Origin of the sequence: Streptomyces hilarionis (genome assembly GCF_024539675.1) — a bacterium.
GTDB classification, from domain to species: domain Bacteria; phylum Actinomycetota; class Actinomycetes; order Streptomycetales; family Streptomycetaceae; genus Streptomyces; species Streptomyces hilarionis.
On sequence record NZ_JAHHIT010000061.1, the window covers coordinates 1 to 55,756 of the forward strand.

The following is a 55,756-nucleotide window of genomic DNA, read 5'->3' on the forward strand; positions in this document are numbered from 1 at the left end:
TCCCTGACCCCGACCACGAACCACGCTCCCGCCCCGGCTCCCCGGCGACGCTCCCCGCCCCGGACCGCCGACGGCACGCACCGGACCTCGTTCCCGCACGGACCGCCCACCACCGCTGCTCGGCATGCCCGCACGCCTCCGGGACCCTGCCCACGCTTTCCCGGACACCCACGCGTCCCGCGCACCGCATGCACACCCGCCCCGACACCGCACGCACACAAGAACTGAGGAAACCGCCATGGACAGATCCTCCCGGCGCCGTCTCGTCGCGGCGATGGCCCTGTCGACCGTCACCGCGGTCGTCGGCGCCGCCTGCTCCTCCGGTTCGGGCGCCACCGACACCAAGGGCGCCGGCAACGGCAGCTACACCGTCTGGGACCCGTACCCCCAGTTCGACAAGGCCTCGGCCTGGGCGAAGCTGCTCGACGACTGCGGCACGAAGGCCGGGGTCGGGATCAAGCGGACCGCGTTCGACACCGGCGACCTGACGAACAAGACGCTGCTGGCGGCGCAGCAGGACAACGCGCCGGACGTGCTCATCGTCGACAACCCCGTGGTGTCCACCCTCGCCGAGGCGGGCGTCCTCACCACGACCGACGACAACAAACTCGACACCTCGAAGGTGGATCCGAACCTCCTCGCGGCCGGACAGTCGGGCGGGAAGACGTACGGCACCCCGATCGGCGCCAACACCCTCGCCCTCTACTACAACAAGTCCGTGCTGAAGGCAGCAGGCGTCGACGTCGCCTCGGTCAAGGACTGGACGTCGCTGACGGCGGCGCTGGCCAAGGTCAAGAGCGCCGGAAAGAAGGGCATCACCTTCTCCGCGATCGGCACCGAGGAGGGCAGCTTCCAGTTCCTGCCCTGGTTCTGGGGATCGGGCGCGAAGCTCACCGAACTCGACTCCGCCCAGGGCGAGTCGGCGCTCGCCCTGTGGACGGGCTGGTTGAAGAAGGGGTACGCGCCGAACTCGGTCATCAACAACACCCAGACCACCAGCTGGCAGGAGTTCGCGACCGGCGACTACGCCTTCGCCGAGAACGGCACCTGGCAGCTCGCCAACGCCGACAAGGCCGGCTTCGACTACGGCGTCCTGCCCGTGCCCGCCTCCTCCGGGGGCAACGCCCCGGCCCCGACCGGCGGCGAGTTCGTCACCCTTCCCGTCCAGGGCGACACCGCCCGCTACGCCACCGCGCAGAAGCTGGTGAGCTGCCTGACCAGCACCGGCAACCTCGACGCCACCGACACCGCCCTGTCCTACGTGGCTCCCACCGCCGAGGTGCAGAACAGGCAGGTCGCGGCGAAGGCCGGACTCAAGCCCTGGGTCGACGCGGTCAGGGCCGCGAAGGGCCGCACCAGCGACGACCTCGGCACCGAGTACCCGAAGATCTCCCAGCAGTTGTGGAAGGCCGTCCAGTCCGCGCTGAGCGGCGCCGAGTCACCCGAGGACGCGCTGTCCAGGGCCCAGTCCGCGGTCAAGTAGCGAGAGACTCACGGGTCCGCAGATGAACCACACGAAGCAGCTGCCTGACCGCCGGTCCGCGCCCGCCCGGAACGGGGCGCTCGCCACCGCCCCGTCCCCGGCCTCCGCGCGAGCACGGCGCCGCCCGGCCTCCCCGCAGTGGGCCGCCTGGGCGTTCCTCGCCCCGGTCACCCTCTACCTCGTCGTCCTCTACGCCTATCCCCTCTACCGCAACGTCGATCTGAGCCTGCGCCACTACACCGTCCGCTCCTTCGTCGAGGGCAACGCGCCCTTCACGGGCCTGAAGAACTACGAAACCGTCGTCGCCGACCCCACGTTCGCGCCGGCCCTGGCGCACACCGTGGTGTTCACCGCCGTGTGCCTCTTCTTCCAGTACGCCCTCGGCCTGGCGCTGGCGGTCTTCTTCCACCAGAACTTCCGCCTCTCCGCCACCCTGCGCGCCCTGTTCCTGGTGCCGTGGCTGCTGCCGCTCATCGTGTCGGCCTCGACGTGGTCGTGGATGCTCAACAGCGACTCCGGCATCGTCAACTCCTTCCTGCACGCGGTGGGCGTCGGTCCGGTCAACTGGCTCACCTCACCGGAGTGGTCGCTGACCTCGGTGATCGTCGCCAACATCTGGATCGGCGTCCCGTTCAACCTGGTCGTCCTCCACAGCGGCCTCCAGTCCATCCCGGGCAGCCTGTACGAGGCCGCCGCCCTCGACGGCGCGGGCGCCTGGCGGCGCTTCTGGAGCATCACCTTCCCGCTCCTGCGCCCGGTCTCGGCGATCACCCTGCTCCTGGGCCTGGTCTACACCCTGAAGGTCTTCGACATCATCTGGATCATGACCAAGGGCGGCCCTGCGGGCTCCTCCACCACCTTCGCCACCTGGTCCTACGAACTCGGCTTCGGCAACCTGCTGCCGGCCTTCGGCCCCGGCGCGGCCGTGGGCAACCTGCTCGTCGTCGCCGCACTGGTCTTCGGCCTGGTGTACCTGAGGGCCCAGCGAAAGCAGGCACGGTCATGACCGCTCCGGCCCTGATCCCGAACCGCCGTCGGGGCACGTGGGGGAAGACGACCGCGGGCGTCGCGCTGACGGCGGTCATGCTCTTCCCCGTCTACTGGATGATCAACGTGTCGTTCACCCGCGACCAGGACATGCGCAAGAGCCCGCCCCGCCTGTTCCCCCTGCACGGCACGCTGACCGGCTACCGCACCGTCCTGAACGAGCAGTTGCCCTACCTCGGCACCAGCCTCGTCGTCGCCCTGGGCACCGTCGTGCTGACCGTCGCCCTGGCCGCACCCGCCGGATACGCCCTGGCCCAGTTGCGTCCGCGCGGCGGCGGCGTCCTCGGATTCGTCCTGCTGGCCGCGCAGATGATCCCCGGCATCATCATGGCGATGGGCTTCTACGCCGTGTACCTCGGCCTGGGCCTGCTCCAGTCCGTCCCCGGCCTCGTCGTCGCCGACTCCACCCTCGCCGTCCCCTTCGCCGTGCTGATCTTCACCGCGTTCATGTCCGGCATCCCCGGCGAACTGCTCCAGGCCGCGACGGTGGACGGCGCGGGAACCTGGCGGACCTTCCGTTCGATCGTGCTGCCGATGAGCCGCAACGCCGTCGTCACCGTGTCCCTGTTCGCGTTCCTGTGGTCGTGGTCCGACTTCGTCTTCGCCGGGACGCTGGTCAACGGCGGGGCGCACGAGCCGATCACCCTCGGCATCTACCACTACATCGGCAACAACAACCAGGAGTGGAACGCCATCATGGCCACCGCCGTCGTGGCGTCGCTGCCCGCCGCGGTGATCCTCGTCCTCGCCCAGCGTCACATCGCCGCCGGCGTGTCCGCCGGAGCCGTCAAGGACTGACCCGGAGACGCCCAGCACGGACGCCGACCCGTCATGGACCGGCAACCACCCGTCAAGGACCGGCGGCGCGCAGGCGCACGCCCGCGGCGCGGCCGTCCGGCCGCCGTGCGAGCACCCGCGCGCCGACCGGCGGACCCCCGACCGTCCCGCCCGAGAAATGAGTACCGCCTCCATGAGCGCCGACCCGCCCGACACGGCCTTCAGCGTCCACGACATCCCCTTCAGCGCCTACGGATCCTGGTTCGGCATCTCTTTCGTGCTCGCGGAGAACACGCGCTCGGAGGACCTGCACCTCGTCTCGCACCAGAACGGCATGCACGCCGTCCTGCGCCTCGTCCCCCTCGACACGGCGACGGGGGAGCGCGCGGAGACCTCTGTCCGGGCGACGCCCGCCCTGCTCGGCTGGACCGCCGCGGAAGGCCGCGCCCACCTCGCCTACGAGTCGCCGGACACCGTGCGCGTGCGCGGCACGGGGCTGAGCCTGCGCATCACCGCGGCGGCGCAGGCCCTGACACCCTTCAGCGGCGCCTACTTCTACCGGGATCCGGTGGACGGCGCCCACACGTTCAGCTCCTACGAGACCGGCCGCCGCTACCGGATCACCGTGCTGTCCGGCGCCGTCGCCGAGGCGTTTGGCTCCGAGGCCCTCGGCTCGGCCGACCGCGGCCTCACGGTCACCGCCGAAGCGGGCGGCTCGTGGGAGGTCGCCGTCGAGGAACTCGACAGCGCCCGCCCGCCCTACCGCCCGTCGGCCGCGTTCGGCCAGGTGGAGGAGGCCGCGCGGCGCGCGTTCGCCGCGTTCGCCGCCGCGGTCGCCCCGTGGCGCTCGGCCGACACCCCGGCAGCCGAACTCGCCGCCTACGTGGTGTGGTCCGCCACCGTGCGCCCGGCGGGCCTGGTCACCCGGCCGGCGGTGCTGATGTCGAAACACTGGATGGACAAGGTCTGGAGCTGGGACCACTGCTTCAACGCCCTCGCCCTGGCCCCCGGATCGCCCGGCCTGGCCTGGGACCAGTTCTCCCTGCCCTTCGACCACCAGGACGAGACCGGAGCGCTGCCCGATTCCGTCACCCACTCCGAGGTCCTGTACAACTTCGTCAAGCCGCCCATCCACGGCTGGGCCCTGCGCCGTCTGCGCGACCGGCTCCCCGAACCGCTCGGACCTGCCGAACTCGCCCAGATCTACGGCCGGTTGACGCGCTGGACCGACTTCTGGCTCACCGCCCGCCGCGCCCCCGCCTCCGCACTGCCCCACTACCAGCACGGCAACGACAGCGGCTGGGACAACGCCACCACCTTCGACCCGGCACGCGTGGCCGTGACCGCCGACCTCACCGCCGTGTTGATCCTCCAGCTCGACGAACTGGCCCGCCTGGCGGCCGAACTGGGCTTCCCCGACGAAGCCCGCCGCCGCACCGAGGCGGCCGACGCCCTCCAGCGCGCCCTGCTGGACGAACTGTGGGACGGCGAACGGTTCCTGAGCCGCCCGGCCCTCGGCGGGAGCCCCACCCCGAGCGCGAGCCTGCTCGACCTCATGCCGATCGTGCTCGGCGACCGCCTGCCCCCCGAGGTCCGCGACCGGCTGGCCGACCGGATCGCCACCCACCTCACCGCGTTCGGCCTGGCGACCGAACACCCCGGCTCCCCGCACTACGAGCCCGACGGCTACTGGCGCGGCCCGGTCTGGGCCCCCGCCACCGTCCTCATCGAGGACGGCCTGCGCCGCGCCGGCCACGAACGCCTCGCCGACGAGATCAGCGCCCGCTTCCGCACCCTGTGCGAGACCTCCGGATTCGCCGAGAACTTCGACGCGTTGACCGGCCGCGGACTGCGCGACCGCGCCTACACCTGGACCGCCAGCAGCTACCTGCTGCTGGCCCGCGACCACCTGCACCGCCGCGCGGCCGCCGCGTCCGGCACGGCGGCCACCGCCTGAACCGCGCGCGGCATTCCTTCCCCACGTCCGCCCCGCGGAACCGTCGACTAGGGTGGCGCGGTGACTGATGAGCAGGAGCGGGTGCGGCCGTCGGGAGTGTGGGCCACGGCGGTGGGGGTGGCCAGGGTGCGGGCGCTCGAGACCGAGCGGGAGAACGCGCTCTTCCGCGATCCGCTGGCACAGGCCTTCGCCGCCGCCGGCGGCCTGTGGCCCTCTCCGCCGCCGCTGCCCGATCCCGACGACGAGGCCGCACGACGCCGCCGGAAGGCCGTCTCGTTCTCCATCGTCATCAGGACGAAGTTCCTCGACGACCTGGTCCGGCAAGCCGCCGCGTCCGGAATCCGCCAGGTCGTGCTGCTCGGCGCCGGCATGGACAGCCGCGCCTTCCGGATGGACTGGCCCGAGGGCACCCGGCTGTTCGAGGTCGACACCGCCGCCCCCCTGGACTTCAAGGCCACCGTGCTGCGCCGGGAGCGGGCCGTCGCGCGGTGCGAGCGGATCGCCGTCGCGGTGGATCTGCGGGAGGACTGGCCCGGCGCGCTGACCGACGCGGGGCACGACCCGGCGGCGCCCACCGTGTGGATCGCCGAAGGACTGCTGATCTATCTGCCCCAGGACGCGGTGGAACTGCTGCTGGCCCGGATCAGCGCGCAGTCGGCGCCGGGCAGCCGGATGGGGCTGACGCTGGGCTCGCCCGGCGTGATCGAGCGTTTCGGCGCGGACGCCGCCGCCCCGGGGTCGGCGGCGTCCCTGTGGGTCTCGGAGATGCCCGACGACCCGGGGGCCTGGCTGGCCGGCCACGGCTGGGACGCCGAGTGCCACACCCTGCGCGAACGCGCCGCCGCCTACGGCCGTCCGGTCGGCACCCCGCCGCAACGCGAGGAGCGGCCCGGCGGACTGGTCTCGGCGGTCCGCCGGTGAACCGTGCCGCTGACTGCTGACTGCTGACTGCTGACTGCTGACTGCTGGCCGGTCGTCGGTGGTCGGTGCCGCCGCGGCCGGCGGCCGGCCGGTTCACAGGCGATCGTCGACGCCCTCACCGGCCGGCCTTCAGCGGCTCATCCCTTCCGGCGACGGCAGGCCAGCCACACCGCGGCGGCGACGGCGGCCGATGCCAGCAGCAGCTTGCGGTTGTCCTGTGCCAGTCGGGCGCCCCGGGCCGTCTTCTGCCGCACCGGCTCGGGGGCCGTCTCCTGCCACATCCGTCCGGCCTGTGCCGCCTTCGCCCGGGCCTGCTCGGCGGCCTGGGCGGCCTTGTCCTTCACCGGGTCGGGCAGCTTGTCGTGCGCCTGGTGGGCCAGTTCGGCGGCCTTCTCCTTCAGCTCCCCGGCCTTGGCCGCGGCCTGGTCCTTGACCTCGGCGGCCTTCTCCTGGGCGCGTGCCTTGACGTCGGTCTTGGCAGCGAGCGCCTCGACCGTCTGCCCGAGTTCTTCCCGGGTCTGTTCGACCTGCTCGCGCAGCTCGTCGGGGCTGGATGCGGTGGGCTCGTCGTGAGGCGGCTGGGTCATCGCTGGGCACTCTCCTTGATCTCGGCCACGTCGGCCTTCACGTTCTCGATCGTCTGCTCTGGCGCGGGCGGCGCGGCCTGTTCCACCTGCTTCTTCCCCCTCATGGCCAGGACCGCGGCGATCACACCCAGGACCGCCGTGACGATCAGGGCCGCCGCCCACACCGGCAGCGGCACCGCCAGCGCCGCGATCGCCGTGACGACGAGCGCCTCCAGCGTCAGGAAGCCGACGACGCCGGCACCGCCGAAGAGGCCGCCGCCCTTGCCGTAGCGCTTGCCCTTCTCCTTCATCTCCGCCTGGGCCAGCCTCAGTTCGCCGCGCACCAGCTCGGTCAGCTGTTGCGAGGCCCGTTGCACCAGCTCGCCCACCGGCTCCTGGTGCGACTGCGTGCTCGACAATGCCGTCTCCTCCCGTCTTCGCGCGCTCTCGTGTCCTCGTGCGGTCACGGCGGGGCGCGCTCGGTGCGTACCCGACCGTCCGATGGCCGACGAGTACCCCGGACAGGAGAGTTAGGCAGGGGCCGGTCGCAAGGAAGGGCCGGCGTTCTTCGCTCGCGGGACGCATGAGTCGCGCCGCTGGAAGCGTGCGACAGGGCATGGAGTGCGTGATCTCCGGATCGACATCCTGCGCGCGGAGCCGGCGCGACGTTCCCCGACGGGCGCGGCGTCCGTGGTCGAGCGGTGGGCACCTGGCGGAACGACGAGACGCGGCGCATCAACGCGTGGGCGGCCATCCTCGCCGTGACGGTCCTCGGCGCCGGACTCCTGCACCGGGCCTTCCGACGCAACGGCTGGCTGTGACGCGAGGGGCTGGCCGGCGTCCGGGTGCGGGCGAGGGCGGCCGAGGGAACCTCCCCGGCCGCCCTCGCCCTTCCGGTCAGCACCGTCAGCCGGTGGGCATCAGCACGCTGTCGATGATGTAGACGTTGGCGTTCGCGGTCTTGACGTTCCCGCAGACCACCTTGGCGGAGTCGTCGACCGTGTAGGACTCGCCGGAGCCCGAGGTGGTCACCTTGGCCTTGGCGAGCGTGTCGAACGAGCCGTTCTCCAGGTCCTTCGGGGCCAGCTTCTGTCCGACCACGTGGTACGTGAGGATCTTCGTCAGCTGTGCCTTGTCGTTGAGGACCTTGTCGAGGGTCGCCTTGGGGATCTTGGCGAAGGCGTCGTTGGTCGGGGCGAAGACGGTGATGTTCTGGGCGTTGTTGAGGGTGTCGACGAGACCGGCCTTCTTCACGGCGCTCACGAGTGTGGACAGGGCGGGGTTGTTGGAGGCGGCGGTGGCCACCGGGTCCTGGGCCATCCCGTCGAAGGAGCCGGCGCCGTCGGCGGGCACGGCGGAGCAGGCCGGGCCGAACGGCTTGTCCGCCGCGGCGGCCTCGGTGGTGCCGCCCATGTCGTCGGAGGCGGTCGCGGGGGCCGACGCCTTGGACGCGGTGTCCGACCCGGCGGAGTCGCTGCCGTTGTCGGAGCAGGCGCTCAGGGCCAGCGGCAGAACGGCGGCCGCGGCCACGGTCACGGCGATACGACGGATACGGGTGTTCATGGTTCTCTCCTGTGGGTCATCGCAGCGCAGGCTGCTCTTCGGGTGGGTCAGGGGTGGTCAGGGAGGGGTGGTCTCGCGGTGGCGGGTCAGTCGACGGTGACGACGACGGAGTGCCGGCCGTCGGCGCCGTCGGGCAGGGTCCGGGTCCGTTTCTCGGTCTGCACCGCGCCGGCGCCGTCGGTGGCGCGCACGGTGAGGGTGTGTCCGCCCCTGGTGGCCTGCCAGGGGAGGGACCACTGGCGCCAGGTGTCGCGGGAGTCCTCCGCGGCGAGCCGGGCCTCCCGCCAGGGACCGTCGTCGACGCGGACTTCGACCTTGTCGATGCCCCGGTGCTGGGCCCAGGCGACCCCGGCGACCATCACCGTGCCCGACGCGGGGCGGGCGAACGGCCGGGGGGTGTCGATGCGGGCCTGGGTCTTGACCGGCGCCCGGCGGGACCAGCCGCGTGCGACCCAGTACGGGTCGTAGGCGTCGAAGGTGGTGAGCTCGATGTCCTCGATCCACTTGCACGCGGAGACGTAGCCGTACAGGCCGGGCACCACCATGCGGACCGGGAAACCGTGGGCGAAGGGAAGCGGTTCGCCGTTCATCCCGACGGCGAGCAGCGCGTCCCGGCCGTCCATGACGTCCTCGACCGGGCTGCCGATGGTCATGCCGTCCACCGACCGGGCCACCAGCTGATCGGCGGGGCCTCCCCGGGCGGGGGGCTCGACCCCGCAGTCGGCCAGCAGGTCGGCCAGGCGCACGCCGATCCAGCGGGCGTTGCCCACGTAGGGGCCGCCGACCTCGTTGGACACGCAGGTCAGGGTGATGTCGCGCTCCACCAGCTCGCGTCGCAGCAGCTCGTCGAAGGACAACGTCACCGGGCGGGCGACTCCCAGCCCGTGGACGCGCAGCCGCCAGGTGCGCGCGTCGACCTTCGGCACGACCAGGGCGGTGTCCACCCGGTAGAAGTCCTTGGCGGGCGTCAGGAAGGAACTCGCCCCCGGGATCCGCAGCTGCGCCCCTGCCGGTACCGGGGGAGCGGGGGAGCCGGGCGCGGGCAGGACGAGGCCGTCACGGGAGGCGACCGCGTCGTGCCCGCTCGCCCCGTTCAGGGTGCGGCCGAGCACCGCCGCTCCCGCGGACGCGGCGGCGGCAGCGCTCGTGGCGAGCAGGAACCCCCGCCGGTCCCACTCCGGCCGCCGGGGCAGCCCCTGTCCCGCCGCGTCGGGGTCGGCCGCCGTCCCTCCGCGCGCGTCGAGACGGCCGGCGAGAAGGAACAGCACACCGGCTCCCGCGAGCGCCCCCGCGGCGGAGGGGAGCGCGTCGCGCAGCCCGGTGGAGTCCGGGCGGCCGAGAGCCGCCGTCGCGCCCACGAGACCGAACAGGAGCAGGCCGACGACCGCGCTCCACCGGTGGCGCAGGGAAAGGACGCCCAGGGAGACGGCGAGCACCGCCAGTACGGAAAGGATGCCGAATTCCAGGACGAGCTTGTCGTCGGTTCCGAAATTGCGGACCGCCCAGTCCTTGACCATCGCGGGAGTGCGGTCGATCGCCGCGCCACCGACGGCGACGACCGGTCCGGCCTCGGGACGCACCCACACCGACACGAGTTCGGCGACCGCGAGCGCCGCGGAACCTGCCAGCACGCCGCTGAGCGCGCCGAGCACCGACCGCGTCCAACTGCGCGGGATCCGCCGCTTCTTCTCGAGGTTCGTCACGTGGGGAATCCGGTCCTGAACGCGGCGCGGATTGGTCGGTCACCGGATCGGATGAATATTTCTTCCCGGCCAATCCGCGGCCCTTCGCGCTACGGATTACGTGTATTGGCCGCGTGCGTGTGCTCCGCGCCCGCGCCCTGAAATCAATGACGCAGGAAGACGAAAAAAGGGGGGGCTCGGCCGTCCGGCCGGGCCCCCCCTTTTTTTCTCTCAGGCGGGAAACTTCCACAGAGCGATCGGTGGCGAGGTGGGCCGTGGCGAGCCGCCCGCGGGCTCGACGGTGATGCCCATGCCGGAGGCGGCGTCGACGGCCCCTCGCAGCAGCACGGTCTGGTCGCTGCGGCCGGGGTCCATCAGCCCCGCGGACCGCATGGCTCCGGCGTCGTCGAACCAGAGCTGGTACACCTTGCCGCGGGGCGGCGGCGCCATGGCGGAGGCGACGAAGACGGCCCGGTCCTGGCTCGCGGAGACGACGACGGCTCCCGTGGCGCCGTCCGACAGTTTCGCCGTCTGCGTTCGGGCGTCCGGGGCGGCGAGCACGGCGGCGATCCGGTCCACGGTCTGCTCCGCCTGCCGTGCCTGCTCAGTGGCGTCCTCGGCACGCTGGTGCTGCCACACGGCGGTTCCCCCGAGCGCGGCGGCCGCGGCGAGGCAGGCGGCCAGCGCCCAGCGTGACAGCAGCCGTGTCCCGGCTCGAGCACGGCCCGGGCCGGGCCGCGGGACACCAGTCGGCGCCTCCTGCCGGACCGTGGTGATGCGTCGCAGCACCTGTTCACGCATCGCGGGGCGCGCCGGCGTCCAGGCGGCCAGCCCCAGGCGGGCCGCGGTCGCCGAGAGCTCGGCCGCCTCCTGCGCGCAAGCCTCGCAGCCGGCGCAGTGGTGTTCGAACGCCTCGCGTTCCTCGTCGGACACGGCGTGCAGGGCGTAGGCGCCCGTGAGCCGGTGCAGGTCGGCGGCGGTCACGCGGTCACCCCCAGGCAGTCGCGCAGTCGGATGAGTCCGTCGCGCAGACGGGTCTTCACGGTGCCCAGCGGAAGCTTCAGCGCGTCCGCCACCTGCGGGTAGGTCAGCCCGCGGTAGTAGGCGAGAGTGACGGCCTGGCGCTGGATCTCGGTCAGGGTGCGCAGACAGCGCCGCACCTGCTCCCGCTCCAGCCGCGCCTCGACCTGCTCGGTCACATGATCGTATTCGGGTGTGTGGTCCAACAGAGCCGCCTTGTGGTCCCGGGCCGCCGCCGCCTCCGCCGAGCGCACGCGGTCGACGGCGCGGCGGTGCGCGAGCGTGAGGATCCAGTTGATCGCCGACCCGCGGTCGGACCGGTACCTGGGCGCGGTGCGCCACACCTCCACAAGTACCTCCTGGGCCACCTCCTCCGACTGCGCCTCGTCGCGCAGGACGGCACGGACCACGCCCAGAACCGAGTTCACCACGGTGTCGTACACCGAGGCGAAGGCCTTCTCGTCCCCCAGGGCGACCCGGGCCATCAGCTCCTCCAGGTCCGGTTCCGCCGAGGGGTTTCTGCCGATGTACACGGCCTCTTTCACGGGGTCCTCCGTGGTCGGGACATCTCCGGACGTAATCCGATCCTGCACCGCCCGCGGATTGGTCGCGGCGCCGAAAAAGAAGAAACGGCCCCGGCCCCCCCGGGTGCGGCCCCCGCGCAGCCGGGCCGAGACCGGCCCCGGACGCCGTGCCGAGCCGCCTGCTCACCCCCATGGCCCACGTGCCCGCGCCGCCTCTCCGCCCGCCTTCTAGCGTCGGAGGCAACGGATTCCAGATCCCCAGGAACCGGGAGGAGACGTCCATGTCGCTCCGTGCTCCCCTCGCGGGCATAGCCGCCGCGATCGTCTGCATCACCCCGCTGGCCGGAACAGCGCACGCCCAGGACCTCGATTGCCGCGACTTCGCGTTCCAGGAAGACGCCCAGGCGGTGTTCGACCAGGATCCGTCCGACCCCAACCGGCTCGACGAGGACCAAGGGCCGGACGACGGGATCGCCTGCGAGGTGTTGCCGCACCGCAGTGCCGCCGTCGTTCCGACAGCCCTGCCCCGGCCGGTCGTCACGCCGACCCGCGGCGTTCAGGGCGGCCTCGGCGGGGCGACCGGCGCGGGGGTCTCCGGGCGGGACGTCGGTCTCGGCCTGGGCCTCACCGCCGGGGCGCTGACGGCCGCCGGATGCATGATGGTCCGCCGTCGGCGGAGCTGAACCGGCGACCGGGGAACGCCGTTGCGGGCCGTCAGGAGCCGGGCGGCGGGGGGTGGTCCGCCGGTCGGTCGGGGGCGAGGCGGTAAGGGGCGAACGCCTCGTCGGCGGCCGGGGCGTAAGGGCGTTTGGACATGCGGGTGACCAGGTGCCACATGCGGCGTTCGTCCTCCAGGCGCTTGGGGAGGGCGAGTCCGAGTCCTTCGGCGAGGGGCCTGCGTCCCAGGTTGACCAGAGCGCGCACGGCCGCGGCCCATTCGTCGGTGGCGGCCACCGCCGCGTGGTACCAGACCGGCGTGAGGGCGAGCAGACAGGCGCCGGTGAGAACGAGCACCGGACGATCGGCCCGGGCGGCGCCCAAGGACACGAGGGCGGCGAGTGCCACCGCCGTGTGTCCGTAGAGCAGGGCCACGAAGAAGTCGACGTTCGTGCGGGCCGCCACGACCTGTTTGCCGGCCGGTTCGGGCACGACGCTCGTCAGCTCGTTCCACAACACCTGGGTGTCGAGCCGGTACCGGTCGTATCCGTACTCCTCGAACCTGCGGATGGCGTTCCCCAGCCGGGTCGGCGCGATCTGCCCGTCGCTCACCGGGTAGCGGTCGAGGCGCTCCCTGTGCAGCGCCCGCCTGATGGGCGAGGCGAACGAGGGATCGGCGAGCCGGTCGGCCGCCTTCCGACGCCGGGCGCGCTGCCGGCGGCACCCTCGTTCGTAGGCGGGCGCCGGCCACAGCGCGTACCCCTCCAGGAAGCGGTAGAGAGGAGTCTGCAAGGCGTTCAGGACGAGTCCCAGCAGGACGGCCGTCACCAGCAGCCCGACCGCGGTGTGGCCGCCGGACGAGGGCCACGCCCGCCCGAGGACCGCGGGCCGGTGCAGGCTCGGGGCGACGGCGAACGCGAACACGGCGAGGTTCAGGGCGGTGGGCAGGATCCATCCGACGAGCACCGCCCAGCCGCCCGCGAGCACCCCTTTGGCGATGTCTCCCACGGGCTACGGCTCCGGCGTCTGTCGTGGCCAGTCGTCGTCCGGGTCGTGTTCCGGCCCGGGCGGGGTGTGGTGCGTGGGGGCGTGGACCGCGTCCGGCGGCCCGCCCACGACACCCGGCCCGTGGTGGTCGAGCACGCCGATCGAGCCGGTGGCCCGACGCTCGTCCGTGCCTTGCGCGTCCGCGCCCTGCTCCGTCTCCTCCACGGCGGCTTCCGGCGGCCGGGGGTATCCGGGCACGGTGACCCAACCACGCAGCGTCCGGCCTCGCTTGGTGACGACGTCCCTGGGACCGTAGGCCGCCGGGTCGGTGTGACGTGAGCCGTGCCCGGCCACCACCGAGCGGAAGAAGGCGTCGGGGACCACCAGGACCAACGGGGACCGGCTCGCCCGGGCGAGCACCTGCCGGACGGGCCCGGCGTCGAGCAGCTCGGCCAGGTCGTCGACGTCCCCGCCCGCCAGGTGCGGGCCGTCGAGGACCACGGGCCCGTGGCTCATCCCGACCCGCAGTCTCATGCGCAGAGCGGCGTTGTGCTCCTGCTGATGCGTTCGCAGGTCGATGTCGAGGCTCGAAAGGAACGCCCGCAGCAGGCGATCCGCGGGGACCGAGCCGGGGACCAGGATCAGCAGGCCGTCCCCGCGCTCCTCCGTCCGGCACCGACCGGGGTCGAGCCCGGCGTGTGCGAGGGCGGACTCGGCCATGCGGTACAGCGCTTCCCGCAGTGCCGCGCGGACGGCGTCGGGCCGCGAGCCGAAGTCCTCGATCTCGAGCAGCACGATCCCCCGGTGGAGCGCCTCGCCCGTCATGCGCCTCCTCCGGCGACGAAATCGACCGTGTCGACCGAGCCGTCCGCACCCGAGGGGCGATGGGCGACGCCGCTTTGCCGACCTTCCTCACCGTAGCCACCCGCGCGCGAATCAACCACCCGCCCCCTGAGGCCATTTGACGCCCCCGGGCCACAGGCCGCCGTCTGCACGGCGTAGTGTTCCGTCCCGTGCGGGGCCATGGGGGAGGAATCCGGCGGGGGAGCCGGGTGTGTCGGGGACGGGAGAGGCCATGTCGTTCGGTGCGCTGACGCTCCTCGTGCTGGGCGTGATCGTCGTCGTCGCTGTGAGCGTGGGCTCGTTGGGTGTCCATGCCTTCACGCACCACCACGTCCCGGGCCGACCGCTGCGACGCATCGTGCGCAACCCCCGCCTCTGGGGGCTGGGCCTGCTGCTCCAGGTCGCGAGCCTGCTCACCTACTCTTGGACCCTGCTCGTGCTGGGCCTGGTCCTCACCGTCTGCGGCCACGTCCTCAGGCCGACCGGCTGAGACCACCGCTCCGCACCGGGGCGGTGTCCCTGCGCGGCCGTGCTGCCGCCGGAGCGGACGTCCCGCGGGCGCCCGGAGTCTCACTCACCCGGCAGCGCCTGCTCGGCCCAGATCACCTTGCCCTGGGGCGTGTAACGGGTGCCCCAGCGCTCGGTCAGCTGCGCCACCAGGAACAGACCCCGGCCGCCCTCGTCGGTGGTGGCGGCGTACCGCAGGTGGGGCGAGGTGCTGCTGCCGTCGGTCACCTCGCAGATCAGCGTGCGGTCGTGGATCATCCGCAGGTGTATCGGCCCGCAGCCGTAGCGGACGGCGTTGGTGACCAGCTCGCTCAGCACCAGTTCCGTGCTGAAGGCCAGCTCGGACAGGCCCCACTCCTCGAGCTTGCCGGTCGCGTCGGCGCGCGCCGCGGCGACGGCGGCCGGGTCCGCCGGCACGTCCCACTCGGCGATCCGGTCCGGCGGCAGCGCGTGGGTACGGGCGATGAGCAGCGCCACGTCGTCGGTGGGGTTGGCGGGGAGCAGTGAGCCCAGTACGGCCCGGCAGCTGTCCTCCGGGGCCCGCTCGGGGTGACCCGCCAGGGCCTCGCGCAGCAGTTCCATCCCTTCGTCGAGGTCGCGGGTGCGGTCCTCCACCAGGCCGTCGGTGTACAGGGCGAGCTGGGAGCCCTCGGCGATGTCCAGCTCGGCGGTCTGGAAGGGCATGCCGCCGAGCCCCAGGGGCGGGCCGGGGGGCAGGTCGGGGAAGGTGACGTCGCCGTGCGGATCGACGACCGCCGGAGCCAGGTGTCCCGCCCGGGCCATGGTGCAGCGCAGCGTCGTCGGGTCGTAGATCGCGTAGAGGCAGGTGGCGCCCACGACGGCGGCGGGGTCGTCGGTGCAGGCCTCGTCCTGGTCGATGCGTCCGACCAGGTCGTCCAGATGGCTGAGCAGTTCGTCGGGCGGCAGATCGAGCGTGGAGAAGTTGTGCACCGCGGTCCGCAGCCGGCCCATGGTCGCGGCGGCGTGCAGACCGTGGCCGACCACGTCGCCGACCACCAGAGCGACGCGGCTGCCCGGCAGGGGGATCACGTCGAACCAGTCCCCGCTGACCCCCGACTGCGCGGGAAGGTACCGGTAGCCGACGTCGAGGGCGCTCTGCTCGGGCAGACCCTGCGGGAGCAGACTGCGCTGGAGGGTGACCGCCAGGGCGTGCTCGCGCGTGTACCGGCGGGCGTTGTCGATGCTGACCGCGGCACGCGCGACGAGTTCCTCCGCCAGCGAGAGCTCCTCCTGGTCGAAGGGCTTGTGCTCGTCGGAGCGCCAGAAGTTGACCATGCCGAGCACGACGCCGCGCGCCTTGATCGGAGCCGCTATGAGCGAGTGGATGCCGTAGTCCACGATGCGTTCCGTGCGCTCCGGGTCCTGCTGGTGCCAGCCCGTGGCGGTGGACAGGTCGGCCACCAGTTCCGAGCGGCCGGTGCCGTAGCCGCGCGCCTGGGGCGTGGAGGGGAGGAAGTCGATCAGCCGGTCCTTCTCGTAGAGCGGCTGGTCGTCGCGGATGCCGCACACGGCGACGCGTCGCATGCCCCTGGCCGTGGTGGCCGGCTCCTCGCCGTGCAGCACCGCGTCGGCGAGGTCCACGGTGACGAAGTCGGCGAAGCGGGGGACGGCGATCCGGGCGAGTTCGTCGGCCGTCTGCACGACGTCGAGGGTGGTGCCGATGCCCAGTCCGGCGTCGTAGAGCAGCTTCAGCCGTTCGCCGGTGATCTCGGCCCTGCCGGACACGGCCTGCAACTCCGTGGAGTCGCGCAGCGTGACCACGGTGCCCTTGGGGCCCGAGCCGTGCCCCGTGGAGCGCTGGTTGACCACCAGCAGCCGGGCCCCGGCCAGATGCACCTCGTCGTTGGCCTCGCGGCCGGAGACGAGCAGCGCCATGATCTCCGGTTCCAGGTGCGACATGCGGGACACGAGCTGTCCCTCGGCCTCCGCGGTCAGCTCCAGGAGCCGCTTGGCCTCGTCGTTGGCCAGGAGCAGCCGTCCCTCGTCGTTGACGATGAGGACCCCTTCGCGCACGGAGTGCAGCACCGCGTCGTGGTGCTCGTACATCCGGGTCATCTCGTTCGGGCCGAGGCTGTGGGTCTGCCGTCGCAGCCGTCGGCTCACGAGCACCGTGGCGGCGGTGGCCGCTCCGAGGGCGCAGGCCCCGGCGGTCAGGATGATCGGTATCTGCCGCTCCACCAGGCCGGTCACGTTCTTGACCTTCAGTCCGGCGGAGACGAGGGCCACCACCCGGCCCCGGGCGTCGCGGAGGGGAACGGTGGCCTGCACCTCGTGGCCCAGGGGACCGTGCACGCTTTCGGTGTAGACCCTTCCGTGCAGCGCGGGCTGGATCTCTCCCACGAAGCGTTTTCCGATCCGGTCCGGCAGGGGATGGGTGTAGCGGATCCCCTTCGTGTCCATGACGACGATGAAGTCGACGCCGGCCGACTTGCGCCCGGCCTCGGTCTGCGGCTGGAGGATCTTCGAGGGGTCGGGCGTGCGCAGCGCGGACAGCACGCCGGGGGAGTGCGCGAAGGTCTGGGCGACGGCTATGGACCTCCGTTTGGCCTCGGCGCTGGTGTGCCGTTCCGACTGGAGGACCAGGGCGAAGACCGCGAACGCCACGAGCAGCACCACCAGTGTCACCTGCATCAGGAACATCTGGCCCGCGACGGTCCGCGTGCTCTTCCGAGCCAGCGACCTTATCCGCGGTTTACGCTTAACTCGGGCAAAACGGTCTCCCATCCGGCCTTTCTAGCACCCCGGGCCCCGCTTCGTCACGGGTCTGTCCACGGACCGGCGGTCCCGGAGTCCGAACGATCACCGCTGCGACCGTGAGCGGCGCACGCTGTGCGGCGCATCCGCGGCGCATCCGCGGCGCCACCAACCGCACCGTCTCCGTGCCACGGGCCTCACCGTCCCCGTGCCACGAACCTCACCGCTCCCGCGACGCGAACCGCCTCCCGGTCCGCCGGCGTCGCCGTCTCCCGGCCCCTCCCGCATGATCACCATGGTCATTCCGAGTCCGCGTCGAGGCTCGTCAGCCCCTCCTCCCAGCGTCGGCGCCGCTCGGCGTCGGTCTGCTCCCACCAGGCGGCGCCGCGTTCGCCCAGCGCGACCTTCGCCCGCTGCACGCGGGCGCGCGCCTCCCGCTCGGCCCGCTCGTCCCCTCGCGTCATCGCCGAGCGGACCGCGCGGCGGGCCGACATGAGGTGACGGCGAAGACGAGCGGCGCTCTCCTCGGGGACGGAGGGATCCGTCGCGCGCCATTTCCGCCCCCGGATGACGACGAAGTGCCCGTCGGCCGTCGTCTCCGGTGACCCTTCTTCCGCTTCCACGCGCAGCATTCTGCCCACGCGGGGCGGTCGGCGCGCGCCGGCTCGTCCGACGAGGCGTGGCCCGCCGCTCACGTGCGCCACGGCCCCGAGGCCGCCTCAGGGGCGGGGCGCGAGCATCTCCAGGGCGCCGGTCTCGGTGTCGTAACTGCGCACAGCGGTGAGCCGGACCGACAACGGCGGCGCGGGCAGCAGTCCGGGGATCCGCCGGTCGGAGAAGGCCCCGGCGCGCCGGGTGCGGCCGAGGGTGACGTGCGGGCTCCAGCGTCCGGGCTCGTGGAAGGGGTTGAGGAGCTCGGGCGGGGTGTCCGACGCGACCGCCTCCCACACCCGGCGGTGCAGGGCCGCCAGAGCGGTGTCCAGGTCGAGTGCCCAGGCCAGCACCGAGGTGGGCCGCTCGAACCTGACCGCGCCCGTGAACCGCACCGGCAACGGCAGCAAGGCGGCCACCTCGGCGAGTTCCCAGCGGATCGGCGCGGTCAGCTCCGCGCAGGAGGCCAGGGTGAGGTGGGGACTGTTGGTGGGCGAGCGGTGGCGCGCCTGACTGGGCAGCCCCGCTTCCGCGAGCCGCCGCCAGGCGTCCCGGACGGCCGCGTCCGCCGCCTCGTCCAGCAGAACCTCGACCGTGCGCACGAGCGCAGCCTACCGAGGTCGGGCCCGGCGCCGACGCCGCGCGCCGCCTCGTCGTGGTGGACGGCCGCCGGAACCGCGACGGCCTCGGTGCCGGGCGCGGCGAGATCGCGCCGCCCGCGGCGCCGAGGCGGAGCGGCTTCCCGGGTGGCGGGCGCGTCCCGGCGAGGACACCATCGCGGAGACCGCCGAGAGCTCCTCGCCCACGGCCCCGCCCGGCCGGCGTCGTGCGGGGACGCCCCACGCTCCCCTGGACCTGCCCCCGATGAGTTCTCGGCGCTCGTGTCGTCTACCCGTCGACGAAAGGAGCGCACCATGCGCAAGATCATCGTTTGCACGTTCCTCACCCTGGACGGCGTCATGCAGGCGCCCGGCGGTCCGGACGAGGACACCGAGAGCGGCTTCGAGCACGGCGGCTGGCAGAAGCCGGTGAGCGACGACGAGGTCGGCGCCGCCATCGCCGGTTGGTACGAGCAGTCCGACGCGATGCTCCTCGGCCGCAAGACGTACGACATCTTCGCGTCCTACTGGCCGAACGCCGATCCCGGCAACCCGTTCACCGAGCGGATGAACACCATGCACAAGTACGTGGCGTCCCGGACCCTGACGTCCGTCGACTGGCAGAACTCCACGCTCCTGGAGGGCGACGTCGCCGACGCGGTGCGCGAGCTGAAGGCGTCCGACGGGGGGAACATCAACGTCGTCGGCAGCGGAGACCTGGCCCAGACCCTCATGCGGCACGGCCTGGTCGACGAGTTCCGGCTCACCGTCCATCCGGTGATCATCGGCACCGGCAAGCGGCTGTTCGCCGGCGGGGCGATCCCCACCGCGCTGGAGCCGGTGAGCGTCTCGACGACCAAGGGCGGCACCGTCGTCGGCGTGTACCGGACGAACGGCGAGCCCACCTACGACAGCTACTAGGCGACGGCCGCGACGGCTCCTGGGCGAGGCGGACGCCGCCCGAGGCCGCCCCCCGGTCGGCTCACAGCCGCCTCGCAAGATTTTCACAAGGTTCGTGGCGCACCGTTCGGTGGGCAACGCGACAGCCGCTGAGCCGGACCGGGACGACGACGCCCTCCAGGCGTCGGGATCGCGGTCCGTCCGGCACGGCGTTGACTCCCCACCTGTACATGCCACCGAAAAGGAACCCCTGTGAAGAAGCCCCGTATGGGTCGCGTGATCGCGGCCTCGGCCGTGCTGATCAGCAGCGGCGCCGTCGTCTTCGTCCCCGCGTCGGCGGCCTCGGCCACCGAGGACGACTGCGACGGCATCGGCGTCATCGGCCGCTTCAGGGCCGTCGAGTCCGGAGCGTCGTTCGACTTCCACGGCCGCCGCGTCGAGTTGCAGAACGAGTCGGCGCTCGACCGCTACAGCCGCGCGGAGATCAAGTCCGGCCGCCAGTCCGGCGACCGGCTGTGGGTCGACCGCAGCTTCCACTCGTTCCCCGACTTCAAGGGCATCGTCAGCGACCAGCAGGCGAAGAGCGAGGGCTGGAAGATGTGCGGCCCCTACACCGGCAGCCGCACGCAGTCCGTCTTCAACTCGAACTTCGCCGCCCGCGCGTGCGCCGAGATCGACGGCGTCACCAAGTGCGGCAAGTGGTACGTGGACTGACCGGACCGACCTGGACGGACATGTCCGGTCCCGGTGGCGGGGCGCCGACGGCGCCCCGCCGTGTCACGGCATCCTGCCGCGACCTGCACGACGACGACCTACGCCCCGCGCCGGGTGCTCTCGCGGCCCGTCACGCCATCTCGAAGTCCTCGTAGTCGAAGCCCGGGGCGACGACGCAGGACACCAGCACCGGCTGATCACCGGCCGGCCGCGCGGTCTGCCAGACGCCGGCCGGCACGAGGAGTTGCGGCTGCTGCCCGTGCGCGACGTCCGGTCCGAGGGAAGCGACGGTCTCCTCCTGCGGCGCGGCTCCGTTCCCGCCGAGCCGCAGCGTCAGCGCGCCGCCCCGGTGCCACAGCCACAGCTCGTCCGAACGCACCCGATGCCAACGGGACTCCTCGCCCGGGTGCAGGAGGAAGTAGATGCCGGTCGCGAAGGGGCGCGGCCCCGGGTACCCGTCCGGAACCGCCGTCGGCCCGGTTCGCCACGTCTGCCGGAACCACCCGCCCTCGACGTGCGGCTCCAGCCCCAGAAGACCCACCAGTTCGGAAATCTCACCCATGGGCAGTCATGGTGCCCCACGGTCCGCCCGGCCGCGTCCCTTGCGGAGCGTCTACGACCGCGGCCGGGCGCCGGGTCCCAGCCGGGCGGTGACCTGCCCGGGCGCGAGGGCGGAATGCTCCTGCGAGCAGGCGACGACGACGCGGACAGGAGCGTCGCAGCCGGTGTGCCGCACGTCCAGCACGGGGCCCTCGGCGCCGACGGCGTACGCCTCGCCCCACTGGCCGAGCGCCATCAGGACCGGCCACAGGTCCCAGCCCTTGCGGGTCAGGCGGTATTCGTTGCGCGAGCGGCTGCCCGGCTCCCGGTACGGCACGGTCCTGAGGATCTCCGCCGCGACCAGCTTGCGCAGACGGTCGCTGAGCACGGCCTCGGACAGGCCGATGTGGCGGTGGAAGTCGTCGAAGCGGCGGACGCCGTTGACCGCGTCGCGCAGGATCAGCAACGTCCACTTCTCTCCCACCACGTCGAGCGTGCGCTGGATGGGGCAGTTCTCCGTGCTCGCCTCAAGCCACTCCATACCGCCATCGTAGAGCCAGGCTTCGTCATTGACAGCCAGATGTTCCCGGGCTAGCTTCGCTGGAAGAAGCCAGATGGGAGGGCGCTCGGCCGTGGGGCGATCACGTACGTACCAATGGGAAGATCCCGCGCTGCTCGCGGAAGCCGCCGGACGCATGTCCGGCATCGACTTCCTGCGGGCGTTGCAGTCGGGGCGGCTGCCGGGGCCGCCCATCAACCACACCGTCGACTTCGCGCTGGACGAGGTGGAGCCCGGCAGGGCCGTCTTCTCCCTGACGCCCGGCGAGGAGCACTACAACCCGATCGGCAGCGTGCACGGCGGCATCTTCGCCACCCTGCTCGACTCGGCGGCGGGATGCGCCGTGCAGACGACCCTCCCGCCCGGCATGGCGTACACCTCGCTCGATCTGACGGTGAAGTTCCTGCGGCGCATCACCGTGGAGACGGGCAGGGTGCGCGCCGTCGGCACGGTGGTCCACGAGGGGCGTCGAACCGCCCTCGCGCAGGCGCAGTTGGTCGACGACCGGGACCGCCTGCTCGCCCACGCCACCAGCAGCTGCCTCCTCTTCCCGGTCCCGCCCGCCCAGGCGTGAGCCTGCGCGGCGGGTGCCCGGAGCGGCTCAGACCGCCTTGCTCGTGACGAGCTGGGCGAAGGAGTCCATGCACGGAGGACAGTGCCGTGCCTGCTCATCCTGCGTGATGTCCGCTCGCTCGCTGAGCTGTTGCCCGCACAGGGCGAAGGCCGCCTGCTTCGCGGTGACGTGCCAGACGACGGCGCTGCCGTGCTGGTTGGGTCCAGGACGCATCTCGTACATGATTGGCCTCCTTGACGGGATGCCTTTCTCCTCCCAGGAGACCCCGTCCGAGGCACTTACGCCGCACGGGCGGGGGCCGATCGGGTGACGCTCACGAAAGCCCGGGGACCAACGGCCCCGGCCGTCGTGCTCAGGGCCGGCCGCGCTCGGGAAGGGATTGAGCGCACCAGATGGTCTTGCCCTCGGGCGTCTGCCGGGTGCCCCATCCCTGGGTGAGCTGAGCGACGAGCAGCAGGCCCCGGCCGCCCTCGTCGAAGGCGCGGGCCCGGCGCAGGTGCGGAGCGGTGCTGCTGGCGTCGGAGACCTCGCAGATCAGCGAAGTGTCGCGGATCAGCCGCAGTCTGATCGGCGGCCGGCCGTAGCGGATGGCGTTGGTGACCAGCTCGCTCACGACCAGTTCGGTGACGAACGCCGCCTCCTCCAGCCCCCAGGCGTCCACCTGGTCGACGGCGAACTTCCTGGCGCGGGGCACCTGTTCGGGGTCGGGTTCCACGTCCCAGTCGGCGACGTGGTGGCGTGCCAGGGCGTGGGTGCGGGCGAGCAGCAGGGCCGCGTCGTCGGTGCGGCGATCGGGCAGCATGGCGTCGATCACCGCGTCGCACAGGGCGTCGAGCGAGGTGGCCGCGTGGTTCAGCGCGTGCCGCAGTTCGGCGGTGCGCCGGTCGACGTCGCGCTCGCGGCTTTCCAGCAGCCCGTCGGTGTAGAGGGCGAGCAGGCTGCCCTCCGGGACTTCGAGCTCGGTGGCCTCGAACGGCAGCCCGCCGATGCCGAGCGGCGGCCCGGGATGGGCCGGCACCGGGATCCCGGTGCCGTCCGGGGCGACGACCAGCGGGAGCGGATGCCCGGCGCTCGCCACGGTGAGGCGGCGGGAGACGGGATCGTAGACGGCGTACAGGCAGGTGGCGCCGGTCTCGCCGGTCGGCTGGAAGTGACGGTCGGCTCGGAGGTCGGCGGCGAGGTGCAGGACCAGGTCGTCCAGATGCGTCAGCAGCTCGTCGGGGGGCAGGTCGACGTCGGCGAGCGTGCGCACCGCCGTGCGCAGTCGGCCCATGCTGGCCGAGGCGTGCAGGCCGTGGCCGACGACGTCGCCGACGACCAGGGCGACCCGGGCGCCGGACAGCGGAATGACGTCGAACCAGTCGCCGCCCACCTCCGTGCCGGTCCCGCCCGGCAGGTAGCGGGACGCCACCTCGACGGCCTCCTGGTTCGGCAGTCCCTGCGGCAGAAGGCTGCGTTGCAGGGTCAGCGCGGTGGTCCGCTCGCGCGAGTAGCGCCGCGCGTTGTCGATGGCCACGGCCGCCTTGGCGGCGAGCTCCTCGGCGAGGATCAGATCGTCGGCGGTGAACGCCTCGGGCCGTGCGCTGCGGGAGAACGTGACGACGCCGAGCAGCGCGCCGCCCCGCAGCGGCACGGTGATCCGGCCGGTCAGCCCTTGTGCGGCGAGGGACGCGTCGATCACCGGGTTGCCCGCCGGCCAGTGGGCCGGGTCGGCGGCGAGCCCGGGCCCGAAGGCCCACTCGCCGCCCTCGCCGGGCTCGGCGGCGAGCTCGACCGTCGACCTGCCGGTGACCATGCACCGGGCGGCGACGGAAGCGGGCGGGTGGGCGACCCGTGCCGGGGGGCCGGAACCCGGGCCGGCGGCGCCCTCGCCCTCGTCCGCGCCGTGTCGGGCGGCACGGCTGAGCTCGATCGTCTCCGCGGACGCGAACGCCGCCACGGAGGGCGGTTCCTCGCCGCGCAGCACCTCGTCGAAGAGGTCCACGCACACGAGGTCGACGAATCCCGGTACGGGGGTGTCGGCCAGCTCCCGGGCGGTGCCGACGACGTCGAGGGTCCGGCCGATGCCGCTGCCGGCCCGGTTGAGGAGGAGCAGGCGTTGCCGGGCCCAGTACTCGGCGCTCATGTCGAAGCCCCAGTTGGCGACGGCACGGACCTGGCCGTCGGCATCCCGGACGGGCCAGATGCTGGTGGCCCAGGCGTTGGCGTAGTCGCTGCCGCGGGGGTGGAACACGGTGATCAGGCGCGCGGGACGGCCCGTCCGCGCCACTTCGGAGAGCTTGTCGGTGTAGGGCTTGTCGTCCCTCTCGGGAAACAGCGAGCGGTCGAACTCGGGAAGCACCTCGCGGTACTTCTTGCCGAGCACCTGTTCCTCGGAGTGCGCGATCACCCGGCCCGAGGACGCGTTGATCCACAGGAACCGCAGCTCAGGATCGTAGACGCCCAGGGCGAACGGACACTGCTCGAAGGCCAGGTCGGCGATCACCGGGCGGCGGCCCCACCGCTGGAACGTCACCACGTGGCCGAACGCCCCCTCGGGGCCGGTCAGCGGGTGAGCCGTCACCACGGCGTCCACCGTGGAACCGTCCCGGTGGCGCAGGGGCACGAACCCCGTCGTGTCGGGGTCGGAGCCGTAGCCCTCGGGAAAGCCGGGCGGCGGGGGATCGACCAGCAGGTCGGCGACGGGGCGGCCGACGGTGTCCCGAGCCGTCCAGCCGAGCAGCTGCCGGCCTTCCTCGCTCCAGCAGCTCACCACGCCGTCCGGGTCCACCACGACCACGGCGGTGGGCATGTCCTGCGTTCCTGCCATCTCCACGCACCACGCCTCCGTCCGGACAGCCACGCCCGCCAAGGCTGGTTCCCAGCACTGTTCCCAGCCTAGAGCGGCCCCTGTCCCGCGGCGCTCCGGCGGACGCGTTCGAGTACCGGGCGTCCGGCGGGCCGTGCGCTCAGTACCGCACGGCGAGTCCGGGGCAATGGGTCCGCATCGCGTCGAGGACCGCCTCGGGCGGCACGGGCAACGTGTTCACAGCCATGCCGGCCGGTCCGAAGCCGAGTCGTGCGTTCATGGACGCGGTGTTGCGGACAAGCCGGGGCGCCCGCGCGAGATAGGCGTCCGGATCGTGCAGCACCAGCTCGATGAACGTCTGCGAGGCGTTGCGCACCCGCTGCTCGCGTATCCGCACGAGGGCTATCTCCTCCCAGCGGAACCGTCCCAGGCTGACGTGCTCCACTCCCGCGTCGTCCAGCACCAGCTCCGGGCGGTCGCGGATCAGCCGCAGGGCGATGAGCACCGCGCAGGCCCCGAAGAAGGGCACGGCCAGCGCCCCCGCCACCGTCATCTTCACGGTCGAGTGGACGACCAGGAAGCCCGTGCCCAGGGCGACGAAGACGAGCGCGCCGGCCAGCAGCGCCCACACGCGGCCCTTGGCGAGCGGGTAGACCGTCGGGGGCAGCGGAACACCGTTTTTGATCACGGGCTCAGACGATAGGGCCTCGCCGGGCGCCCCGGCCGGAATCGCGTGCTCAGTTCTTGCTCAAATGCTTTCCCGGACGGCGGGTCGCCCGGTGATGATCATAAGCAGGCCGGGCAGGAGCGACGGAGTGCTGAGGGCCCAGCCACCGTGTTGGGCGGGACAAAGGGGATGGATGTCATGGCCAAAGCGGTGCGGGCCTCGTTGGGCGAGCTGTGGATCACGTGTCAGGTCTGCGAGAGCGACCGTTTCCGGGAACGGGGCGTGAAGCTCAACAGCACCGGCGGGGAGATGTTCAATCTGGCCTGGGCCGACGAGACCGCCACCGGGCTCATCTGCATGCGGTGCGGTTTCGTGCACCTCTTCGTCAACCGGGAGATACGACTGCACCGCGTCAAGGACTGATGCCGCCGCCGCGTCGCGCGTCGGCCGGCCCGTCGACGGCCGACGCGCGCAGCGGGACGGCGGGCGGACCGCCGGCGGCCGGCCGTGGGGCCGGCGCCGGAGGTCCGCTGCCGTCGTCCGCCGCCCGTGGTCAGAACCAGTCGGTGCAGACGACCGTGTCGCTGTCCCCGGGGCTGCCGCAGGCCCGCATCACCACGTTGTGGTCGTTCCACTCGGTGGTGAACACGTCCGAGCCGCTGGTGATCCTGGTGAAGCCGAGCTGGTCCCAGGACTGGCCCCCGGTGAGGCTGCGGTCGACCCAGACCTCGTCGCCGGACGCTCCGCCGGTGATCCGTCCCCAGGCGCACTCGGTGGTGTCGCTGTAGCGCAGTTCGATGAGCCGGCCCGCGACGGACACCGAGCGCGGCGAGCGGGCGCCCGTGCCGTCGGGGGCTCCGCCGTCGGTGCAGCCCGCCACGGCGGGGCCCCCGCCGAGCGCGCCGCCGGCGCAGTCGGGAACCCCGGGCAGCACGGCCGGGCCCTTGAGGTAGATGTTGGTGATCCAGCCGCCGTAGTCGGGCAGGTACGACCAGACCGTGTTGACCAGGCCCTCCGCGTTGACGACGTCACCGTGCTGCTGGCAGGAGACGCGCACCGACGTCTCGCCGCCGATGGTCTGCCGCACGGCGGCGCCGAGCGTGGGCCGGGAGCGCACGTTCACCCCGTCGCCCCAGGTGGTGAACCGTCCGTCGCCGCCGCTTCCGGCGACCGGGCCTCCGCTCAGGCAGTCGGGGACGCCCGGCAGCGCGGCGGGGCCTCGCACGTAGATGTTGGTGATCCAGGCGTCGTACCCGGGCAGGTACGACCACAGGTCGTTGGTGATCCCCTCGGCCGTGATCGACTCGCCGTGCGTCTGGCAGGAGATCTTCACCTGGGTGGGACCCGGGAAGGTGTGCTGCACCGTCGATCCGCGGCGCGGTTCGTTCCCCGCGCGGACCCACTCGCCCCACGTGCTGAAGAGCTGGCCGGGGAGGCCGGAGTTGTCGGGCGAGGCGGAGTCGGAGCCCTCGCCCGGCCTGATCGCCCCCACGTAGATGCTGCTGCTGTGCGAGCTGAAGTCGGCGACCTGGAGGGGGTGCTGGGACTCCGCCGCCTCCACGATCTTGCCGTCGCCGAGGTAGATCGCGGTGTGCGTGGTGCTCATCCACACCAGGAACCGGCTGGCCTTCCAGAACAGCACGTCGCCCGGCTTGAGATGGGTTGTGCCGTCGCTGCCCGAGAAGCGGACCGGCCAGTAACGGTCGAAGACGTCCGACGTCGTTCCGGGCCCCAGGATGTCGCGGCCGGTGGCCACCGACCATGCCCAGCGCGTCAGCCCCGAGCAGTCGAAGCCGACGACGTTGCCGTCGTTCCACGCCTCGTCGCCGCCGCCGTCCGGAGTCCCGTGCGTCTTGCCGGGCACGGGGCCGTGGCCGCCTCCCCACGAGTACATGGTGCCGGCCGCGACCTCGTCGCAGGCCGCCTTCACGGCGAGCGCTCCCTGGACGCTGGTCTCCCCGTAGGCCCGGCAGTCGCCCGTGGCGTGCGCGGGCGCGGCCGGCAGGACCACGAGGCCGAGGGCCAGCAGCGCGCAAGCCACCAGGGCGCGCAGCAGCCCCGGCCACATCGGCCCCGCGCGCAGATGTCCGTTCATGAATTTCCCCCTCCGGCGGGACACCCGCCGTTGTCCGTGCGGAGCGGATTCCGCGCCGGCGAGGTCGAGGCTAACCGATGGCCGGGACATGCCAACTCGATGCCGCGGGACGTCCCTCGACTCGCAGCGCCGGAACGCGCGCTCCGCGGCACCTCTCCGCACTTCTCCGTGCCTCGCCGTCCGTTGTCCCCCGGTCGACCGCCGTCGCCCGCACGTCGTCACCGGGCCCCCCGCCCGCCGTCCGCGGATGCGGGAAGGGCGCCACGGCGCGACGGTGGGAACCAGGACGAGGCCGGACGGGCCGGGCGGCCGCTCCGCGGTCCTTGTGCCCCCATCGCGCCCGGCCCGTCGCCATCCGTCGCGAGAGGACCGCCATGCCCGAGAAGGACGACCTGAGCAAGGGCGACGAGGTGACGTGGAAGAGCCACGGCCAGGACGTCCCCGGAAAGGTCAAGAAGAAGATCACCGGGCGCACCGAGGCCGCCGGCCGCACCGTCGACGCCTCGCCCGAGGAGCCGCAGTACGAGGTCGAGAGCGACAAGTCCGGACGCTCGGCCGTGCACAAGCCCGATGCGCTGCGCAAGAAGGGCCGCCGTTCCTGATGGCGGACGACGGGCACCGGGGCGATCGTGACGAGACGGCCCGCCAGTTCCACGAGGCCGTCCACGTGACCGCGGGAGGGCTGGAGAAGTGGCCGGCCACCGAGGAGTCGGCGGGCGTCGGGCAGAGCGACGGCGGCGAAAGCGCCGGACGCTCCTCGGGCCGGCGCATCGTCCGGCGGCCGGCGCGGGCGCGGGCCCGGCGGTTCACCGGGCCGTGCGCCCCTCGGCGGACCCGGAGGAGGGCAGGGCCGTCGGGGCCGCGGGGCCGACGCCGCCGGCAGCCGTTCGGGTCGGCTCGTCGGGTCCGACGGGTCCGACGAGGCGTCGGCGGGCCTGGGACCGCCGCTCCTCCTCAGCCGCGTGGCGGCGTCGCCAGTAGGGGTTGTCGTGCGGAAGCCCGCCGGAGACCCGCCCGTACATGCCGAACGTCAGGACGATCAGTCCCATGACGAAGCTGAACATCACGTTGGCCATGCCGAAGTCCAGGATGTTGGCCGACCGGTCCAGCACCGCGAGATGGACGAAGCCGCTCAGCAGGAACAGCGTGCCGACGACCATGTTGAGCGTCGAGGCGGCGTTGCCCCCGACGAAGGCCCCCGCGATCAGGGCGAGGCCGAAGACGACGGAGACGAGGCTGAGAAGGCCGTTGGTCGACATGCCGGCGAGGTGCCGGCCGTCCGTGTCGAAGGGGCTCAGCCGGTCGGCGAAGCCCAGGGTGCCGAACACCAGCAGGATGAGGCCGCACAGCGCGGCGCCGTAGCGGTAGACCGTGGCCAGCTTGTGATCGACGGGAAGTTCGTCGCTCAGCTTCATGGAAGTTCCTCTCGAAGTGGGGTCCCCCTCGCAGCCGCGCCGTTCACCGCGGCTCCCGTCTCCGTCTTCGCCTCGTACGCGGCGCATGGTTGCACGGCAGACGGGTGAATCGGTGCGCCCCGGAGCGCGGCGCCCGCGACGGCTCACGGCGGGCCGTCCCCGCGTCGCCTCTCCTGGTCGAGCAGGTCGTCGAGATCCTTCAGCCGGTCCAGTCCGCGCACCGCCTGTGACATGCGCGGATTGCGCTCGAGCCGGGCACGGTGGCGATGCAGGAAGGCCCAGTACCCGGCGGTGAACGGACAGGCGCCGGCGCCGGCTCGCACGCTCGGGCGGTAGGCGCACGGACCGCAGAAGTCGCTCATGCGGTTCACGTACGCGCCGCCCGAGGTGTACGGCTTGGTCGTCATCCGTCCGCCGTCCGCGTACTGGGACATGCCGACGACGTTCGGCAGCATCACCCAGTCGTAGCCGTCGACGAAGCAGCGGTGGAACCAGTCGGTCACCGCCGCCGGGTCCCAGCCGCGCTGGAGCGCGTGACTGCCGAGCAGCATCAGGCGGGGGATGTGGTGGGTCCAGCCCGTGTCGCGCACCTGCGCGAGGACGGTGGACAGACAGCGCGCGGTGACGGCGTCGGCGTCCAGGTCGAGGAACCAGTCGGGCAGCGGCGCGTGGTGCCCCAGGGCGTTGCCCCGCCGGTAGTCCTCGCCGAAGTACCAGTACAGCTGCCACACGTACTCGCGCCACCCGGCGATCTGCCGCACGAACCCCTCGACGCTGTTGACCGGCGCGTCGCCGCGGCGCCAGGCCTCCTCCGCGAGGCCGACGCACTCCGCGGGGTCGAGGAGCCCGAGGTTCAGCGACGAGGACAGCAGGCTGTGACTGAGCACCGGGTCACCGGCGAGCATGGCGTCCTCGTGCGGGCCGAAGCCGGCGAGCCGGTGGGCGACGAAGCGGCGCAGGGCGCTGCGGGCCTCACGCCGTGAGGCGGGGAACAGCCGCGGTCCGTCACGGCCCACGAACGACACCTCTCCCGAGCGTTCCCACCGGTCCAGGTCGTGTCGCACCTCGTCGTCCACGCCGTCCTCGTGGGGACGGTAGGGGGCCGGCGCCCCCAGCGTGCGCGCCCCGCCGGGAGGGGCCTCCCGGTTGGCGTGATCGTGGTTCCAGCGCCCGCCCGCCGGCTCCTCGCCGTTCATCAGCAGGTCGTGGCCGCGGCGCACCCAGCGGTAGAAGTCCTCCTGCCGCAGGCGTTCGCCGCCGTGGCCGTCGGCCCAGGCCCGGAAGTCGTCGTGCGGGACGAGGAAGCCTCGCGCGGGAAGCACCCGCACGCCGTCCATGGCCCGTACGAGTCCGAGGGCCGCCCGGGAGGTCGGGTGGTGCACGGTCAGCGGAGCGGAGCCGACCGCTTCGCGCACCCCCGCGCGGTACGTGTCCGCCTTGACGTAGCGCACGCGGTCGCCGAGTTCGGCCGCCCGGTGGCGCATGGCGGACAGCAGGAGGTGGGCCTTGGCGCGGTGGAAGCGGCGACGGCGGAAGACCGACCGCGCCTCGATCATCACGACGGGCGCGTCGCGGTCCGGGCCGTCCTGGCCGGGAGTCAGGAAGTGCGGTCCGAGCTGGTCCCCGAAGAGCCAGTGCGCGGTGGTCACGGGCGGGGGCCGGGCGTGACCGGCGGGGGTGCGGTGATCATTGCGTGGCTCCATGGGGTGTCGAAGGCGTCCACAGGGAGGTTGCACCGGCGAGGCGTCCGCGGATGCACGGCGAACGGGTGATGTGCCCGTGCCCGTCTCCTCGCGCGGGCGGGCGCGGGCGGGGAACGTGCGCCGCGTCCGGGCCGAGGGGCGGGATCAGGCCAGTCGTGGACTCGGCCCACCGGGGGTCCACAGGAGCGTTAGCGTGTCATGCCTATGACATTGAAGGGACAACGGTGCACATGAACGGATCCACCTCACGCACGCCGACCCGTGTGGGCCTCGCCCTCGGCGCGGCGCTGGTGTCGTCGCTGCTCTGCACGCCGGCGACCGCGGCAGCGCCCGAGGACGCCGGCCGGGGCCCGGCCGCCGCCCCGCGTGCGCACGGCGAACGGGCCTGTCCCGTCGTCTACTTCGACCTGGGGGAGACCCTGGTCCACACCGCCGAGGACGGCAGCACCGCCTACCTGCCCGGGGCCGCCTCCTACCTGCGGACCCTGCGCCGACACCACGTCAGGGTCGGCCTGATCACCAACGTCCCGCCCTCCTGGGGCGCGACCGACGCCGCGCGCGCCGCCCGGCTCCGGGCGGAGGTCGACGCGACGTGGCGGGGTCCGGTGGCCTTCGCCTGGGCGGACTTCGGCGACCGGATCCGCACGCCGCGCACCGAGGCCGAACGCAAGCCCGCCCCGGCCCTGTGGGAGCGCGCCAGGGAGGAATCGGCCGGCTGTAGGGTCGTCTACCAGGCGGAGACGGCCCAGGAGGTGTCCGTGGCCTCCTCGCTGGGCTTCGTCTCGTACCAGGTCGGCCTGCCGCACCGGCCCGCGTTCCTCCCGGCGGGAGTGGTCGAACGGCTCGGCCGCTGCCCCGCATGACGCAGAAGCAGCAGCCGAAGTCCCGGAGCGGTAGCGGTAGCGGTAGCGGGTGCCGGAGTCGCACCCGCACCCGCCCATGCGCATGCAGGAGGGGCCGCCTGGCGTCGCGGGCCCGTGATCGGACCTGATCCGCCCTTGATCCAGGGCGCATCCGGGGCGCACGGCGACGGGCGTCAGCTCCTCCGTGGTCCGTGCGGGCCCCGGTCCGGTGCGTGGGCCTCCCCACGGCCGCCGGCCTTCGCTTCCCGCGTGTCCGCCGGGCCGGTCGGCGCGCCGCCGTCCGCCGCCGTCGACACGGTGGCGTCGGCTCCCGGGCGGTCACCCGTCCGCGGCGGCGCCGCCCGATCCCCGTCCCGGCCCCCGCGGGCGACCACCCCGCCGCGCAGCAGCAGTTGGAAGACGCCGAGCAGCACGGCCGTGGCCAGCGCGCTGTGCCACAGCAGGTCGTCCAGACGTCCGGCCGACAGGTACGCGCCCGCGGCGATCGCGGCCAGGGCGCACACCGCTCGGTCCACGATGCTCTCCACCGACAGCAGGGTGGCCCGCGGGGCGTGCGCGGGGATCGCGTCGTTGACGAGCTTGCGCTGGACCGGGAACGCGAACCCGGTGGCGGCCGCGAACAGACAGAGCAGCACGACGACGACCCACGGCCCGCCGAAGGTCATCGCCGCCAGGGCGCCCGCCAGCGCGAGACTGAGGACGGACACCCAGGCGACCGGCGGCAGCCTGCGGCTGAGCCACTGGGGCCGGGCGGAGGTCACCGCCTCCGCCACGGTCATCGCGGCCAGCACCCCGCCGTGCGAGGCCTCGCCGATCCCGTGGTCCAGCAGGATCGGCTGGAAGAGGTTCACCTGGCAGATGCGCGACAGCGTGAAGACCGCCACCCCCTGCACCATCACCAGGGCCAGCCAGGGCGAGGAGGCGACGCAGCGCAGCGCGGTCCCCGCGTCCCGCAGGAAGGCGCCGCCCCGGCGCCCGCCGTCGGTCCGGCCCGCGGCCGCTCCCGCTTTCGCTCCGGCTCCGGCTCCGGCTCCGGTTCCGGCGAGGCGGGGCAGGAGCACGGCGCAGACGAGGGAGCCCGCCGCGCTCGCGGCGCTGAGCACATAGGGAGCCGGGTGCGCGAGGGCCATCAGCGGCCCGACCAGCGGCCAGCACACCACCTTCGCGGCCAGCCCCAGGGCTCGAGCGGTGCCCTCGGCCCGCAGGTAGTGCTCGTCGCACCGCTCCGCCCGCAGCCCGTCGTACAGATAGGCGCTCGCCGCGCCCGAGGTGAGCGACCGGCCGGCGGCGATGGCCAGGAAGTGGAGGAGGAACCCCGTGTAGGAGGCGCTGAACACCGGGGCCAGGTTCGCGGCCGTCATCACCACCGCGCCGGCCCGCAGGCAGTTGCGGGTGCCGATCCGGTCGGCGATCAGCCCGGTCGGGATCTCCAGCAGGCAGAAGGCGACGTAGTAGATGCTCTGGATGCCGAAGATCTGCCCGTCCGAGAGGCCGGCCTCCTTCTGGTAGGCGTAGAACACCGGCATCCACCACAGCAGGTTGAACAGCAGCTGGAAGCCGTAGTTCAGCCGGATGATCCGGCGCGCGGTGCCGGTCGGGGCGGTGGCCGCTCCGGTGCGGGAGCGCGGCCCGCCCAGACGCGCCCTCACAGCGCGTAGGGGCGGATCTGGACCAGCCGGAAATCGCCCTGCTCGGTCATCAGCCACTCGATGTCGAGGGGCCGGTCCACGTCGGTTCCGCTGAAGTGGGACTGAAGGAGCCGCCCGGTCAGGGACAGGTCGGCGAGCCGGGCGCGGACGTCGGCGGACAGCCCCTGGCCCCATGATCCCAGGGCGACGGTGCGGCCGCCGCCCTCCACCGTGTTGTACAGGTACTGCTGCGGCAGCACCGTCCCGTCGACCACCTGCTCGGGCGAGCCGGGGGAGCAGTTGAGATAGACGTTGCGGAAGTCCTCCCGCCGGGTCGGGTTGCAGGTCACGAGGACACCGCCCAGGGAGGCGGGCACGTACTCCTGGATGATCACACCCATGTAGGTGTCGTCGAGGGAGATGCCGACCTGGTGGCGCAGCCGCACGCTGCGGGGCGAGACGAGGGAGGCCCACACCTGGCGTACGGCGTCGAGGAGTTCGCCCGTGCCGTGGACGGTGGTGACGGAGTCGTACACGCCCGCCGCGGAGAACCCGGGGAGGTCCTCGGCGTTGGAGGAGGAGCGCACCACCAACCGCCCGCGCGAGGCCGCCGCGGCGGGGAAGGCCTGGTCGATCTGCCGGGTGACCGACTCGGGGACGGGGGTCTGCCGGATCAGGTGCTGCACGTGCAGGCACAACGAGTCCAGGACCTCGGTGGCGTCGAGTTCGAGCGCCATCTTCAGCTTGCCGATGCCCTGCTGGAGGGCGGGGGAGGAGGCGAGGAACCGCTGCTGGAGCGCGAAGGGGAGGGCGACGCCCTCCGGGGCGCCGACGGCCTCGGCCACGAACTCGGCTGCCCTGAAACGCAGTTGCTCGGCGGTGAAGGCCTTGTCGAGACCGAGGCGGGCGGCGAGGTGGCCGTAGAGGTCCTCGCGCGGCGGGCGGGGCCGGCCGTAGTAGGAGGTCAGGTCCACCGTGCGGCTGTCCAGGACGTGGTGCAGCTCGCCGAGGTTGGCCGCCTTGGTTCCGTAGCGGTCGCGGTCGGCGCTGCGCAACCGGTGCAGCGAGAGCACGGGGGCGTCCTCGAGCAGCGGCGGTTCGAGGCGTATGCGCTGCTGGTGCCAGGCCGGCGCGCGCAGGTCGGGTTCGTGGTCGAGGCGTTCAAGGGCGATGTCGTCCTCGTCGACCCGGTAGCGCACCCACGCGTCGTCGAGGCCGTCCTCGTCGACCAGTCGCTCCAGGTCGCGGACGATCGCGTTGGGGATGCCCCAGCCGGAGGCGAGGACGTTGGTGTGCGAAAGCGGCGTGATCGGCGCGGTGTTGATGAATCCGGCGACGCGCGGCACGTCGTCGGGCAGACAGGGCATCGCCACGATGTCCGCCCAGCCGAGCCCGTGTTCGGCCGCCCGGTACTCCTGCGCCGTCCGGAAGAAGCGCAACCGCCCGGTCGCCTCGCCGGGGTTCAACGGGGTGCGCTCCCGGGAGCCGAACAGCTCGTGGCTCAGGATGCGGGGCACCCGCTGCTCGCTGATCGCCGACAGCTCCTCCTCCTGCCCGTGGTTGGCGGGCTTGAGCAGCAGCGGCAGACTGCTGTCGACCCTGGCCCGGACGAACTCGTAGAAGAAGAGCAGCAGTCCGCCGCCCATGGTGTCGGCCTCGGTCGTCTCCAGGACGAGGAACGGCCGCTCCCTGCCCTCCTCCTGCTCGGTGTGCAGCGACAGCACCCCGAGCAGGAAACGGCGTTCGGGATCGGAGTAGACGGAGGCGTTGAACGCGTCCAGCTGCGCGTCCAGCGCGGCGAGGTCCATCCCCAGCACCCGGGTGGCGACGTAGTCGACGTGGAAGGGGTGCGCGCCGGTGTCGAGCAGGTGCCAGGTGTCCTCGACGCGGTCGACGACGACCTTGAGGTAGGGGTGACCCGCAAGGACTCCCGACAGCGTCCGGAAGAGCGGCAGGGAGAGGTTCTCGCCCACGACGGTGCGGTCCGTGGCGGGTTCGGCTGGGCCGGTGGCCAGGCGGGTGCTCATGCGGAGACCTCCTCGGACTGCGCGACGGGCAGCACCCGGGGCAGCGCGTCCACCAGGGTCTCGAAGTCCCGCAGCACCGTGCGCGGGTCGGCGGCGGAGAGCAGGCACAGGGCCGCCATGGTGTTGGCGCCCGCGGCGGGGTCGTAGACCGGCACGACACCGCCGTCGGGCAGGGAGCTCTCCGCCACCACGGACAGCTCGCTGTCCGGGCTCAGCGGGACGTCCGACGCGACCACGGGGAAGTCCCAGACCCTGCGGTCCCGCCAGGCCTCGCCGTCGCCGTCCACCGCGAGGACCACGAGGGAGCCGGCCGCACCCCGGGCCTGCGCCGGTGTCAGGGCGCGCTCCGGCCAGGCGACCGGCCGCCCCAGCAGGTGGTCGACGAGCATGCCCACCAGGTCGAGCGCGAAGACCTCCTCGATCTGCGGCACCGTCATCGCGCCGCCGAAGCGGGCGGCGGTCTCGATGAGCCACATGCCGCCGTCGGGGCCGAGCTTGATCTCCGTGTGCGTCCCGCAGTCGCGCAGGCCCAGCGCGTCGACGGCGCGGCGCGCCAGGTCCACGACGCGGTCCTGCGCGTCCGGCGAGAGCAGGGCGGGGGTGATGCCGGCGCGCTCGGTGAACGGCTCGACGGTGGGCATCCGGCCGCTGAGGCAGACGGGGTGGAAGACGCCGTCCGCCACGACGCCCTCGACGCTGAGGTAGTCGCCCCAGCCGGGCTCGTCGAACCAGTCCGCCGCCGAGCCGCTGACGATCTCCTCGACCACGAAGTCGGCGTCCGCCTCGGCGACGTGCAGCTCCGCGTATCCCAACTCGGCGGACTCCGCCATGACCCGGCGCGAGCGGGCCCAGGCGGCGGACGCCTCGCCGGGAGAGGAGATGATCTGGTGGGCGGTGGATCCCGCGCTCCAGGCGGCCTTGAGCAGCAGCGGACAGGACAGGGAGTCCACCGCCGCCCGCAGGTCCTCCTCCGTGGCCACGGGGCGGAACGCGGGCTGCGGCAGGCCGCTCCGCTGCCAGGCGCCGCGCATCAGCCGCTTGTCGCGCGCGAGGGCGGCCGCCGCGCCCGGACCCCGCAGGGCGAGCTTGCGGCAGGCCTCGGCGACGGCGACGACCGCGTACTCGGAGAAGGTGATCACGGCGTCCGCGCCCACCTCGGCGGCGCGCGAGACGATCAGGGAGACCAGGTCGGCGCGGCCGGTGTCGTCCGGCGTCGTGACCGAGGCGCACAGTCGCGCGGCGGAGCCCGCCACGGCGGGCGGAAGAGCGCTGAGCGCCAGCAGGTGCACGTCCGCCCTCGCAGCCGTCCGGGACAGGACATGGCCGAGCGGCGGACCACCCTTGGCATGCACCAACAGCACCGTGCTCACAGAAATTCGTCTCCATTCACCTGGTCGGCGGGGGCCTTCGTCGGCACCGGTGGTGCGGTGGCGGGCCCGGGGATCGTGTGCGGGGGCGGCGTCCGGCGCGTCCGCCCGCACACTCCAGGGGACCAGGCTGTCGGCGTCCGCATCCGCGCACAGGGCGCTCGCGACTCAGGCAAATGCCTGAGTCGCGGCGCCGATACGCGGATTACGGCTCCGGATCCCGGGTCCGAGCGGTAGGGCGGCGGGGGCGGTCAACTCGGCCGGGAATGGGGCTTGTGCAGTGCAGGGCGGGATATCCACGTCATGTGACTGTGCGTCAGCCGGTCGTATACGGACGGAGACCGTTGTGGGCGACCCGAGCCTCAAGACACTGCTGCAGAACCTTCCCGCGTCCTGGAGGGAAGGCGACGAGCCGCGCCGGGCGGGGGAGCGGAACCCCGAGGGACGCACCCCGGCCGACGACCACGGCGACGTCCGAGTCGCCGCCGATCCGTCCGGCTCGCAGCGCGTCCCGCACCGCAGGCAGCGCGAACCAGGGCTCGCCGCGCCCCCCGGCCACGCCGCCTTCGCCGACCTCGTGGACCTCGCCCCGGCGGCCGCCTTCATCCGCGACCGCGACGGCCGCTACCTGTGGGCCAACCACGCCTACGCGCACCTCTACGGCACCGTGCCCCAGCAACTGGTCGGCCGATACATCGAGGACTTCGACGCCCCGGCCGAGGCCGACCGGTTCCGTGCCCTGGACCAGCAGATACTCACCAAGGGCACGCCCGTCCGCCACACCCTGCGCTACCTGCGCCAGGACGGCACCACGGGCCGCGCGGTCGGCCACCGCTTCCCGGTGCGCGAACAGTCCCGTACGTGCGTCGCCGGCATCTACGTGGACATCACCGACCACCTGCGGGCCACGGAACAGCGCCGGGAGGCCGAGGAGAACCTCAGCGCCCTGCGCGACCACAGCGGGCTGCCCTGCGCCCTGCTGTCGGCCAACGGGCGGGTGATCGAGGCGAGCGTCGCGGCCGCCGAACTCTTCCACCTCGGCCTGGCGGACCTCGTGGGCCGCCGCGCCCACACGCTGCTGGCCCGCGAACCGGGCCCCGACCTCGACCGGCTGCACCACCGCTGGAACAGCCTGATCGCCCGCCGCACCCGACGCGTCGAGACCACCGCCGTGCTCGTCGACGCCCACGGACTGCACCGCCGGGCGGAGGTGCACCTGACGACTATCGGCCATTCCGCCAGCCGGGCACGGCACGTCTGGGCCGTGATCACCCATCAGAGCCTCGCCCACGAGGCGCACCCGCCGCTGACGGCCGCGCAGATCCGCATCCTGTCGCTGCTGGCGCAGGGCAGCAGCAACGGCGACATAGCCGCCTCGCTGAATTTGTCGCGGCAGACGCTCGACTACCACCTCAGCCGCCTGCGGCACCTCCTGGACGCCGCGACCCGACCGGCCCTCGTGGCCCGCGCCTACGTCCTCGGCATCCTCGCCCCCCACACCTGGCCCCCGCGCTCGGCCACGGCGGCCCATCCCCTCAGCGCCGCGTGATCCGCGAGGGCGGGAGAACCCGCGCCGACGCCCGCCCCGTGGCCCGCTCTGCGACCCACCCCGCCAGGATGCGGCCGCCGTCGCGGCGGCCGGCGCGTGCGGCCGGTGGCCGGGCCCGTTCCCGGCCCGGCCCGGCCCGGCCCTCAGCGCAGCCGGCGTGCGCGCAGTACGAGATCGTCGGTGTGGTGAGCGCCCGCGCCGCCGTCGGGCGCCACGCGTGGACGCCGTCCGTCCACCTCCACCTCCCAGTCGTCGTCGAGCAGCTCGCGCACCATCGAGGGCCAGACGTAGTCCGCCGGGTCGAAGCCGCCGTCGTGGTGCTGCCGGGTCTCCATCCCGGCGTGGTGCACGAGCAGCAGCGTGCCGCCGTGCGCGACGGCGGCGAGAAGCGCTCGCTCCGCCGCGGCGTCGGGGGTGCGCAGCAAGGCCGGGTACTGCGCGGAGACCAGGTCGAAGGAGGCGGGCGGGAGTTCCGCGTCGGTGAGTGCCGCGTGCACCCAGCGCACGGCGAGGCCTGCGTCGCGCGCGTGCCCGGCCGCGCGCTCCAGCGCCACGCCCGAGACCTCGAGCCCGGTCACGTCCCAGCCGCCTCGCGCGAGCCAGACGGCGTCCGCGCCCTCCCCGCAGCCGACGTCGAGCACCCGCCCGGGTGCGAGCCCGGCGACCTCGGCCACGAGCGCCCCGTTGGGGCGGCCGCTCCACAACTGGGGCCGGTCCGCGTAGCGGTCGTCCCACTCGGTGCGCACCGCGGGGTCTCCGCGGTAGCCGTCGGCGGGCAGGGGGGTGTCGGATGCGGGCGGTTCCGCCGCGATGTAGTCGGTCACGAGCTCACGGTCTCGCCGTCGGGCCGCGCGCGGCCAGTCTTGTTGCCGATCCGGCAAAACGGCGGCCGGCGGGCGTCGTGCCGGGTGGGCGCCGACGGCAGCTCGGATCCGTCTGCCGCAGGTCTGCCTGGCGTGTCCCGCGCCGAAGCGGGCAGGCGGTCGGTAGCGAAAGCCGAGTCCGTGCCACGGCACGGACTCGCATCCGTTCGGACCTGCCCTGGAGCTCACATGATGATCGTCGGCGTGATCGCCTTCTGTGTTGTCCTCGCGATACTCGCTTTCGTCGTCCCGCGACTGAGCCGGCACCCGCAGAACGGCGCCCAGCGCACCCTGGGCTGGGGCTCCCGTGCCGGTTCGAAGGCCCCCGGTCCGCTGGGGCGCTGGTTGAGCAAGCCGTTCCAGTCCAGCTCGCGGGCCGTGGGCCGCAGTGGTTCCGCGGGCCGCCGGGCGCGTGGCCGCCTGCCCTTCTGACCGGCCGACGGCGGGGAGCCCCTGTGCGTCGGGGTTCCCCGCCGCGCCCGCATGCCGACGGCCCCGGCCGGCGTTTCCCCGCCGGCCGGGGCCGCTTCCGCGTGCCCGCGCCTCTGTCGCGTGGGGCCTCCCGGCCCGCCCCCCCTCCCACCTCGGATCGACGGCCGAGCAGGGGCGGTGTTCTGCCCCCAGGCGGGCGAGGGCGGCCGGCGCGTGCCGCTTTTCCCGGCGCCGACGGGCAGGTCGAGCCCGGCGAGGACGGAGCCGACGCCGTACCGCTTCGGCTGGTCGGCCGTGGCGTTCAGGTGCTGCGCGGCGCGGACACCCCCCAGCGCCGGACCCGCACCGTGGACGCGCGGGGACCGGGGCCGCACCGTGAGGCGTTCCGTGCCGCGAACGGCCCTACCGCGACAGCGCGGTGTCGTTGCCGCCCAGGGCGTCCGTCAGCGCGGTGGCGGCCGCGGAGAGGTCCGTGCGGATCGCCCGCTCGCGCGGCAGCAGGTCATGCTCCCTGCCGACGACCGACACGGCGGCCCTGATGCGCCCGTCGAGGTCGCGCACCGGGACCGCGTACTCGGCGACCCCGTGCTCGAACTCGCCGTGCGCGGCGACGACACCCCGTAGCCGGTCGTGGTCGTTGGCCGCGACGAGTTCCGCGGCGGTACGGGCCGCGTGGGGACCGCCGACGCCGATCAGCTCGTAGTCGTCGAGCAGCGCGGCGATCTCCTCGGCGGTGTGGTCGAGGAGGAGGGCGCGGCCGGCGCCGGTGCACCAGCACGGGGTGACGAGACTCGCCCGGCCCTGCCACTCCTGGACGAAGCCAGCGGCGGACTCGGCGCGCAGCAGGCGGACCTGGACGCCGTCGCGGACGGAGAGCCGCGCGCCGGCCCCGTGCGCCACGGCCATGCGGCGCAGCAGCGGACGGCTGCGCCGCACCAGGCCCGGATGCAGCGACGCGGCCGTCGCGAAGAAGGCGTCACCGGCGCGCAGCGTCGAGTCGTCGAGACGTTCGAGGAAGCCCTTGTCGCACAGGTCCTGCGTGGTGCGTGAGGCCTTGCTGCGCTCGATGCCGACCTCGCTCGCCAGCCTGCTGACGTTGAAGCCGTTGCGGCCCGACGCCTCGCGGTCCAGGACGGTGTTGACCACGCGCAGAGCCATACGGAGCGAGGAGGCAGCTCCAGGGCCCCTGTGCGTCGGGGCGGGGCCGTTCGTCGTCACGACCGCACTATATGCGAGCCGCCGATCGGCTGGCCCGGGACGACGGGGACGCACAGTGAAGGCTCTTGAGCGGGGGAGGGGGCATGCGCGGCCCGGCCCGGTCCGGAGCATCGGCGCGGGACGACAGGACGAACGGCACTCGCGGGCGCGCATCGGCAGTCCGCCCGGTCGTATCGGCATGGCCGTACTGACGTGGCGGGGCGTGAGGCTGTGGGGGTCGCGCCGCCGAGGGGTGGCGCCGTCACGGAAGGAGGAGGTCCGGATGACCCGATACGACCTCGCGCTCATCGGATTCGGCGGTGTGAACCGCGCGCTCGCCGAGCTGATCGTCGAACGCGCCGACACGATGGAGGCCGAACTGGGCTTCGGGCTGCGGGTGGTGGCCATCACCGACCTGCGGGCCGGATCGCTCGTGCGCACGGACGGCCCGGGGATCGACCTGGCTCCGCTGCTCGCCGTCGGGCCCGGTGAGCTCGACTTCTCGATGCTGGCGGGCGGCAGCCCGGACCCGCGCAACGAATGGGTCATCCGCGAGGTGCCCGCCGACATCGTGGCCGAGGCCACCTTCACCGACCCCGTGGACGGCGAGCCCGCGCTGTCCCACGTGCGGTGGGCGGTCGAGGCCGGCAAGCACGTCTGCACCACCAACAAGGGGCCGGTCGCCCTGCACGGCGGCGCCCTGAAGGAACTGGCGCGACGGCACGGCGTCCACGTCGAGTTCGAGGGGACCGTGATGTCGGGGACCCCGGTCCTGCGCACCGCGCGCCGCATGTTCGGCGGGCTGGCCGTGCAGGGTTTCGAGGGTGTCCTGAACGGCACCTCCAACTACGTCCTCGGCCGTGTGGAGTCCGGCCTGTCCTTCGCGGACGCCGTCGCCGAGGCCCAGGCCCTGGGGTACGCGGAGGCCGACCCGACGGCCGACATCGAGGGCTACGACGTCCAGCTCAAGGTCATGATCCTCGCGGGTGAGGTGCTCGGAGCCGAACTCTCCCGCGCGGACGTGCCCTGCACCGGGCTGTCCGACCTCACCGCCGCCGACGTCCGCCGCGCCGCGGCCGAGGGCCTGCGCTGGAAGCTGGTCGGCTCCGCCTCCCGGCGGCCGGACGGCGCCGTGGAGGCCCGCGTCGCGCCGGTAGCCCTGCCCACCGAGCACGCGCTCGCCGGGGTCTCCGGACCCGTCAACGCCGTCGCCTTCCACACCGACCTGCTCGGCACCGTCACGGTCGCCGGGCCCGGCGCGGGACGCGTCGAGACGGCCTACGCCCTGCTCTCGGACGTCATCGGCATCCACGAGGGCATCCACGAGCACACCGCGGCGCCCGCGTCCGCCGACACCCTTCTGGAGGCCGGCCGTGCCTGACACCACCCTGGACATCGCCCCCCTGACGCTCACCGCCGCCGGTGCCGCGTCCGGCGGCGGGACGGCCCCCGGCCCGACCGGGCACGGCCCGGTCGGCGACGGCATGGCCGTCGTGCGCAACCCCTACGACGGCGAGGCCATCGGCTCGGTGTGCCTCACCCCGGCCGCCTCGGTGGACGACGTCATGCGCCGGGCCCGGGAGGGGCGCACCAAGGCGCGCGGCCTCTCCCGCGCGGCTCGTGCGGCCGTGCTCGACGGCGCGGCCCGGCTGGTCGAGGAGCGTGCCGAGTCCTTCGCCCGGCTGATCGTCGCCGAGGCGGGCAAGACGCTGGTCCAGGCGCGCAAGGAGACCGCCCGTGCGGTCAACACCCTGCGCCTGTCGGCCGCCGAGGCGCGCCGCAACGCGGGCGAGGTGGTGCCGTTCGACGCCTACGCGGGATCGGAGGGGCGGCTGGGCTGGTTCACCCGCGAGCCTTTGGGCGTCATCGCGGCGGTCACGCCGTACAACGACCCGCTCAACCTGGTCGCCCACAAGCTCGGGCCCGCGATCGCCGGCGGCAACGCCGTCGTGCTCAAACCCTCCCTGCTCACCCCGCTGTCCGCGCTGCGGCTGGTCGACACGCTGGTGGAGGCCGGGCTGCCTGAGGAGGTGGTGACGGTGGTCAACGGCGGCGCCGACCTGGGGGCCGCCGTGGTGTCGGCGCCCGAGGTCCGCATGGTGTCGTTCACCGGAGGGTTCCGCGCGGGCGAGGCCGTCGCCCGCTCCGCGGGACTGAGGAAGCTCGCCATGGACCTGGGCGGCAACGCCCCGGTCATCGTGCTGGCCGACGCGGATGTGGCGGCGGCGGTCGAGGCCTGCGTGTCCGGCGCGTTCTGGGCGGCCGGGCAGAACTGCATCGGCACCCAGCGGATCCTCGTCGCACGCGCGGTGTACCCGGCGTTCCGGGACGCCTTCGTCGCACGGACCCTGAGGCTGCGCACCGGCGACCCGATGGACGCACGCACCGACGTCGGCCCCATGATCAGCGAAAGGGCGGCGGCCGCCGCCGAGCACACGGTCACGGCGGCGATCGAGCGGGGCGCGCGGCTGCTGTGCGGCCACGAGCGGGAGGCCGGCCTGTACGCCCCCACCGTGCTGGAGGACGTGCCGGGCACCTCGGACCTGTGGCGTGAGGAGGTGTTCGCGCCGGTCGTGGCGCTCCAGGCCGTGGACTCCTTCGAGGAGGCCGTGCAGCGGGCCAACGAGATCGACTTCAGCCTGCACGCGGGCGTCTTCACCGGCTCGCTGGAGCGGGCCATGGACGCGGCACGGCTGCTGGAGGCGGGCGGCGTCATGATCAACGACTCCTCCGACTACCGCTTCGACGCCATGCCCTTCGGCGGCTTCAAGTACGGCAGCATGGGCCGCGAGGGCGTGCGCTTCGCCTACGAGGAGATGACCCAGCCGAAGGTCGTCTGCCTCAACCGGGAGCCGGCGTGAGCGACTTCGAGGCCGCGTCCGACGCCGGCTCCCCGGCGTCGCACGGCTCCCCGACGCGGGTCGAGTCCGACGCGCTGGGCGACGTACGGGTGCCCGCACACGTCCACCGGGGCGCGCACACCGCCCGCGCCCTGGACGACTTCCGCGTCAGCGGTGCGCGTTGCAGGACGCGGTGCCGATGACGCCGGGCCGCGAGTCCGGCGCGTTCGGCGTGACGCCCGCGGAGGAGGTCGGCAGGATCCGCGACACGCTGCCGCTGCCGGCCGAGGCCAACCTCGGCGCGACGGCCGTCGGCACCGTCATCACCGCCGACCGTGAGCGACTCGCGCGCGGGGCCGCCGGCGCGGTCGGCGCGGTGACGGCGCTCGCCGCGCGCATCGGCCACGAGGCCGCGACGGAGGTGGCCCGGGACGCCTCGCGCACCGGCGCCGACGTGGTGGACGTCGTCGTGGCGCGTGGACCGCTGGACCCCGAGAGCGCGCCGCGCCTCATCGCCGCGGCCGGCTGACCACCCGGGACAGCGTCAGCGCCGTCACCGTGTCCCGTACACCGGGCATTTGGGCCATCTGCTCCCAGATGCCCCGTACGCGTTCCAGGGAGTCGGCCTCGACGCTGACCAGCAGGTCGAACTGGCCGCTGAGGACGTCGCAGGAGACCACCTCGGGGATGCGCTTGAGCGCGGCGAGGACGTCGGCCCCGCGCATCCGGTCCTCCCGGTAGACCAGGACGTGCGCGGCCACCGTCTCGCGGTCCCGGCCGCTCGGCGGGCGCACGATCGTGTAACCGCCGATGTGCCCCTGCCGCTCCAGCCGCTCGACGCGCTGGCGCACGGCGTTGCGCGACAGCCGTACGCGCCGGCCCAGTTCGGCGTGGGAGATCCGGGCGTTGCGGGTGAGTTCGGTGATGATCCGCTCGTCGATGGCGTCCATGGCGCTTCCTGTCCTCTGACTGGCGAAGGCTCCGGTGGCCGGGGGCCACCGGAGCCGCTGTGCCGCTTCGCGACGTCGTTCAGTTCTCCTGGTGCAGGGCGAAGACACGGGCCGGGAAGCCCGAACCGCCCTGGGGCTTGGGCCAGGTGGCCACGATCAGCGCGCCCGCCTCCGGCACTTCGTCCAGGTGGGCCATGAGCTCGATCTGCCAGCGGTCGCGTCGCAGGACGTAGTCCTCCAGACCGAAGTCGCCCGCGGAGGTGGCCAGTCCGGGGTCGGTGTCGGTCTGCTCGTGCCCGATCGCGGTGACGCCGGCCTCCTCGAAGAGGTACCGCAGGACCTCGGCGGACCAGCCCGGGCAGTGGCTCACGCCCGCCTCGTCCTTGTTGGCCATGGCGGCCGGGTCCGGCCAGCGGCGGCCCCAGCCCGTGCGCAGCGCGACGAACGCGCCCCGGGGGATCCGGCCGTGGCGCGCCTCCCAGGCCGCGACGTCCGCCAGGGTCGGCACGGCGTCGGGGTCCGCGGCCACGCGCTCGGTGATGTCGAGGACGACGAGCGGCAGGATCATCTCGTCGACGGGTATCTCGTCCAGGGTCCGGCCGCCCGCCACGAAGTGGACGGGCGGGTCGACGTGGGTGCCCCACTGTCCGACGATCGTGTAGAGGTGCACGGTGAAGCCGTCGCCGCGGGACATGTCGAAGGGCGTTTCGCGCTTCTCGTCGGGGAAGGCGGGGAAGTGCGGCTGGCCGGGGTGGAAGGCGTGCGTCAGGTCGGTGCGGACCGTTCCGGCGGTGAGCGCGCGGTGCAGGGCCCACAGCGGGGGTTCGGTGGTGGTCGCGGGTGTGGCCGTGACGGCCGTGTCCGGTGTCATGCGTGTTCGTCCTCCATCTCGGCGCCGTGTCCGGCGTTGTCCAACAGGTCGATCCAGTCGAGGAGTTCGGCGGGCCGGGCGACGGAGGCGACCGCGTGGGCCGACTCGGCGGGGCCGCCGTACCCCCACCGCACATGGACGGCCGGAATCCCCTCGGCCGCCGCGCTCTCCACGTCGTAGGCGCGGTCGCCGACCATGAGCGGCCGGCGGACGTCGGCGCCGCCCGCCCGCAGGCGGGCCACGCACTCCCGGATCACCTCCCGCTTGGTCGTGCGGCCCGCCTCCTCGCGCACACCGCACACGGTCGGCAGCCGGGAGCCGAGGCCGAAGCGGCGGGTCATCAGTTCCGCCTGGTCCTGCACCTTCGAGGTCGCCACGCCCATCGGCAGACCGCGCGCGGCCAGGGCGTCGAGCAGTTCCGGGACGCCGTCGTACAGCGCGGCGGCCGTCGCGCCGTCGCGGGCGTACGCGGCGCGGTAGGCCGTCAGCGCGGCGCGTGCGGCGACCTCGTCGAGCCCGACCACGTGGCGGAAGGTGTCGTGCATCGGCGGGCCGACGAAGGAGCGCAGGGTGGCCGCGTCGGGGACCGGGACCCCGACGGAGCGCAGGGCCTCGGCGGCGCTGGCGGTCACGCCGGGAGCGGAGTCCACCAGGGTGCCGTCCAGGTCGAGCAGCACACAGGTCGGCGCCCTCACGCGGCCGCCCCCGCGCCGCGGCGGCGGCCGTGCCGCAGCCAGTGGTACAGGTAGCAGCCGGCGACGAACGGGACGCCGAAGTACAGGGCCGTCGCCTGGGCGGGATCGAGCGCGATGCCGACGAGTGAGGCGAGGCACAGGACGAAGGCGAGCACCGGCACGAGCGGGTAGAGAGGCGTCCGGTAGGGCAGGGCCCTCGGGATTCCGCCCGCGCGGACGAAGGCCCGCCGGTGGAAGAACTGCGAGGCGGCGATGGACATCCAGACCCCGACCGCGGCGAATCCGGCGATCGACACCAGCACCAGGTACACCGTCTCGGGCGCCGCGACGCTGCTCACCAGGGAGGCGAGACCGCCGAGCATGCTCAGGGCCAGCGCGGTCAGGGGGATGCCGCGGCGGCTGAGCCGGCGCAGCGCCTGCGGCGCCTGCTTCTCCTCCGCGAGCGAGAAGAGCATGCGGGCGCAGGAGTACAGGCCGCTGTTGCCGGCCGACAGCAGCGCCGTGATGATCACGAAGTTCATGGCGTCGGCCGCGTAGGGGAAGCCGACGGAGGAGAAGACGGTGACGAACGGACTCTCGTCCAGGCCCACCTGGTCGTAGGGGATGGTCGCGGCGATCACCGTGATCGCGCCGACGAAGAAGACCAGCAGGCGGATGACGGTGACGCGCAGGGCCTTGGGCACGGCCTCCGCGGGATTCTCCGTCTCGCCCGCGGCGACGCCGATCAGTTCGGAGCCGGAGAAGGCGTAGAACGCGGCCAGCACGGTGACCAGGACGCCCGAGAAGCCGTTCGGGAAGAGGCCGTCGGGCGTGTGGAAGTTCTGCAACAGCAGGGGGTGCGAGCCGCCCTCGGCGAGCGGGTGGAAGCCGGCCAGCGCCGCGCCGCCGAACACGATGAGGGCGACGACGGCGGTCACCTTGACCAGCGAGAACCAGTACTCGGTCTCGCCGAAGACGCGGGCCGAGAAGGCGTTCGCCCCGAAGACGACGGCGGCGAAGACCACGCACCAGACCCAGACGCCGACGCCGGGGAACCAGCGCTGCATCAGCAGCCCGCACGCGGTGAACTCGGAGCCGAGGGCGACCGCCCAGGTCAGCCAGTAGAGCCAGGCGGTGGCGAATCCGGTGGCCGGGCCGATCGACCGGCTCGCGTAGACGTGGAAGGCGCCCGAGACGGGGTAGGCGACGGCGAGTTCGCCGAGGCAGGCCATCACCAGCCAGACGACGAACGCGCCGACCAGGTAGGCCAGGACGGCGCCGAGCGGACCGGCCTGGGAGACGGTGTAGCCGGAGCTGAGGAAGAGCCCGGAACCGATGACGCCACCCATGGCGATCATGACGAGGTGGCGGGAGCGCATGGTGCGGCGCAGGCCGTCGCCCGGCGGCCGGGGAGCGGTGTCTGCGGCGGCCGGAGCGTTGTCCGGTGCTGCTGAGACGGACATGGCGGTCTCCTCTGCGGAGCGGAGCGGGGAGAGCGGGACGGGCGTGGGGGGCGATCGGCAGGGCATGGCGGCGGGGTCGGGCCACTTTCGGGGGTGACGGCGCGCGTCGGGGTGGTCGCGGACCGGGGGAGCGGCCGCCCGGTGCGGGCGACGGGCTCACGGGTGGGGCGGCGGGTCAGGCCCGGGAGACGAGGTCCAGCGGGGCGGAGAGTTCGATCACCGGTACCTCCCAGGGGTGGGCGTCGGCGATGCGGGCGAGGATTCGCGCGAGGGCGTCGTCGTCCGCGTCGGCGTCGACGTGGGTGGTCACGGCGAGCGTCGCGGACAGGGACCGTGCGCCGGTCGAGCCCAGGGCGGGACGGGCGCCGGGCCGGACGGTGAATCCCTCGACGCCGAGGGAGACCTCGAAGACGTCGTCGTAGACGCCGAAGTCCCCGAGCCCGGGGGAGGTCTCCACGACGCGCAGGAACGAGGCGAAGGACTCGTCGGACCGCAGCGCGTCGAGGTCGCCCATCGCGCAGGCGGTCAGGGTCGCGGGCGCGACCGGCCAGTACACCTTGATCGTCCGGACCGTCCGGCGCCGGACGGACGCCCGGGCGCCCTCGCGGTCCTGGGCGGTCGGTTCCGGCGTGATCGTCGTCGTGGCCATGCGCGTCTCATTCCTTCGGCATCCGGCGGCGGGTGATGCAAGGATGCTAGGCGTGCATTAAATGCACGGCAAGATGCAGATGGCGCACACTTCGAGGGGTCGTGGACGCGGAGGTACAGTTGCGCACCGACAGTGACGAGGACGGCGCCGCGGCGAACGCGCGCGCCGGCACGGCGGAGGAACACGTGGACTCAAGCGTCGCGAAGGGCCTCGACGCTCTGTCTGAGCTCGCTCGCGGTCCCGCCGACGGCCGGCCCGCCGGCGCCGTCGCATCCGTCTCGGAGCTGGCCCGCAGGCTGGGCCGCGACCGCAGCCAGCTGTCCCGCGTGCTCACCGCCATGGCCGCCGAGGAGTTCGTCGCCCGCGACGAGGGATCCGGCGGTTTCGCGCCGCACTGGCGGCTCTACACGGCGGCGCGCGACCTCACGGCCCACCGCCTGCGCACCGACGGCCTCACGGCCCTGGAGGGCATGGCGGCCGAGACCGGCGAGAGCTGCTACCTGGGCGTCCTGGCCGGGGACGCCACGGTGACCATCGCCGAGCGGGTGCCCGCCGGCAGCCGCCAGCTCGGTTCGTGGATCGGCCGCCCCTACCCGGCCTATTGCAGCGACTGCGGCCAGGCCCTGCTGAGCGACGCCGACGACGACGAGGTGGCGGCGGTCTTCGCCCGCACCGAGTTCGTCCGCCACGGGCCCAACACCCCCACCGGCCTGGAGGACTTCCTGCGCCGTCTGGAGCAGACCCGTCGCCGCGGCTACTCGATCGTCGACGAGGAGGCCGAGCCCGGGCTGTACTCCGTCGCCGTGCCGGTCCGCGACTTCACCGACGAGGTCGTGGCCGCCGTGCAGGTCGTCGGCCCGCGCCACCGCCTCGAACCGAGGACGCGGGAATGCGCGACGGCCGCCCTGCGCTGGGCCGGCCGCCTCGAGGCCGCGCTGCGCGGGAGGTGAGCGGCCGCCCGCCCGAGCGGGGGCGCGGCGCGGTGGAGGCGGGGCCGATCATTTCCGGGAATCCGCGAACACGTGGCGTGGGACTGCTCTAACTTGGCGTTACGCAACGGGAAGGAGCGGGCTCGTGACGGAGAGTGGCTCCGAGGGGGAGCGGGAGCCGTCGGCACGCTGGAACGCCATGGTCGCGGGCACCGTCGAGGGGGCGCAGAAGGAAGCGGAGACGCTCCGCGCGGCCGCACGCGACGAAGCCGCCCGCATCCGTGCCCAGGCCGAAGCCGAGGCCGGCCGGTTGGCCGCCGAGGCCCAGCACGATGCCGACAAACTCGTGCAACAGGCCAGGGCGAGAGCGGCGCGGCTGCTCGCCGGCACCGACGCGAAAGTCCCTCCCGCAGCCGCAGCCGCAGGCGCGGCCCCTCACCGGCCCCGCCTCCTGCGCGCCGCCGCCCCCACCGCCGCCGCGGTGCTGACCGTCTCCGTCGGCGTGCTGGGCGTGGTGCTCCTCAACGAGCGACCGCCCGGGCCCTGCCGTTCCGCCCAGGACGAGACCTCGCGCCCCGTCTCGTCGGCGAGCCCGGTCGGCATGCAGCCGATCGGAGCGGTGGCGCGACAGCGGTCGGGGTCAGGACGTCTGCCCCAGAGCTGGATCACCGGAGGGGCGCTTCCCTCACACCTCTTCAGCTTTCCGCCGCCCTCGGAGTCCGCCACCACGCAGGAGACCCCCTCCTCGGCCGACCCCGCCGCCGCGCCCGGGTCCCCGTCCGCCACGCCCGCCTCTCCCACGGCCGGGCCTTCCGCCCGGGAATCCACCTCGGCCACGGGATGCCGGTAGGCGCCGAGGGTCCGCTGCCCCCGGCCGTCGGAACGCCGAGCCCCCTCGCGGAGGTTCGGCAGCGGCCTCGTCGCCGGTGTCCGACTCAGGCGAGATCGGTCAGGTCCTCCGCGAAGACCTGTGACAGAGGCTGCGGTCCCACGTACTGCTGGCAGTTGCACTGACCCGCCTCGTAGTGCAGCGGCTTCTTGTTCTCGTCCCAGGCGGTCGGCACCTCCACCCGCTCGTGGCACCGGCCCTGCTTGTCGTGCTTGGCCAGATGGTGCGTGCACCCGCACACCGGCTCCGGCGGCTTGTGCGCCGCCTCGACGGCCAGACGCTCCTGCCGCGCCGCCTCCAGCAACTGCACCTTGCGCTCGTGCCGATGGCGCAGCGCGGTACGGACGTTGTCGGCCACCCACGCGAAGCCGCCCGTCCAGAACACGATGAGAACCCACCAGAACCAGTCCACCGACTGTCCCCTTCCCCCTGTTTGCCGCAGGCCAGCATAGAGGGCCCGTCGCGGACCCGAGCCGGTCCTTGTGGGCTGCTGCCGCGCACAGCTGGTGAGAGTTAGGGTCGTGCCCGGCATGGTCGGAGAAACGGGGGTCTCAGCATGAGCGGAACAGTGACGGCGGTCAGCAGCAACGGCGTGTACTCGTTCACCAAACCGAACCGGGACAGCGTCAGGCTGCTCGCCGAACTCGGCGTCGAGGGCGACGTGCACGCCGGAGTGACGGTCAAGCACCGCTCGCGCGTCGCGCAGGACCCCACCCAGCCCAACCTGCGGCAGGTGCACCTCATCCACGAGGAGCTGTTCGCCGAGGTCGCCGACGCGGGGTTCCCGGTGGCGGCCGGTGAGCTCGGCGAGAACATCACCACCCGTGGCATCGATCTGCTCGGCCTGCCCGTCGGCGCCCTGCTCCGCATCGGCGACGAGGCGGTCCTGGAGGTGACCGGCCTGCGCAACCCCTGCCTTCAGATCGACGCCTTCCGGAACGGGCTTCTCAAGCAGGTCGTCGGGCGGGACGAGGCGGGGAACGTGGTGCGCAGGGCCGGCATCATGAGCATCGTGCGGGAAGGCGGCACCGTGCGCCCCGGCGACACGATCGAGGCGGAGCTTCCCGACGGGCCGCATCGGCCCCTGGAACGGGTCTGACGCCGGGTGCGCTCAGGCGACCCAGCCGATCAGCAGTCCTGACAACAGCGCGGCGGGACCCGCCGTCCACGGGGTGACCGCGCGCCTCGTCCTCCACTCGTCGATCACGAGCGTCGCGAACACGGCGACGAAGAGCCGGAGGAATCCGTCGGTCAGGTTCCCGTCCAGCCCGCTGAGCACTTGGCTCGTCGCGAACCCCGTCGCGGTCCAAAACAGCAGAGGGTTCGCCACGTGCTTCTCGGTCGCCAGGACCAGGACCGCGACGACGAACACGACCTGCACGGTTTCGATGATCAGCACGACTGCCTCTCGCGTAGGGCGGGCGGCGGCCGGGTGTCTTCCCGGCCGCCGCCCGCTCGATGTCCGGCCGGCCTACCTACAGCCGTGCGACTTGCCCCAGTAGGTGTAGGGAACGAATCCCGGATACAGCCACCACCACTGCAGTTCGAGGCAGTGACCGACCTTCTGGGCCCACTTGGCCTTCTTCTCGATGAAGTAGGCGTCGATCGAGAGGAAGTTGAGAGCCGTGGCCTTGGCGATCTTCAGCAGCGACGCGATGGTGCCCGCCTTGCCGCTCAGTCCGGCCCAGCTCTCGGCCTGCGCCGTCTCGTGCTTGTTGAACCGGATCCGCAGACCGTAGTAGTGCCACGAGAACAACAGGCGCCCGGTCAGGTCGAGATCGTTCACCGGGTCGCTCGGGTAGGTGTAGGCGTCGGAGTTGCCTCCGTACACCGGGTCGGTGGTCAGGAACCGGCCGGTGGCCGGGGAGTAGAGGCGGACGCCCATCAGCACGACCTTGCCGAGCGGGTCGGACGGCCGCTGGTAGCCGCCGAGCCAGCCGTAGGCGCCGCCGAGGGCCGGGTCCTGTGCGTTGCCGTACTCGTCGAAGTGCTGAACGGCGGTGGCGGCGGCTGCGTCCAGCGGCCGGCGGACCGTGACGTCGCCGTGGATGTCGGTGAACTGAAGGACGACGTCGCCGCCCGCCGAGGTCGTGGCTCCCAGCGTGTCCTCGAGGCCTCTGACGTCACGGACGACGCCCTGGCCGGACACGCTCCAGGTGGGGCTGTCGCACCCGCAGCCGTAGTGGTTGGTGACCGTCGCGGTGTCGGTCCACGCGCCGTTCGCGTCCTTGGCCTGGGTGGTCTGGACGGCCGGGCGGTAGGCGGCGTCGAGGCTCCACGTGGTGCGGGTGGAGCCGACGGTCTCCGAGGCGACGAGGTCGCCGGTGTAGTACGACAGGCCGGTGTCGCCGGCGGCGACGGTGCGGCCGAAGGCGTCGTACGCGTAGCCGGGGTTCACCAGGCGGTCGGCCGAGTCGTAGGCGTAGGACGTGGTGGTCGTCGTGGCGTCGGCGGTGCCGCTGTCGCAGTCGTCCGAAGTGGTCCGCAGCGAGCTGCGGTTGCTGTCGGCGTCGAAGCCGTAGGCACGGGTGGTGCATCCGGTGTCGGTGGTGTCGGAGGCCTGGGTGAGGCGTCCGGAACCGTCGTACGCGTAGGCCGTGTCGATGCTCGGCCCGTCGGTCTCGGTGTGGCCGAGCTGCTGCCCGCTCGCCGAGTACTGGGCCGTGTCGGAGGCGACGACGGCGCCGTCGGGCGCGGTGTACTCGCGGCTCGTCGGGTCGCCCACGGTGTCGGTGCCGACGGCCAGGACGTAGCCGCCGGGCAGGCCCTCGGAGGTGAGGGCGCCGTCCGCGTCGTACGTGCCGGTGAAGGCGCCGGCGACCGAGTCCGTCAGGCTCTTCACGTTCCCCGCCGTGTCGTACGCGTACGTCACGGTGGAAGGCGCCGAGTCGGTGGTCCTGACGGTCCGGTCGAGGACGTCGTAGCCGCGGGTGGCGGTGTTGCCGGCGCCGTCGTCGTACGACAGGACCCGGCCGAGGCCGTCGTAGGTGTAGGAGACGGTGTGGCCGCCCGAGGTCTGGGTCGCCGTCCGACCGTTGTTCTGGTCGTAGGTGACGGTGGTGGCGGGGGTGTCCTTGCCGATGCCGCCGGTGACCTCGCTCCTGGTGTTGCGGCCCGCGCCGTCCGTGCCGATGGTCGTGGTGCGGGTCACGCCGTTCGCGGTCTCGGCCTTGGTGGCCGTCTGGCCCCAGCGGTTGTAGGTGTAGACGGTGGTGACCGCCTCGGCGGGATTGCCGCCGCCGTTCGTGATCGCGGCCGCGGGCGCCGTCCTGCACAGCAGTCCGGCCCATTCGGGACGGGCGCCGCAGCCGCCCGAGCCGTCCGCGGTGTAGTAGGTGTACCCGAGGGCGCCCGCGTCGGAGCCGGACGAGCCGGCGGTGCGCGTCGAGGCCACCCGGCCGGCGCTGTCGTACGACGTCACCGTGTCGGTGGGGGCGCCGCCCTGCGTGGCTTTCTGCTGACCCGTCGACCAGTCGTAGGTGGCGGTGACGGTGGTGGTGTCGCCGTCCGAGGGGTATCCGGCGACCGCGGCTCCGGTCACCGTGGTGGTGACCAGGTCCGAGACGGCCGCGTCGGCGGGCCGGTTCTCGTCGTAGGCGTACGACGTGTGCGAACGCGCCGGGACCGCGCTGCCGGCGGCCAGAGTGCCGCCGGCGCCCTTGAGTTCGCCGCTGAGGGTGATCTGGTGCAGCGGGCCGTACTCGTCGAGGAGCCGCTTGCCGTCGGCGGAGTACTCCGACACGGTGGCGAGCTGCCTGGCCCGGTCCGCGGTGGACAGGTCGCTCAGACCGAGGGCGGCGAGCTTGTCGGCGGCGGCGTCGGCCGTGCCGAGGGCGAGTTCCCGGTTGGCGGCCGTCAGGGCGGTGATCTCGTGGCCGTACGCGTCGTGGTCGGTGGCGCTGACGGCGCCGCCGGGCGTCGCGGCGTCGGTCTGCTCGCCGTCGGCGTCGATGTAGGTGATGGTCGCGCGGGTGTAGTCGCCGGCGGTCAGGTCGCTTCCGGAGTTGGAGGCGGGGACGCTGTCGGCCGGGAACACGGCGGTGGCGTCGGTCGGCGCCTCGGTCTGGCCCCAGCCGGCGACCGTGGCGGCGTCCATCTGGTGCGGGGCGCGGGCGCCGGACAGCGGTACGTCGTACAGCACGGTCGTCTTCGCCGTGCCCGACGTGCTGCTCGCGCTGCCCTCCGCCAGCGCCGGCCGCGACGCGCTCAGCAGCATGCCCGCGCCCGCCGTCAGAGCCGAGCCGGCCTTGCCGTAGGCGAGGGTCCAGGGCAGTTCGCCGGGCTTGGTGCACGTGGCCACCCGGCCGTCGGAGTCGTAGGTGTACTGCGTCTTCAGCGCGGGGCTGATGCGCGGGTCCCACACCTGGCGCAGCCGTCCGGAGGCGTCGTAGGCGTAGGAGGCGACGGTCTCGGCGGTGGCGGTGGAGGCGCCCGGGTCGGTGGCCCACAGCCTGATCGCCTTGACCTGGCCCTTGTGGTCGCCGGGCACGGAGTCGGTGCCCGTCGTGGAGTCCGCGTAGACGAATTCCAGGACCCGGCAGCCCTTGGTCGCCGGGGCGCTCTGGCAGGTCGCGGCCGGGACCGCGGTCGTCGGAGCGATCACGTACTCGGGGCGGGCCAGCTTGCCCGTGTCGTCGGTCTCGGAGACGGTGGTGACCGTGGAGTCGGACACGGAGGTGGCCGACGAGGACAGGGTCCAGGTCGGGACCGTGGCGGCCGCCTTGGCGAACACCGTGGTGTTGGCGTCTGTGTCGGTCAGCGTGAACGTCGTGCCGGACAGACTGCCCGTCAGCGTCACGCCCTCGGCGCCGGTCTCCGGCTGCCAGCCGCCCTTGGAGGTCGCCGTGAAGGCGATCGTGCCGCCGTCCGCCTCGAGCAGTTCCACCGAGGTGGCCGAGGTCCCGCGGATCTGTGTGTAGTCGCTGTCGGCCGCGTCGACGGCCGAGGTCCAGCCGGGGCCGAAGATGCGGGCCTGACCCTCGCTGTCCTTGTCGTTGGCGCGCGAGGAGTAGGAGCGCTCCACGTCCGCCGAGAAGGCGGAGGCGTCCGTCGCGGACAGGGTGTAGTCACCGGTGAGTTCGTTCACCGTGCCGGGGCCGACGGTGGCGGTCGGGGCGGTGCCGGCGTCGCGGTCGAGCGTGACCCCCACGGTCTGCGAGTGGCCGGTGCTGCTGCCGTCCGTGAACACGGCGCGCAGCTGGATCACACCGTCCTCGGACAGGGAGTCGACGGCGTTCCACACCAGCTTGGCGGCGGCCCCGCCGGTGACGGCGACCGGCCAGGCGGACACGGCGCTGCCGGACGCGGTGACGTCGCCCACGGGCACGGTGTGCCAGCCGTCGGTCTCGCCGCGCCGGTACTCCCAGGTCACCCCGGTGTAGCCGGTCAGGCCCCGGGCCGCCAGGGTCAGTCGGCGGGCGGTGGTGTCGCCTTCCTGCGGCGAGACGACCGCCGCGCCCTCCGCGCCCACGCCGAAGGAGTACGTGGCGGTGGCGGCGGAGAGGTTGCCGGCCGCGTCGACGGTACGGGCGTACAAGGTGTGCCAGCCGTTCGCCGGGTCGATCGCGACGCTCTGCGCGTCACCTCCGGAGCCGTCGGTGGTGTCCGGCTTGCTGTTGGGCGCCGAGGCGTCGTCCAGGCCCCAGAAGTAGCCGGCGCCGTCCGACGACGAGGTGTCGAGCGTGCACGTCACCGGTCCGGCGGCCTTCGCGGTCCAGCCGTTGGCGTCGTAGGCGTCACAGGTGACGGTCGGCGCGGCGGGCGCGTCCGTGTTCGGTGTGAACGCGGTGTAGCCGGACCAGGACCCGTAGTCGGTGCCGTCGTTGGCCCGTACCCGGTAGCGCAGGTGCTTGCCCGCGGGAAGGGCGGAGGCGGGCGGGATCGTCAGCCGGGCCGTCGAACCGGACGCGACGGAGGTGGTGGTGCCGGTGTAGGAGGCGGTGGTGTCCGCGTACGCCGGGTCCGGGCTCACCTCGAACTGGGCCTTGGTACTGGACCCGTCCGGGTCGGTCACCCTGGCCGACAGGGTCGGGGTGGCCGAGGTGACGTACCGGGTCCCGTTGTAGGCGTTGACCTGGGACGGCGAGATCACCGGCGAACTCGGCACCGACG

54 protein-coding genes and 1 pseudogene (1 of these 55 cut by a window edge) are annotated in these 55,756 nt (G+C 73.1%); 23 read left to right on the forward strand and 32 right to left on the reverse strand.

Going from position 1 to position 55,756, the window contains the following annotated elements:
- Positions 1-238 precede the first annotated feature (238 nt).
- The 5 genes from KMS84_RS15910 to KMS84_RS15930 all read left to right on the forward strand — a co-directional run bounded on the left by KMS84_RS15910 (position 239) and on the right by KMS84_RS15930 (position 6,185).
- On the forward strand, positions 239-1,483 hold the full coding sequence (locus tag KMS84_RS15910) for a sugar ABC transporter substrate-binding protein (RefSeq protein WP_256916862.1): 1,245 nt from the start codon (positions 239-241) through the stop codon (positions 1,481-1,483).
- 22 nt (positions 1,484-1,505) lie between these two features.
- Positions 1,506-2,489, forward strand: coding sequence for a carbohydrate ABC transporter permease (locus tag KMS84_RS15915; RefSeq protein ID WP_256916863.1), 984 nt, complete (start codon positions 1,506-1,508; stop codon positions 2,487-2,489).
- Positions 2,486-3,328, forward strand: a complete 843-nt coding sequence (locus tag KMS84_RS15920; protein ID WP_256916864.1) for a carbohydrate ABC transporter permease — start codon at positions 2,486-2,488, stop codon at positions 3,326-3,328. Before KMS84_RS15915 ends, KMS84_RS15920 begins: the two co-directional genes overlap by 4 nt.
- Positions 3,329-3,500: 172 nt before the next feature.
- Positions 3,501-5,264: an MGH1-like glycoside hydrolase domain-containing protein gene (locus tag KMS84_RS15925; protein WP_256916865.1), complete on the forward strand. Its 1,764-nt coding sequence runs from the start codon at positions 3,501-3,503 to the stop codon at positions 5,262-5,264.
- Between the two features lie 96 nt (positions 5,265-5,360).
- Positions 5,361-6,185, forward strand: a complete 825-nt coding sequence (locus KMS84_RS15930; protein ID WP_256916914.1) for a class I SAM-dependent methyltransferase — start codon at positions 5,361-5,363, stop codon at positions 6,183-6,185.
- Between the two features lie 137 nt (positions 6,186-6,322).
- On the opposite strand, the gene KMS84_RS15935 is transcribed toward KMS84_RS15930, so the two are convergent.
- The 6 genes from KMS84_RS15935 to KMS84_RS15960 all read right to left on the reverse strand — a co-directional run bounded on the left by KMS84_RS15935 (position 6,323) and on the right by KMS84_RS15960 (position 11,561).
- Positions 6,323-6,772 (reverse strand): DUF3618 domain-containing protein, encoded by a 450-nt coding sequence (locus tag KMS84_RS15935; RefSeq protein WP_256916866.1) that lies wholly within the window; start codon positions 6,770-6,772, stop codon positions 6,323-6,325.
- A complete protein-coding gene (locus tag KMS84_RS15940; protein WP_256916915.1) occupies positions 6,769-7,140 on the reverse strand; it encodes a phage holin family protein in 372 nt (123 codons plus the stop codon). Before KMS84_RS15940 ends, KMS84_RS15935 begins: the two co-directional genes overlap by 4 nt.
- Before the next feature lie 517 nt (positions 7,141-7,657).
- Complete coding sequence (locus KMS84_RS15945) at positions 7,658-8,314, reverse strand: fasciclin domain-containing protein (RefSeq protein WP_256916867.1); 657 nt, start codon at positions 8,312-8,314, stop codon at positions 7,658-7,660.
- A gap of 86 nt (positions 8,315-8,400) precedes the next feature.
- Complete coding sequence (locus KMS84_RS15950; protein WP_256916868.1) at positions 8,401-10,017, reverse strand: sulfite oxidase; 1,617 nt, start codon at positions 10,015-10,017, stop codon at positions 8,401-8,403.
- Positions 10,018-10,227: 210 nt separating this feature from the next.
- Positions 10,228-10,980 carry an anti-sigma factor gene (locus KMS84_RS15955; RefSeq protein WP_256916869.1) on the reverse strand — a complete coding sequence of 251 codons (753 nt, stop codon included), beginning with the start codon at positions 10,978-10,980 and terminating at the stop codon, positions 10,228-10,230.
- Complete coding sequence (locus tag KMS84_RS15960) at positions 10,977-11,561, reverse strand: sigma-70 family RNA polymerase sigma factor (RefSeq protein WP_256916870.1); 585 nt, start codon at positions 11,559-11,561, stop codon at positions 10,977-10,979. Before KMS84_RS15960 ends, KMS84_RS15955 begins: the two co-directional genes overlap by 4 nt.
- Before the next feature lie 260 nt (positions 11,562-11,821).
- On the opposite strand from KMS84_RS15960, the gene KMS84_RS15965 reads away from it, so the two are divergent.
- Positions 11,822-12,223 carry an excalibur calcium-binding protein gene (locus tag KMS84_RS15965; protein ID WP_256916871.1) on the forward strand — a complete coding sequence of 134 codons (402 nt, stop codon included), beginning with the start codon at positions 11,822-11,824 and terminating at the stop codon, positions 12,221-12,223.
- A 31-nt stretch (positions 12,224-12,254) separates the two neighbouring features.
- Here the strand turns inward: KMS84_RS15965 and KMS84_RS15970 are convergent, their stop codons facing one another.
- Complete coding sequence (locus KMS84_RS15970; RefSeq protein ID WP_256916872.1) at positions 12,255-13,205, reverse strand: hypothetical protein; 951 nt, start codon at positions 13,203-13,205, stop codon at positions 12,255-12,257.
- Positions 13,206-13,208: 3 nt separating this feature from the next.
- A complete protein-coding gene (locus KMS84_RS15975) occupies positions 13,209-14,009 on the reverse strand; it encodes a nucleotidyl cyclase domain-containing protein (RefSeq protein WP_256916873.1) in 801 nt (266 codons plus the stop codon).
- Positions 14,010-14,259: 250 nt separating this feature from the next.
- Here KMS84_RS15975 and KMS84_RS15980 point away from each other — a divergent pair, with 250 nt between their 5' ends.
- On the forward strand, positions 14,260-14,517 hold the full coding sequence (locus tag KMS84_RS15980; protein ID WP_256916874.1) for a hypothetical protein: 258 nt from the start codon (positions 14,260-14,262) through the stop codon (positions 14,515-14,517).
- Between the two features lie 80 nt (positions 14,518-14,597).
- Here the strand turns inward: KMS84_RS15980 and KMS84_RS15985 are convergent, their stop codons facing one another.
- The 3 genes from KMS84_RS15985 to KMS84_RS15995 form a co-directional block, all read right to left on the reverse strand.
- Positions 14,598-17,195: a SpoIIE family protein phosphatase/ATP-binding protein gene (locus KMS84_RS15985; protein ID WP_256916875.1), complete on the reverse strand. Its 2,598-nt coding sequence runs from the start codon at positions 17,193-17,195 to the stop codon at positions 14,598-14,600.
- A gap of 353 nt (positions 17,196-17,548) precedes the next feature.
- Entirely contained in the window at positions 17,549-17,881 is a 333-nt protein-coding gene (locus tag KMS84_RS15990) for a hypothetical protein (RefSeq protein WP_256916876.1), read from the reverse strand.
- An 87-nt stretch (positions 17,882-17,968) separates the two neighbouring features.
- A complete protein-coding gene (locus KMS84_RS15995) occupies positions 17,969-18,502 on the reverse strand; it encodes a 2'-5' RNA ligase family protein (protein ID WP_256916877.1) in 534 nt (177 codons plus the stop codon).
- A gap of 312 nt (positions 18,503-18,814) precedes the next feature.
- Between KMS84_RS15995 and KMS84_RS16000 the strand changes: the two genes are divergently transcribed.
- Both KMS84_RS16000 and KMS84_RS16005 read left to right on the forward strand, forming a co-directional pair.
- Positions 18,815-19,420 (forward strand): dihydrofolate reductase family protein, encoded by a 606-nt coding sequence (locus tag KMS84_RS16000; protein ID WP_256916878.1) that lies wholly within the window; start codon positions 18,815-18,817, stop codon positions 19,418-19,420.
- Positions 19,421-19,651: 231 nt separating this feature from the next.
- Complete coding sequence (locus tag KMS84_RS16005) at positions 19,652-20,113, forward strand: hypothetical protein (protein ID WP_256916879.1); 462 nt, start codon at positions 19,652-19,654, stop codon at positions 20,111-20,113.
- Between the two features lie 130 nt (positions 20,114-20,243).
- Here KMS84_RS16005 and KMS84_RS16010 read toward each other — a convergent pair whose 3' ends face one another.
- Both KMS84_RS16010 and KMS84_RS16015 read right to left on the reverse strand, forming a co-directional pair.
- Positions 20,244-20,675 (reverse strand): cupin domain-containing protein, encoded by a 432-nt coding sequence (locus KMS84_RS16010; protein ID WP_256916880.1) that lies wholly within the window; start codon positions 20,673-20,675, stop codon positions 20,244-20,246.
- A 51-nt stretch (positions 20,676-20,726) separates the two neighbouring features.
- Positions 20,727-21,194 (reverse strand): winged helix-turn-helix transcriptional regulator, encoded by a 468-nt coding sequence (locus tag KMS84_RS16015; protein WP_256916881.1) that lies wholly within the window; start codon positions 21,192-21,194, stop codon positions 20,727-20,729.
- A 91-nt stretch (positions 21,195-21,285) separates the two neighbouring features.
- Between KMS84_RS16015 and KMS84_RS16020 the strand changes: the two genes are divergently transcribed.
- The gene (locus KMS84_RS16020; RefSeq protein WP_256916882.1) at positions 21,286-21,786 is read left to right on the forward strand and encodes a PaaI family thioesterase; all 501 of its coding nucleotides are present in this window, start codon (positions 21,286-21,288) and stop codon (positions 21,784-21,786) included.
- 27 nt (positions 21,787-21,813) lie between these two features.
- Here the strand turns inward: KMS84_RS16020 and KMS84_RS16025 are convergent, their stop codons facing one another.
- The 3 genes from KMS84_RS16025 to KMS84_RS16035 form a co-directional block, all read right to left on the reverse strand.
- Positions 21,814-22,008, reverse strand: a complete 195-nt coding sequence (locus KMS84_RS16025) for a hypothetical protein (RefSeq protein WP_256916883.1) — start codon at positions 22,006-22,008, stop codon at positions 21,814-21,816.
- 130 nt (positions 22,009-22,138) lie between these two features.
- Positions 22,139-24,595, reverse strand: coding sequence for a SpoIIE family protein phosphatase (locus tag KMS84_RS16030; RefSeq protein WP_256916884.1), 2,457 nt, complete (start codon positions 24,593-24,595; stop codon positions 22,139-22,141).
- Positions 24,596-24,734: 139 nt separating this feature from the next.
- Positions 24,735-25,262: an STM3941 family protein gene (locus tag KMS84_RS16035; RefSeq protein ID WP_256916885.1), complete on the reverse strand. Its 528-nt coding sequence runs from the start codon at positions 25,260-25,262 to the stop codon at positions 24,735-24,737.
- A 177-nt stretch (positions 25,263-25,439) separates the two neighbouring features.
- Here KMS84_RS16035 and KMS84_RS16040 point away from each other — a divergent pair, with 177 nt between their 5' ends.
- Positions 25,440-25,664: a hypothetical protein gene (locus KMS84_RS16040; protein ID WP_256916886.1), complete on the forward strand. Its 225-nt coding sequence runs from the start codon at positions 25,440-25,442 to the stop codon at positions 25,662-25,664.
- A gap of 130 nt (positions 25,665-25,794) precedes the next feature.
- On the opposite strand, the gene KMS84_RS16045 is transcribed toward KMS84_RS16040, so the two are convergent.
- Positions 25,795-27,336 (reverse strand): NlpC/P60 family protein, encoded by a 1,542-nt coding sequence (locus KMS84_RS16045; RefSeq protein WP_256916887.1) that lies wholly within the window; start codon positions 27,334-27,336, stop codon positions 25,795-25,797.
- Between the two features lie 374 nt (positions 27,337-27,710).
- Between KMS84_RS16045 and KMS84_RS16050 the strand changes: the two genes are divergently transcribed.
- On the forward strand, positions 27,711-27,938 hold the full coding sequence (locus KMS84_RS16050; protein ID WP_256916888.1) for a hypervirulence associated TUDOR domain-containing protein: 228 nt from the start codon (positions 27,711-27,713) through the stop codon (positions 27,936-27,938).
- Positions 27,938-28,102, forward strand: a pseudogene (locus KMS84_RS16055) (DUF3140 domain-containing protein); the annotation flags it as partial. The gene KMS84_RS16050 and the pseudogene KMS84_RS16055, both read left to right, overlap by 1 nt.
- Before the next feature lie 40 nt (positions 28,103-28,142).
- On the opposite strand, the gene KMS84_RS16060 reads toward KMS84_RS16055, so the two are convergent.
- Together KMS84_RS16060 and KMS84_RS16065 are read right to left on the reverse strand one after the other, a co-directional pair.
- Positions 28,143-28,751, reverse strand: a complete 609-nt coding sequence (locus tag KMS84_RS16060; protein WP_256916889.1) for a DUF4383 domain-containing protein — start codon at positions 28,749-28,751, stop codon at positions 28,143-28,145.
- 143 nt (positions 28,752-28,894) lie between these two features.
- Positions 28,895-30,400: a cryptochrome/photolyase family protein gene (locus tag KMS84_RS16065; protein ID WP_256916916.1), complete on the reverse strand. Its 1,506-nt coding sequence runs from the start codon at positions 30,398-30,400 to the stop codon at positions 28,895-28,897.
- 284 nt (positions 30,401-30,684) lie between these two features.
- On the opposite strand from KMS84_RS16065, the gene KMS84_RS16070 reads away from it, so the two are divergent.
- Complete coding sequence (locus KMS84_RS16070; RefSeq protein ID WP_256916890.1) at positions 30,685-31,317, forward strand: hypothetical protein; 633 nt, start codon at positions 30,685-30,687, stop codon at positions 31,315-31,317.
- A gap of 173 nt (positions 31,318-31,490) precedes the next feature.
- Here the strand turns inward: KMS84_RS16070 and KMS84_RS16075 are convergent, their stop codons facing one another.
- Genes KMS84_RS16075 through KMS84_RS16085 form a run of 3 tightly spaced genes read right to left on the reverse strand, consistent with a single transcriptional unit; the run spans position 31,491 to position 36,342 of the window.
- Positions 31,491-32,966 carry an MFS transporter gene (locus tag KMS84_RS16075; RefSeq protein WP_438818943.1) on the reverse strand — a complete coding sequence of 492 codons (1,476 nt, stop codon included), beginning with the start codon at positions 32,964-32,966 and terminating at the stop codon, positions 31,491-31,493.
- A complete protein-coding gene (locus KMS84_RS16080) occupies positions 32,963-34,972 on the reverse strand; it encodes a PEP/pyruvate-binding domain-containing protein (protein ID WP_256916891.1) in 2,010 nt (669 codons plus the stop codon). The genes KMS84_RS16075 and KMS84_RS16080 overlap by 4 nt, the downstream gene beginning before the upstream one ends.
- Entirely contained in the window at positions 34,969-36,342 is a 1,374-nt protein-coding gene (locus tag KMS84_RS16085) for an ATP-grasp domain-containing protein (protein WP_256916892.1), read from the reverse strand. Before KMS84_RS16085 ends, KMS84_RS16080 begins: the two co-directional genes overlap by 4 nt.
- A 343-nt stretch (positions 36,343-36,685) precedes the next feature.
- On the opposite strand from KMS84_RS16085, the gene KMS84_RS16090 reads away from it, so the two are divergent.
- Positions 36,686-37,888 carry a PAS domain S-box protein gene (locus KMS84_RS16090; RefSeq protein WP_256916893.1) on the forward strand — a complete coding sequence of 401 codons (1,203 nt, stop codon included), beginning with the start codon at positions 36,686-36,688 and terminating at the stop codon, positions 37,886-37,888.
- 143 nt (positions 37,889-38,031) lie between these two features.
- On the opposite strand, the gene KMS84_RS16095 is transcribed toward KMS84_RS16090, so the two are convergent.
- Positions 38,032-38,712, reverse strand: a complete 681-nt coding sequence (locus KMS84_RS16095; RefSeq protein WP_256916894.1) for a class I SAM-dependent methyltransferase — start codon at positions 38,710-38,712, stop codon at positions 38,032-38,034.
- Positions 38,713-38,940: 228 nt separating this feature from the next.
- Between KMS84_RS16095 and KMS84_RS16100 the strand changes: the two genes are divergently transcribed.
- Entirely contained in the window at positions 38,941-39,183 is a 243-nt protein-coding gene (locus tag KMS84_RS16100; protein ID WP_256916895.1) for a DUF6411 family protein, read from the forward strand.
- A 402-nt stretch (positions 39,184-39,585) separates the two neighbouring features.
- Here KMS84_RS16100 and KMS84_RS16105 read toward each other — a convergent pair whose 3' ends face one another.
- Positions 39,586-40,341 (reverse strand): IclR family transcriptional regulator domain-containing protein, encoded by a 756-nt coding sequence (locus KMS84_RS16105; RefSeq protein ID WP_256916896.1) that lies wholly within the window; start codon positions 40,339-40,341, stop codon positions 39,586-39,588.
- A gap of 322 nt (positions 40,342-40,663) precedes the next feature.
- Between KMS84_RS16105 and KMS84_RS16110 the strand changes: the two genes are divergently transcribed.
- The 4 genes from KMS84_RS16110 to KMS84_RS16125 are packed head-to-tail and all read left to right on the forward strand — an operon-like array spanning position 40,664 to position 43,749.
- Positions 40,664-41,761, forward strand: a complete 1,098-nt coding sequence (locus KMS84_RS16110) for a homoserine dehydrogenase (RefSeq protein ID WP_256916897.1) — start codon at positions 40,664-40,666, stop codon at positions 41,759-41,761.
- On the forward strand, positions 41,754-43,241 hold the full coding sequence (locus KMS84_RS16115) for an aldehyde dehydrogenase family protein (protein ID WP_256916898.1): 1,488 nt from the start codon (positions 41,754-41,756) through the stop codon (positions 43,239-43,241). The genes KMS84_RS16110 and KMS84_RS16115 overlap by 8 nt, the downstream gene beginning before the upstream one ends.
- Positions 43,238-43,423, forward strand: coding sequence for a hypothetical protein (locus tag KMS84_RS16120; RefSeq protein WP_256916899.1), 186 nt, complete (start codon positions 43,238-43,240; stop codon positions 43,421-43,423). The genes KMS84_RS16115 and KMS84_RS16120 overlap by 4 nt, the downstream gene beginning before the upstream one ends.
- A complete protein-coding gene (locus KMS84_RS16125; protein WP_256916900.1) occupies positions 43,420-43,749 on the forward strand; it encodes a hypothetical protein in 330 nt (109 codons plus the stop codon). The genes KMS84_RS16120 and KMS84_RS16125 overlap by 4 nt, the downstream gene beginning before the upstream one ends.
- On the opposite strand, the gene KMS84_RS16130 is transcribed toward KMS84_RS16125, so the two are convergent.
- From KMS84_RS16130 to KMS84_RS16150, 5 genes are all read right to left on the reverse strand, one after another.
- Positions 43,730-44,170: an Lrp/AsnC family transcriptional regulator gene (locus KMS84_RS16130; protein ID WP_256916901.1), complete on the reverse strand. Its 441-nt coding sequence runs from the start codon at positions 44,168-44,170 to the stop codon at positions 43,730-43,732. The two genes, KMS84_RS16125 and KMS84_RS16130, sit on opposite strands and share 20 nt — an antisense overlap.
- 79 nt (positions 44,171-44,249) lie before the next feature.
- A complete protein-coding gene (locus KMS84_RS16135; protein ID WP_256916902.1) occupies positions 44,250-45,041 on the reverse strand; it encodes a cyclase family protein in 792 nt (263 codons plus the stop codon).
- On the reverse strand, positions 45,038-45,736 hold the full coding sequence (locus KMS84_RS16140) for an HAD hydrolase-like protein (protein ID WP_256916903.1): 699 nt from the start codon (positions 45,734-45,736) through the stop codon (positions 45,038-45,040). The genes KMS84_RS16135 and KMS84_RS16140 overlap by 4 nt, the downstream gene beginning before the upstream one ends.
- Positions 45,733-47,178, reverse strand: a complete 1,446-nt coding sequence (locus KMS84_RS16145) for an amino acid permease (protein WP_256916904.1) — start codon at positions 47,176-47,178, stop codon at positions 45,733-45,735. Before KMS84_RS16145 ends, KMS84_RS16140 begins: the two co-directional genes overlap by 4 nt.
- A gap of 175 nt (positions 47,179-47,353) precedes the next feature.
- Entirely contained in the window at positions 47,354-47,827 is a 474-nt protein-coding gene (locus tag KMS84_RS16150; protein WP_256916905.1) for a YqfO family protein, read from the reverse strand.
- Between the two features lie 101 nt (positions 47,828-47,928).
- Here KMS84_RS16150 and KMS84_RS16155 point away from each other — a divergent pair, with 101 nt between their 5' ends.
- Both KMS84_RS16155 and KMS84_RS16160 read left to right on the forward strand, forming a co-directional pair.
- Complete coding sequence (locus KMS84_RS16155) at positions 47,929-48,777, forward strand: IclR family transcriptional regulator (RefSeq protein ID WP_256916906.1); 849 nt, start codon at positions 47,929-47,931, stop codon at positions 48,775-48,777.
- 124 nt (positions 48,778-48,901) lie between these two features.
- Positions 48,902-49,606, forward strand: coding sequence for a hypothetical protein (locus KMS84_RS16160; RefSeq protein ID WP_256916907.1), 705 nt, complete (start codon positions 48,902-48,904; stop codon positions 49,604-49,606).
- An 85-nt stretch (positions 49,607-49,691) separates the two neighbouring features.
- On the opposite strand, the gene KMS84_RS16165 is transcribed toward KMS84_RS16160, so the two are convergent.
- Positions 49,692-50,057: a hypothetical protein gene (locus tag KMS84_RS16165; protein ID WP_256916908.1), complete on the reverse strand. Its 366-nt coding sequence runs from the start codon at positions 50,055-50,057 to the stop codon at positions 49,692-49,694.
- Positions 50,058-50,201: 144 nt separating this feature from the next.
- Between KMS84_RS16165 and KMS84_RS16170 the strand changes: the two genes are divergently transcribed.
- A complete protein-coding gene (locus tag KMS84_RS16170) occupies positions 50,202-50,744 on the forward strand; it encodes an MOSC domain-containing protein (protein WP_256916909.1) in 543 nt (180 codons plus the stop codon).
- A 12-nt stretch (positions 50,745-50,756) separates the two neighbouring features.
- Here KMS84_RS16170 and KMS84_RS16175 read toward each other — a convergent pair whose 3' ends face one another.
- Together KMS84_RS16175 and KMS84_RS40950 are read right to left on the reverse strand one after the other, a co-directional pair.
- Complete coding sequence (locus tag KMS84_RS16175; protein WP_256916910.1) at positions 50,757-51,044, reverse strand: hypothetical protein; 288 nt, start codon at positions 51,042-51,044, stop codon at positions 50,757-50,759.
- 72 nt (positions 51,045-51,116) lie between these two features.
- Positions 51,117-55,756: the 3' portion of a DNRLRE domain-containing protein gene (locus KMS84_RS40950; protein WP_306425463.1), read on the reverse strand. It continues 1,237 nt past the right edge of the window; the window shows 4,640 of its 5,877 coding nt (coding positions 1,238-5,877); the start codon falls outside the window, past its right edge; the stop codon is at positions 51,117-51,119.

What these genes read in the sequence shown, in the direction of transcription:
- KMS84_RS15910 (WP_256916862.1), top strand. Translation starts at nt 239, where the DNA reads ATGGACAGATCCTCCCGGCGCCGTCTCGTCGCGGCGATGGCCCTGTCG.
- KMS84_RS15915 (WP_256916863.1), top strand. Translation starts at nt 1,506, where the DNA reads ATGAACCACACGAAGCAGCTGCCTGACCGCCGGTCCGCGCCCGCCCGG.
- KMS84_RS15920 (WP_256916864.1), top strand. Translation starts at nt 2,486, where the DNA reads ATGACCGCTCCGGCCCTGATCCCGAACCGCCGTCGGGGCACGTGGGGG.
- KMS84_RS15925 (WP_256916865.1), top strand. Translation starts at nt 3,501, where the DNA reads ATGAGCGCCGACCCGCCCGACACGGCCTTCAGCGTCCACGACATCCCC.
- KMS84_RS15935 (WP_256916866.1), bottom strand. Translation starts at nt 6,772, where the DNA reads ATGACCCAGCCGCCTCACGACGAGCCCACCGCATCCAGCCCCGACGAG.
- KMS84_RS15945 (WP_256916867.1), bottom strand. Translation starts at nt 8,314, where the DNA reads ATGAACACCCGTATCCGTCGTATCGCCGTGACCGTGGCCGCGGCCGCC.
- KMS84_RS15965 (WP_256916871.1), top strand. Translation starts at nt 11,822, where the DNA reads ATGTCGCTCCGTGCTCCCCTCGCGGGCATAGCCGCCGCGATCGTCTGC.
- KMS84_RS15975 (WP_256916873.1), bottom strand. Translation starts at nt 14,009, where the DNA reads ATGACGGGCGAGGCGCTCCACCGGGGGATCGTGCTGCTCGAGATCGAG.
- KMS84_RS15980 (WP_256916874.1), top strand. Translation starts at nt 14,260, where the DNA reads ATGTCGTTCGGTGCGCTGACGCTCCTCGTGCTGGGCGTGATCGTCGTC.
- KMS84_RS15985 (WP_256916875.1), bottom strand. Translation starts at nt 17,195, where the DNA reads ATGTTCCTGATGCAGGTGACACTGGTGGTGCTGCTCGTGGCGTTCGCG.
- KMS84_RS15990 (WP_256916876.1), bottom strand. Translation starts at nt 17,881, where the DNA reads ATGCTGCGCGTGGAAGCGGAAGAAGGGTCACCGGAGACGACGGCCGAC.
- KMS84_RS16000 (WP_256916878.1), top strand. Translation starts at nt 18,815, where the DNA reads ATGCGCAAGATCATCGTTTGCACGTTCCTCACCCTGGACGGCGTCATG.
- KMS84_RS16010 (WP_256916880.1), bottom strand. Translation starts at nt 20,675, where the DNA reads ATGGGTGAGATTTCCGAACTGGTGGGTCTTCTGGGGCTGGAGCCGCAC.
- KMS84_RS16015 (WP_256916881.1), bottom strand. Translation starts at nt 21,194, where the DNA reads ATGGAGTGGCTTGAGGCGAGCACGGAGAACTGCCCCATCCAGCGCACG.
- KMS84_RS16025 (WP_256916883.1), bottom strand. Translation starts at nt 22,008, where the DNA reads ATGTACGAGATGCGTCCTGGACCCAACCAGCACGGCAGCGCCGTCGTC.
- KMS84_RS16030 (WP_256916884.1), bottom strand. Translation starts at nt 24,595, where the DNA reads ATGGCAGGAACGCAGGACATGCCCACCGCCGTGGTCGTGGTGGACCCG.
- KMS84_RS16040 (WP_256916886.1), top strand. Translation starts at nt 25,440, where the DNA reads ATGGCCAAAGCGGTGCGGGCCTCGTTGGGCGAGCTGTGGATCACGTGT.
- KMS84_RS16045 (WP_256916887.1), bottom strand. Translation starts at nt 27,336, where the DNA reads ATGAACGGACATCTGCGCGCGGGGCCGATGTGGCCGGGGCTGCTGCGC.
- KMS84_RS16050 (WP_256916888.1), top strand. Translation starts at nt 27,711, where the DNA reads ATGCCCGAGAAGGACGACCTGAGCAAGGGCGACGAGGTGACGTGGAAG.
- KMS84_RS16060 (WP_256916889.1), bottom strand. Translation starts at nt 28,751, where the DNA reads ATGAAGCTGAGCGACGAACTTCCCGTCGATCACAAGCTGGCCACGGTC.
- KMS84_RS16070 (WP_256916890.1), top strand. Translation starts at nt 30,685, where the DNA reads ATGAACGGATCCACCTCACGCACGCCGACCCGTGTGGGCCTCGCCCTC.
- KMS84_RS16080 (WP_256916891.1), bottom strand. Translation starts at nt 34,972, where the DNA reads ATGAGCACCCGCCTGGCCACCGGCCCAGCCGAACCCGCCACGGACCGC.
- KMS84_RS16100 (WP_256916895.1), top strand. Translation starts at nt 38,941, where the DNA reads ATGATGATCGTCGGCGTGATCGCCTTCTGTGTTGTCCTCGCGATACTC.
- KMS84_RS16105 (WP_256916896.1), bottom strand. Translation starts at nt 40,341, where the DNA reads ATGGCTCTGCGCGTGGTCAACACCGTCCTGGACCGCGAGGCGTCGGGC.
- KMS84_RS16110 (WP_256916897.1), top strand. Translation starts at nt 40,664, where the DNA reads ATGACCCGATACGACCTCGCGCTCATCGGATTCGGCGGTGTGAACCGC.
- KMS84_RS16125 (WP_256916900.1), top strand. Translation starts at nt 43,420, where the DNA reads ATGACGCCGGGCCGCGAGTCCGGCGCGTTCGGCGTGACGCCCGCGGAG.
- KMS84_RS16130 (WP_256916901.1), bottom strand. Translation starts at nt 44,170, where the DNA reads ATGGACGCCATCGACGAGCGGATCATCACCGAACTCACCCGCAACGCC.
- KMS84_RS16135 (WP_256916902.1), bottom strand. Translation starts at nt 45,041, where the DNA reads ATGACACCGGACACGGCCGTCACGGCCACACCCGCGACCACCACCGAA.
- KMS84_RS16145 (WP_256916904.1), bottom strand. Translation starts at nt 47,178, where the DNA reads ATGTCCGTCTCAGCAGCACCGGACAACGCTCCGGCCGCCGCAGACACC.
- KMS84_RS16150 (WP_256916905.1), bottom strand. Translation starts at nt 47,827, where the DNA reads ATGGCCACGACGACGATCACGCCGGAACCGACCGCCCAGGACCGCGAG.
- KMS84_RS16170 (WP_256916909.1), top strand. Translation starts at nt 50,202, where the DNA reads ATGAGCGGAACAGTGACGGCGGTCAGCAGCAACGGCGTGTACTCGTTC.